Origin of the sequence: Bacillus sp. TH25 (assembly GCF_016650935.1) — a bacterium.
Lineage (GTDB): Bacteria > Bacillota > Bacilli > Bacillales > Bacillaceae_G > Bacillus_A > Bacillus_A mycoides.
Genome location: NZ_JAEKEU010000037.1, coordinates 1 through 57671 on the forward strand (window position 1 = coordinate 1; position 57671 = coordinate 57671).

Here is a 57671-nt window from a genome sequence, read left to right on the forward strand (position 1 = left end):
CCTAAGTCGTTTCGACTTAGGTTTTTTTGTGTTTATTTTTATTTACCGAAGGTTAAAATTCATAAATTTAATAACGCTAAAGAAGAAAAAAGAATGAAATAGAGGCTGTTTAAAATAATGGCAATGATTTTTTGTACTCCTGATTTTCCGAATGCTCCTAAAATAATCCCTAAGATAGGAAAGATTATTTCTATCATAAGTGTATATTTTAAATAATGAGAGTAGAAAAAATGGGATGATATAAATAAGTATTCAATAATTACAGCAATTACTGCGCTGGAGAAAAATAAATAGGGTAATAACACAGTTATTTTTTTCACGGTTATTCCTCCTTAGAAATTAAATCGTTATAATATAAGTTCTATTGATGTATAGAATACAAGAGTGTATATATTTTAATTAAAATATACGGAAGTCCCATATAAACAGTTATACGTAAAATAGATCTCTAGAAATATATATTCTAATTTCCCTTCCTTCTTGTATATAGTTGCAATTCTTCTTTTGAATATAACTAAAACACGAACGTTAACGATAACTAATAAAAAAACATTCGATTATTTATTGACATTGTTTATGAAATATTGTTAATATAGCCATAGAAACAATAATATATAAGACCTCATATAATCGCGGGGATATGGCCTGCAAGTCTCTACCTAACGACCGTTATTCGTTAGACTATGAGGGAAAGTCACTCGGTATTTTTCTATTCACAAGGGATACGTATGCCTGAGTAGAGCGCTTTCTCTCATAGTAAAAGAGAAACTGTTCTATTTCAGGCTTTTTTTATTTGAATCGGGGGGATTCTAATATGAAATCACTAGTTGGAGTCATAATGGGAAGCACGTCAGACTGGGAAACAATGAAATATGCTTGTGACATTTTAGATGAATTAAATATACCGTATGAGAAAAAAGTTGTATCCGCTCATCGGACTCCAGATTATATGTTTGAATATGCAGAAACAGCCCGTGAACGTGGATTAAAAGTTATTATTGCTGGAGCCGGTGGAGCAGCGCATTTACCAGGAATGGTTGCAGCGAAGACAAATCTTCCTGTAATTGGTGTTCCAGTTCAATCAAAGGCGTTAAATGGCCTAGATTCGTTATTATCCATTGTCCAAATGCCAGGAGGGGTTCCAGTTGCAACTGTTGCAATTGGTAAGGCTGGTTCAACGAATGCTGGATTACTTGCTGCACAAATACTTGGATCATTTCATGATGATATACATGATGCATTAGAGTTGAGACGAGAAGCTATTGAAAAAACTGTGCGTGAAGGTAGTGAGCTAGTATGACGAGAATCATTTTACCTGGAAAAACAATCGGCATTATTGGAGGCGGCCAGCTTGGAAGAATGATGGCGTTGGCAGCTAAGGAAATGGGTTATAAAATTGCTGTTTTAGATCCTACAAAGCATTCACCATGTGCACAAGTTGCTGATGTTGAAGTCGTTGCATCATATGACGATTTAAAAGCAATTCAGCATTTAGCAGAGATAAGCGACGTTGTCACATATGAATTTGAGAATATTGATTATAGATGTTTACAATGGCTTGAAAAACATGCTTACTTACCACAAGGTAGTCAGTTGTTAAATAAAACGCAAAATCGTTTTACTGAAAAGAATGCAATTGAAAAAGCTGGGCTACCGGTAGCATCGTATAGATTGGTTCAAAATCAAGATCAACTTACAGAAGCAATTAAAGAGTTATCTTTCCCTTCTGTCTTAAAAACAACGACAGGTGGATATGATGGGAAAGGGCAAGTTGTTTTAAGAAGTGAAGCTGATGTTGAGAAGGCACGAGAGCTTGCGGATGAAGCAGAGTGCATTCTAGAAAAATGGGTGCCTTTTGAAAAAGAAGTATCAGTTATTGTAATTCGTAGTGTAAGTGGTGAAACGAAAGTATTTCCGGTAGCGGAAAATATTCATGTAAATAACATTTTGCATGAATCTATCGTTCCAGCCCGCATTACAGAAGAACTTTCTCAAAAAGCAATTGCTTACGCAAAGGTACTTGCGGATGAACTAGAACTTGTGGGAACACTAGCGGTAGAGATGTTTGCTACAGCTGACGGTGAGATTTACATTAATGAATTAGCACCAAGACCTCACAATTCAGGACACTATACACAGGATGCATGTGAAACGAGTCAATTTGGTCAACATATTCGAGCAATCTGTAATTTACCTCTTGGAGAAACAAATTTGTTAAAACCAGTTGTCATGGTTAACATTTTAGGCGAACATATAGAAGGGGTCCTAGGACAAGTGAATAGACTAACCGGGTGCTATTTACACTTGTATGGAAAAGAAGAAGCAAAAGCACAGCGAAAAATGGGGCATGTTAATATTTTAAATGATAATATTGAAGTCGCTCTAGAAAAAGCGAAGAGTTTGCATATTTGGGACCATCAAGAACAACTGTTGGAGGGAAAAAGATGATTAATCGTTATACACGCCCTGAAATGGGTGCGATTTGGACGGAAGAGAACAAATTTAAAGCGTGGTTAGAAGTTGAGATTTTAGCGTGTGAAGCATGGGCTGAGCTTGGCGATATTCCAAAAGAAGATGTGAAAAAAATTCGTGAACATGCATCATTTGATATTGATCGTATTTATGAAATTGAAAAAGAAACACGTCATGACGTAGTTGCTTTCACTCGTGCTGTATCAGAAACACCAACATTAGGCGAGGAACGTAAATGGGTTCATTACGGTTTAACATCTACAGACGTAGTAGATACAGCGTTATCTTATATCTTAAAACAAGCAAATGAAATCTTGTTAAAAGACTTAGAAAACTTTGTTAGTATTTTAGCTAATAAAGCGAAAGAGCATAAATACACGATCATGATGGGAAGAACACACGGTGTACATGCAGAGCCAACAACATTTGGTTTAAAACTTGGTCTTTGGTATGAAGAAATGAAACGTAACGTAGAGCGTTTCAAACAAGCTGCTGATACAGTTCGCGTTGGTAAATTATCTGGTGCGGTTGGTACATATGCAAATATTGATCCATTCGTAGAAAAGTATGTTTGTGAAAACTTAGGATTAGAAGCAGCACCAATTTCAACACAAACATTGCAACGTGATCGTCATGCACATTACATGTCAACACTTGCACTAATCGCAACATCTGTTGAAAAGATGGCAGTTGAGATTCGTGGTTTACAAAAGAGTGAAACACGTGAAGTTGAAGAGGCTTTCGCAAAAGGTCAAAAAGGTTCTTCTGCAATGCCGCATAAACGTAATCCAATTGGATCTGAAAATATGACTGGTTTAGCTCGTGTTATCCGCGGTTATATGATGACAGCTTACGAGAATGTTCCGTTATGGCATGAGCGTGATATTTCTCACTCTTCTGCAGAACGCGTAATTTTACCAGATGCTACAATCGCGTTAAATTACATGTTAAATCGCTTTGGTAATATCGTTAAAAACTTAACTGTATTCCCAGAGAATATGAAACGCAATATGACAAGAACATACGGCTTAATTTACTCTCAGCGCGTAATGCTTACACTAATTGACAAAGGTCTGGTACGTGAAGAAGCTTATGATATCGTACAGCCTAAAGCAATGGAAGCTTGGGAAACACAAGTACAATTTAAAGAGCTTGTAGAATCTGACGAGCGTATTACAAGTAAGTTAACGCAAGAAGAAATTAACGAATGTTTCAATTATGAACATCATATGCAACACGTTGATACAATCTTTGAACGCCTTGGATTAAACGAAGCGTAAAATTTCATATGGCACAGAATAGAGTCATTCTGTGCCATTCTTTATAAAAACATTATTCACATTTTTCAAACTACAGGGGGCTTGCGAAATGCAAAAGCTAGAATTGCTGTATGAAGGTAAGGCAAAAAGAATTTATCGTACAGAAGCAGCAGATATGGTTTGGGTAGAGTACAAAGATAGTGCGACTGCTTTCAATGGGGAGAAAAAAGCGACAATTACAGGAAAAGGTCGTTTGAACAATGAGATTACAACTTTATTGTTCAGAAAGTTACAAGAAGTTGGAATTAAAACACACTTCGTGGAGAAGTTATCTGATACAGAACAACTTGTCAAAAAGGTGAGTATTATTCCATTAGAAGTTGTCACAAGAAACGTAATTGCAGGTAGTCTTTCAAAAAGACTAGGAATGGAAGAAGGAACTGCTCTTACAACACCAATCGTAGAATTTTACTACAAAGATGATGATTTAGGAGATCCACTTGTAACGGAAGATCATATTCGTTTGTTAAATGTTGCAACACCAGAGCAAGTAAGCGTATTACGAGATGCAGCTCTACAAATCAATCAAGTGATGATTGAGCATTTCGCAAGCTGTCGTGTAAGATTAGTAGATTTTAAATTAGAGTTTGGCGTAACAGAAGAAGGGGAAATCATATTAGCAGATGAAATTTCACCAGATACTTGCCGTTTATGGGATGAAACGAGCAACGAAAAATTTGATAAAGATGTATTCCGTCGTGATCTTGGGAATTTAACAGAAGCATATGAAGAAATTTTAAAACGTTTAGGGGGAGCTTCACATGTATAAAGTTAAGGTATATGTAACGTTAAGAGAAAGTGTATTAGATCCACAAGGAACTGCGGTAAAGGGAGCACTTCATAGTCTTTCATTTACAGAAGTACAAGACGTTCGAATCGGAAAATATATGGAATTAACAATTGATAAATCAGTATCTGATCTGGATAGCAAGGTAAAAGAAATGTGTGAAAAATTATTAGCAAACGTTGTAATGGAAGACTACCGTTATGAAGTTGAGGAGGTTGTCGCACTGTGAAATTTGCCGTAATAGTATTTCCAGGTTCGAACTGTGATGTTGATATGTTTCATGCAATTAAAGATGAGCTTGGCGAAGAGGTAGATTACGTTTGGCATGATCGAGAAAATTTAGATGAGTACGATGCGATTCTACTACCAGGTGGATTTTCTTACGGTGACTACTTACGATGTGGGGCTATTTCTCGCTTTGCTAATGCAATGAAAGCAGTGCAAAAAGCTGCTGAGCAAGGAAAGCCGATTTTAGGTGTATGTAATGGATTCCAGATTCTTGTTGAATCAGGATTACTACCAGGAGCATTAATGAGAAACGAAAACTTGAAATTTATGTGCCGTACTGTTCAGTTACGTGTTGAAAATAATGAAACGATGTTTACATCACAATATGAAAAAGATGAAGTAATTAATATTCCAATTGCACATGGCGAAGGAAATTACTATTGTGATGAAGCGACTCTTAAACAATTAGAAGAGAATAATCAAATTGCATTCCGTTACGTAGAAAATCCGAATGGAAGCGTTTCAGATATTGCGGGTATTGTAAATGAAAAAGGAAATGTTCTTGGTATGATGCCACACCCAGAGCGTGCTGTAGATGAATTACTTGGCGGTGCTGAAGGTTTAAAAGTCTTTCAATCTATCTTAAAACAGTGGAGGGAAACATATGTCGTTAATGCTTGAGCCAAATCCAACACAAATTAAAGAAGAGCGTATATATGCGGAAATGGGGCTAACAGACGAAGAGTTTGCCATGGTTGAAAAGATTTTAGGCCGTTTGCCGAATTATACAGAAACGGGACTATTCTCTGTTATGTGGTCTGAACATTGTAGTTATAAAAATTCAAAGCCAGTTCTTCGTAAGTTTCCAACGACAGGTGAGCGTGTTTTACAAGGACCTGGAGAAGGCGCTGGAATTGTAGATATCGGTGATAATCAAGCGGTGGTATTTAAAATGGAAAGTCATAACCATCCTTCTGCAATTGAGCCATATCAAGGGGCAGCAACAGGTGTCGGTGGTATTATTCGCGATGTATTCTCTATGGGCGCACGTCCGGTAGCTCTATTAAACTCACTTCGTTTCGGTGAATTACAATCACCACGCGTGAAATATTTATTCGAAGAAGTAGTAGCAGGAATCGCAGGATACGGTAACTGCATCGGTATTCCTACTGTTGGTGGAGAAGTACAGTTTGATCCATGTTATGAAGGAAATCCACTTGTAAATGCAATGTGTGTAGGCCTAATTAATCATGATGATATAAAAAAAGGGCAAGCACATGGTGCTGGTAATACAGTAATGTACGTAGGAGCATCAACTGGTCGTGATGGTATTCACGGTGCAACATTCGCATCTGAAGAGTTATCTGAAAGCTCAGAAGCGAAGCGTCCGGCAGTTCAAGTAGGGGATCCATTTATGGAGAAACTTCTTATTGAAGCATGTTTAGAACTTATTCAGTCTGATGCCCTTGTTGGAATTCAAGATATGGGAGCTGCTGGTTTAACATCATCTTCTGCAGAAATGGCAAGTAAAGCAGGTATGGGTATTGAAATGTACTTAGATGATGTACCACAGCGTGAAACTGGAATGACTCCATATGAAATGATGTTATCTGAATCACAAGAGCGTATGTTAATCGTTGTGAAAAAAGGTAGAGAGCAAGAAATAGTAGATTTATTTGAAAAGTATGGTCTTGCAGCAGTTACGATGGGGAAAGTAACTGAAGATAAAATGCTTCGCCTATTCCATAAAGACGAAATGGTAGCTGAAGTACCGGCGGATGCTCTTGCAGAAGAAGCACCAATTTATCATAAACCGTCAAAAGAAGCAGCATACTTTGCTGAGTTCCAGCAGATGAAAATGGAAACACCAAAAGTAGAAGATTATAAAGAAACGTTATTATCTTTATTACAACAACCAACGATTGCAAGTAAAGAGTGGGTATATGATCAATATGATTATCAAGTGCGCACTAGCACAATCGTTACACCAGGTTCAGATGCAGCGGTTATACGTGTACGCGGCACAGAAAAAGGATTAGCAATGACGACAGATTGTAACTCTCGCTACATTTATTTAGATCCAGAAGTGGGCGGTAAAATTGCAGTAGCAGAGGCAGCACGTAATATCGTATGTTCTGGCGGGGAGCCACTTGCAATTACAGATTGCTTAAACTTCGGTAACCCAGAAAAACCAGAGATCTTCTGGCAAATTGAGAAATCAGTAGACGGTATGAGTGAAGCTTGCCGCAAGTTACAAACGCCAGTTATCGGCGGGAATGTATCAATGTATAACGAGCGTAGTGGTGAAGCTGTATATCCAACACCAACTGTTGGGATGGTTGGACTTGTACACGATTTAAAACACGTAACAACACAAGAATTTAAACACGCTGGCGATTTAGTTTATGTAATTGGAGAGACGAAAGCTGAGTTTGGTGGAAGTGAATTACAGAAAATGATCTATGGAAAAATTTTCGGTCAATCACCAAGCATCGATCTAGATGTAGAATTAAAACGCCAAAAGCAAGTACTAGCAGCAATTCAAGCTGGCCTTGTTCAATCTGCACATGATGTCGCTGAAGGTGGTTTAGCAGTTGCAATTTCTGAAAGTGCAATTGGTGCTAACGGTTTAGGTGCTACTGTGAAATTAGATGGGGAAGCAACGGCGGTATTATTTGCGGAATCACAGTCTCGCTTCGTTCTAACTGTAAAACGTGAAAATAAAGAAGCGTTCGAGAAAGTCGTTGAAGCAATTCAAGTTGGAGAAGTAACAAATACAAATGAAGTAACAATTCATAATGAAGAAAATGAAGTATTACTTACAGCAAATGTAGATGAAATGAGAAAGGCTTGGAAAGGGGCAATCCCATGCTTGCTGAAATAAAGGGGTTAAATGAAGAATGTGGCGTTTTCGGAATTTGGGGGCATGAAAATGCAGCACAAGTTTCGTACTACGGATTGCACAGTTTGCAGCACCGTGGGCAAGAGGGCGCAGGCATTGTTGTAAATAATGGGGAAAAAATCATTGGTCACAAGGGGTTAGGTTTAATATCAGAAGTGTTTTCAAGAGGTGAGCTAGAAGGATTAAACGGAAAATCAGCAATTGGACACGTACGATATGCAACAGCGGGTGGAAGTGAAGTTGCTAACGTTCAACCATTATTATTCCGTTTTTCTGATCATAGTATGGCGCTAGCTCATAACGGAAATTTAATTAATGCAAAGATGCTTCGTCGTGAATTAGAGGCAGAGGGAAGTATTTTTCAAACGAGTTCAGATACAGAAGTACTTTTACATCTCATTAAACGTAGTACGAAAGATTCTTTAATTGAAAGTGTAAAAGAGGCTTTAAATAAAGTAAAAGGTGCGTTCGCATATCTTTTACTAACTGGAAATGAAATGATTGTTGCGCTAGATCCGAATGGATTCCGTCCTCTTTCAATTGGAAAGATGGGGGATGCTTACGTTGTAGCATCAGAAACATGTGCTTTTGATGTAGTAGGTGCAACATACATTCGTGATGTAGAACCTGGTGAACTACTTATCATCAATGATGAAGGAATTCACGTAGATCGTTTTACAAATGAAGTAGATCATGCGATTTGCAGTATGGAATACATTTACTTTGCACGTCCAGATTCTAATATCGCTGGTATTAACGTTCATGCAGCACGTAAAAACATGGGGAAACGTTTAGCGGCGGAAGCTCCTATTGAAGCTGATGTTGTTACTGGTGTGCCAGACTCTAGTATTTCAGCAGCAATTGGTTATGCGGAGGCGACAGGCATTCCATATGAGTTAGGACTAATTAAAAATCGTTACGTTGGACGTACGTTTATTCAACCTTCTCAAGAACTGCGAGAGCAAGGGGTTAAGATGAAACTTTCAGCAGTAAGAGGTGTAGTTGAAGGAAAACGAGTTGTTATGATTGACGATTCTATCGTAAGAGGAACAACAAGTAAACGAATTGTTCGTATGCTTCGTGAGGCTGGAGCAACAGAAGTTCATGTAAGAATTGCTTCACCACCTCTTAAGTATCCATGCTTCTATGGTATTGATATTCAAACGAGAAAAGAATTAATTGCAGCAAGTAATACAGTAGAAGAAATTCGTGAAATAATCGGTGCAGATTCACTAACATTTTTAAGTGAAGATGGATTAGTAGATGCAATTGGACGCCCATATGAAGGGAAATATGGCGGTCTATGTATGGCTTACTTCAATGGAGACTATCCAACAGCTCTTTATGATTATGAGCAAGAGCTTTTAGAAAGTATGAAATAAGAAGAAAAAAGCTTCTACTTCCTTTGATGTAGAAGCTAGCTTCTTTCTTAAAACGGCCCGCCCTGGATGGGGAGAAATTAAAAGACGAGGTGTAAATAACGATGGCGAATGCATATAAGCAAGCAGGAGTAGATATTGAAGCTGGATATGAAGCGGTATCTCGCATGAAAAAACACGTACAAACAACAATGAGAAAAGAAGTACTAGGCGGTTTAGGCAGTTTTGGAGGTATGTTTGATCTATCAAAATTTGCATTAGAAGAACCTGTATTAGTATCTGGAACAGATGGCGTGGGAACGAAATTGATGCTCGCTTTTATGGCAGATAAACATGACACAATTGGTATTGATGCAGTAGCAATGTGTGTAAATGATATTGTTGTCCAAGGAGCAGAACCGCTTTTCTTCCTTGATTATATTGCTTGTGGTAAAGCTGAACCTAGTAAAATTGAAAACATCGTCAAAGGTATATCAGAGGGCTGTCGCCAAGCTGGTTGTGCATTAATTGGTGGAGAAACAGCTGAAATGCCAGGGATGTATTCTACGGAAGAATACGATTTAGCTGGTTTTACAGTTGGGATTGTTGATAAAAAGAAAATTGTAACGGGTGAAAAGATTGAAGCTGGTCACGTATTAATTGGCTTAGCATCTAGCGGTATTCATAGTAACGGTTACTCTTTAGTACGAAAAGTGTTACTAGAAGATGGAGAACTATCTTTAGATCGCATTTATGGACGCTTAGAACTACCTCTTGGTGAGGAGTTATTAAAACCAACGAAAATTTATGTCAAACCTATTTTAGAACTATTGAAAAAACATGAAGTATACGGTATGGCGCATATTACAGGTGGCGGATTCATTGAAAATATTCCACGTATGTTGCCAGAAGGAATCGGTGCGGAAATTGAACTAGGAGCTTGGGAAATTCAGCCGATCTTCAGTTTACTTCAAGAAGTTGGGAAACTAGAAGAGAAAGAAATGTTCAATATTTTTAACATGGGTATTGGTATGGTAGTAGCGGTGAAGGAAGAAGATGCAAAAGATATTGTTCGTCTTCTTGAAGAGCAAGGAGAAACAGCTCGTATTATTGGACGTACTGTACAAGGGGCTGGCGTTACCTTCAATGGGGGCACAGCACTATGAGTAGATTAGCAGTTTTTGCTTCTGGAAGCGGATCTAACTTTCAATCTCTCGTTAATGCGGTAGAAGAAAAAAGATTGGATGCAGATATTAGTTTATTAGTATGTGATAAACCAGAGGCACGCGCTATTGGACGGGCACATTATCATCATGTTCCGTGTTTCGCCTTTTCAGCGAAAGCATATGATTCAAAAGAATCATTTGAAAAAGAGATATTAAAAAAGCTAGAAGAGTATGAAATTGATTATGTTATTTTAGCTGGATATATGCGTTTAATTGGGCCAACTTTACTAGAAGCGTACGGCGGGAAGATTATTAACATTCATCCATCATTACTACCGAGTTTCCCAGGTAAAGATGCTGTTGGTCAAGCGTTAGAAGCGGGTGTGAAAGTAACTGGAGTAACGATTCATTATGTAGATGCAGGTATGGATACAGGTCCAATTATTGCGCAAGAAGCAGTAGTTGTTTCTGAAGGGGATACGAGAGAAAGCTTACAAAAGAAAATTCAACAAGTTGAACATAAATTATACGTAAATACAGTGAATCAAATTGTTCAGTCTGTGAAAAAGCCAACTGTTAACTAACATACAACCAGGGGTGAAGGATAAATGAAAAAGCGTGCATTAGTAAGTGTTTCAGATAAAACAGGAGTAGTAGAATTTGTTAAAGGTTTACTTGAACAAGGGATTGAAGTTATTTCAACAGGTGGTACGAAAAAATTATTAGAAGAAAACGGCTTACAAGTAATTGGTATTTCTGAAGTAACTGGTTTCCCGGAAATTATGGATGGCCGTGTAAAAACATTACATCCAAATATTCATGGTGGTCTATTAGCAGTTCGTGATAATGAAACGCATGTAGCGCAAATGAATGAATTAGGTATTCAACCAATTGACTTTGTTGTTGTTAACTTATACCCATTTAAAGAAACAATCGCTAAGCCTGATGTAACATTTGCTGATGCAATTGAAAATATTGATATCGGTGGCCCAACAATGATTCGCTCTGCTGCGAAAAATCATAAATTTGTATCGGTAATTGTAGATCCAGTAGATTATGATGTTGTATTAGCAGAACTGAAAGAGAACGGTGAAGTAACAGAGGGAACGAAACGTAAATTAGCAGCGAAAGTATTCCGTCATACAGCGGCATATGATGCGTTAATTTCTAACTACTTAACAGAGCAAATGGGCGAAGAAAGCCCAGAAACATTAACGGTGACATTTGAGAAAAAACAAGATTTACGCTATGGCGAAAATCCACATCAAAAAGCAACGTTCTATAAAGCACCATTCGCAGCAACTTCTTCTGTTGCATATGCAGAACAATTACATGGTAAAGAATTATCTTATAACAATATCAATGACGCAGACGCAGCGCTTAGCATCGTAAAAGAATTTACAGAACCAGCAGTAGTAGCGGTAAAACATATGAATCCATGTGGTGTTGGAGTAGGAACTGATATTCACGAAGCATATACTCGTGCTTATGAAGCGGATCCAGTATCAATCTTCGGCGGCATTATTGCAGCGAATCGTGAAATTGATAAAGCTACAGCAGAAAAGTTACACGAAATTTTCTTAGAAATTGTTATCGCACCTTCGTTCTCGCAAGAAGCTTTAGAAGTGTTGCAAAGCAAGAAGAACTTACGCTTACTAACTGTAAATATTGAAAAAGCGACAAGTGCAAGCAAAAAACTAACTTCTGTACAAGGTGGTCTTCTTGTTCAAGAGGAAGATACATTATCATTAGATGAGAACACAATTTCAATTCCAACGAAACGTGAACCATCAGAGCAAGAGTGGAAAGATTTAAAACTAGCTTGGAAAGTTGTAAAACATGTGAAATCAAATGCAATTGTTTTAGCGAATGACAACATGACAGTTGGTGTAGGCGCGGGACAGATGAACCGTGTAGGTTCTGCAAAAATTGCAATTACACAAGCTGGCGAAAAAGCACAAGGTAGCGCACTTGCATCTGATGCTTTCTTCCCAATGCCAGATACAGTAGAAGAAGCAGCAAAAGCTGGTATTACAGCAATTATCCAACCAGGTGGATCAATTCGTGATGAGGATTCTATTAAAGTGGCAGATATGTATGGGATTACGATGGTGTTCACTGGCGTACGTCATTTCAAACACTAATAGAGTAATTTTAGAAATAACAAACTAGGAGCATAGCTTCTAGTTTGTACTTATTTAATTATTGGGGGATGAAATATGAATGTTTTAGTAATCGGCCGTGGTGGACGTGAGCATGCTTTAGCTTGGAAGTTTGCACAATCTGAAAAGGTAGAAAAAATATATGTAGCGCCAGGTAATGAAGGTATGCGAGACGTTGCAACACCAGTTGATATTGATGAGAATGATTTTGATGCATTAGTCTTATTCGCAAAAGAAAACAATGTAGGCTTAACTTTCGTTGGACCAGAAATTCCACTTATGAATGGAATCGTTGATCGCTTTAAGGAAGAGGGACTTCGTGTATTTGGACCTAATAAAGCGGCTGCTGTTATTGAAGGTAGTAAAGCTTTTACAAAAGAATTGATGAAAAAGTATGATATTCCAACTGCAGCATATGAAACTTTTACAGACTATGAAGAGGCAGTAAAGTACATTCAAAAAGTTGGTGCACCGATCGTAATTAAGGCAGATGGGTTAGCTGCTGGTAAAGGTGTAACCGTAGCAATGACGCTTGAAGAGGCATTGCAAGCTGTGAAAGAAATGCTACAAGATGTGAAATTCGGCGCAGCAAGCAAGAAGGTCGTTATTGAAGAGTTTTTAGATGGACAAGAATTTTCATTAATGGCATTTGTAAATGGAACAACTGTGCATCCAATGGTAATTGCTCAAGATCATAAACGAGCTTTTGATGGCGATAAAGGTCCTAATACAGGCGGAATGGGTGCATATTCCCCAGTACCACAAATTCCGGAGTCAGCGGTTCAAGAAGCGATTCAAACAGTATTACATCCAACTGCTAAAGCGATGATCCAAGAAAATCGTTCGTTTACAGGAATTTTATATGCGGGGCTTATTTTAACGAATGATGGTCCAAAGGTAATTGAGTTCAATGCACGCTTTGGCGATCCTGAAACGGAAGTTGTATTACCACGCTTAGAAAATGATTTAGTTGATGTATGTAACGCTGTATTAGATGAAAGTGAATTAACGTTACAATGGTCAAAGGAAGCAGTTATTGGTGTCGTACTTGCTTCGAAAGGATATCCAGAAGCATATAAAAAAGGTGAAATTATTAACGGATTAGATGCACTGCAAGATGTAATAGTTTTCCATGCGGGTACAGCGATGAAACATGGTGACTTTGTAACAAACGGTGGCCGTGTATTATTTGTTGCTTGTAAGGCGAATAGTTTACAAGAAGCGAAAGATAAGGTCTATAAAGAAATCGGTAAAATTGAGAGTGATGGTTTATTTTACCGAAGTGATATAGGATATCGTGCAATTGGGCATGAGATGACGAAAAGCTAATATATAAAAATCCCGCTGATTTCTCAGCGGGATTTTTATGCATCTTTATTTTTTTTTAATTTCCCTTTTTGCTTTGCCATTTCTCGAAGTAAATACTCGATGTGTGCATTGACGCTACGAAACTCATCATTCGCCCATTTTTCGATGACTGCGTGTAATTCAGGATCAATACGTAATGGAAAGCTTTTCTTTTTGGCCATAATCACTTACAACCTTTAGTATAGGCTTCCTGTATTAATAACTGGTTGCGCACCTTTATCTGAAACGATGGCAACTAATAAATTGTTCACCATATTTGCTTTACGCTCGTCATCGAGTTCCAGTACGCCTTCTTCATCTAACATATGGATTGAATCTTTCGCCATCTTCACAGCACCTTCAACAATCTCTTTTCTAGCAGCTAATACTGCTTTTGCTTGTTGACGTTGGAGCATTGCATGGGCAATTTCTGTTGCGTAAGCTAAATGCGTTAAACGAGTTTCTAATACTTCTACGCCAGCGATTTCAAGGCGTGCTTCTAACTCACGCTTTAATTCTTCAGAGATTTCTTCAGTATTTCCTCGTAACGTGATACAAGTTTCATCTTGGAAATTATCATAAGGATATTTTGTAGCAACGTGGCGGATTGCTGTTTCGCTTTGAATTTCTACGAATCGATCGTAATGCTCAACACCAAACATTGCTTTTGCGGAATCAACAACTTTATATACGATAACGGCTGCAATTTCAATTGGATTGCCCTCAACATCGTTTACTTTTAATTTCTTACTGTTAAAGTTTTCAACACGTAAAGATACAGTTTGACGAAACGCGAATGGAATTGTTAAAAATAAACCATTTTGACGAATTGTTCCTAAATAACTACCGAAGAACGTAATAACTTTCGCTTGATTCGGTTGAACGATACCGATACCTGTAGCTAAAACAGATGCTAATATGAGAGCTAAAATAGCTATTACAAACATTTCTTGTACAAGGCAAAATACACCGATAGCGGCTAAAACTAAAATTCCAATAACGCCGAGAAATCCATTAACATAAAATACTTGTTTTTCTTTCATATGATCGCCTCCTTGATATAAAAATGATATCACTTTTATATCATTACATGCAAGAGGGTTACACCTAATTTTCTGAATTTTATTGTTTGATATCTTTTATGTACGTTTTAAGGTTGAAAAACAAGAATGTACGTTCTGTTTCGTGGTAAAATAAAGAAGACTTAGCTGCCCACTGCAGCAGCTAAGTCCCTTTGAGAGCATCTTGCATCGTGACAAATGATTCAAAGCGGTTTTGCCAGGATTAATTCTTCAATCGCTGACTCAATCTCTTTGTCAGAAGTGTCATAACTTCCATCTGACTTTGACTTTGGCTTGTCATGACTGGAAGCTGAATTAACTTCTTCTTTATTATGTCCTTTTTCAGTGAAATTCATGCTAGGCATTTTAAATGCGCTCATATTCATATATTTTCCAAACTTACAGGCTTCAACAATAGGGCAGAAACGAACGATTCCCTCCGCAATTTTCATGGCACCAATCCATAGCAAAACTTTAGACCAAGTGCACCAAGGTTTACGTACGAGTTTAGCTGTACTACAACCGAAGAGGATGAGTCCGAGTGTAATTCGAATTAGAGCACTAATTGTGCCGATGTTTTGCTTCATTAGAAAAACACTCCTTTTTAATTAACTTCGAAATAGAAAATACTATTTCATTTGTTAGTATTCCGTATAAGTTTTTTGATATGTAATCCAACATTTGACGTTGAAAAAGATGTTGGATTGGGCGTGTGTGTAGGTAGCTTTTTTTGTTATAATGAAAGAATGCGTAAAAGGAAGTTCAAAAAGTCCGGTAAAGATAGCTGTCGCATTTCATCGTTGCATACGCCAGTCCGGTACTCATGTAGAGAAAACTACATTCCGTTCCTCCTGGCGAATGCGCCTCGACCTGCTCGGCTCTCTATACCCTCCTTTTTGAACAAATATAGTAAGGAAGTTCAAAAAGTCTGGTAAAGATATAGCAAGGAATGTAAAAAATCTTGATAAAAATTAACTGTTATTTTGAACAGAAATTATATAACTAGAGAAAAGAAAGGGTGTTTTCATGTACGATATTTCCAAATGGAAACATGTATTTAAGCTTGATCCAAATAAGGAGTTAAGTGACGAACATTTAGAAATGATTTGTGAGTCTGGAACGGATGCTGTTATTGTAGGCGGAAGTGATGGTATAACAATTGATAATGTATTACACATGCTAGTTAGCATTCGCAGATATGCAGTTCCTTGTGTGTTAGAGGTTTCTGATGTGGAGGCAATTACACCAGGATTTGATTTTTATTACATCCCAAGCGTTTTAAATAGCCGAAAAGTAGAGTGGGTAACAGGTGTTCATCATGAGGCATTGAAAGAATTTGGGGATATTATGGACTGGGACGAAATTTTCATGGAAGGGTATTGTGTTTTAAACCCTGAAGCGAAAGTAGCCCAGCTTACAGATGCAAAATGTGATTTAACAGAAGATGATGTTATTGCATATGCACGTTTAGCAGACAAGCTATTACATTTACCGATATTCTATTTAGAATATAGCGGGACGTATGGAGATATTGAGCTTGTTAAAAATGTAAAAGCAGAATTGAAACAAGCTAAGCTATATTATGGCGGTGGTATTTCTAATGCAGAACAAGCGAAAGAAATGGCGCAGTATGCTGATACAGTAGTTGTTGGAAATGTTATTTATGATGATATAAAATCGGCATTAAAAACAGTTAAAGCAGTAAAAGGAGAGTAGGTGCAGGCACATATGAGTACGACAGATAAGTTATTAAATGGTTTAAATCCGCAGCAACAAAAAGCAGTACAAACAACAAATGGAGCACTTCTATTAATGGCAGGCGCAGGTAGTGGGAAAACACGTGTGTTAACACACCGTATTGCGTATTTACTTGGTGAAAAAGGTGTGGCGCCATGGAATGTACTAGCAATTACCTTTACAAATAAAGCTGCTCGTGAAATGCGTGAGCGTATTGATAAACTTGTTGGACCAGAAGCAGAAGATATTTGGATTTCTACGTTCCACTCTATGTGCGTACGTATTTTACGACGTGATATTGACCGCATTGGTATTAATCGTAACTTTACGATTTTAGATTCAGGTGATCAGTTAACTGTAGTAAAGAAAATTATGAAGGAGCGCAATATTGACCCGAAGAAGTTTGAACCACGCTCTATTTTAGCGGGTATTAGTAATGCGAAAAATGAACTGTTATCTGCAGATAAATATGCAAAAAAAATTACAACCGCTGATCCATATGAAAAATTAACGAGCGATGTATATACAGAATATCAAAAACGCCTTCTAAAAAATAATTCATTAGACTTTGATGATTTAATTATGACGACGATTCAGCTATTTGAACGTGTTCCAGAAGTGCTAGAGTTTTATCAGCGTAAGTTCCAATATATTCACGTTGATGAGTATCAAGATACGAACAAAGCCCAGTACCTTCTTGTTAAACATTTGGCATCACGTTTTAAAAACCTTTGTGTTGTTGGTGATTCGGATCAGTCTATTTACCGCTGGCGCGGGGCTGACATTTCTAACATTTTGTCATTCGAAAAAGACTATGAGAATGCACAAGTTATTCTGTTAGAACAAAACTATCGTTCATCACAAAATATTTTAAATGCAGCTAATGCTGTAATTGAAAAAAATTCAAACCGTAAACCGAAGAAATTATGGACAGACAATCAAATTGGAAGCAAAATCTCGTATTATCGTGCTGCAACCGAAAAGGACGAAGCGTATTTTGTTGCGAAAAAAATTCGTGACGATATTCAAATGGGGAACCGAAAATATACTGATTTTGCAGTGTTATATCGTACAAATGCCCAGTCTCGTATGATTGAGGAGATTTTCCTAAAATCTAATATCCCTTACAAAATTGTCGGCGGTACTAAGTTCTATGATCGTAAAGAGATTAAAGACATTTTGGCGTACTTACGTTTAATTGGGAATCCAGATGATGAGATTAGTTTTGGACGTATTATAAACATGCCAAAGCGCGGGATTGGTGCGACTTCTATCGATAAAATTATTAATTATGGTGTGCAAAACGGAATCTCATTAACTGCTGTATTTGATGAGATTGAGCATGTTGGTGTAAGTGCAAAAATAACAAAAGCAGTAAAAGAATTCGCAAGTTTATTACACAACTGGGTAAATATGCAAGAGTATTTATCTGTTACAGAATTAGTAGAAGAAGTTATTGAGAAGACAGGCTATCGCGATATGTTGAAAAATGAGCGTTCTTTAGAAGCAGAAGGTCGTTTAGAAAACTTAGACGAGTTTTTATCTGTTACACAAACATTTGAATCCCAAAGCGAAGATAAGAGCCTTGTTGCATTCTTAACAGACTTAGCTCTTGTTGCGGATATTGATCGTGTAGATGAAGATCCAACTGCTGGTGAAGAAGTTATTTTAATGACGATGCACTCAGCAAAAGGATTAGAGTTCCCAGTTGTCTTTATTGTTGGCTTAGAGGAAGGGATATTCCCGCATACTCGTTCTCTTATGGAAGAGGATGAAATGCAAGAAGAGCGTCGTCTTGCCTATGTAGGTATTACTCGTGCAGAAGAAGAGCTATACTTATCCAATGCTCAAATGCGTACTTTATTTGGTAGAACAAGTATGAATGCAGCATCTCGATTTATTACAGAAATTCCGGCAGAATTAGTAGAACCATTAAACGAAACAGCACCGAAGCGTGAAACTTCATTTGGTGCAAAAGGAAGAACGACAAGCGCAACTACAACACGTTCTCGTTCAGCTTTCGCGCGTCCGGCTGTTAAGACGACAGGTGGCGAGCAAATTGGCTGGGGAATAGGCGATAAAGCTGCTCACCAGAAGTGGGGAGTCGGTACAGTTGTAAGTGTAAAGGGTGAAGGAGATTCAAAAGAATTAGATATTGCGTTCCCAAGCCCAATTGGTATTAAACGTTTATTAGCAAAATTTGCACCTGTGACGAAACAATAGGAAAGGACTGAGGATATGTCAAAAGAGATAACAAAAAAACGTATAGAAGAACTGCGTGATTTGTTAAATACATTTAACTATCAATATCACGTATTAGACAATCCTTCTGTTTCTGATGCGGAATATGACCGTGATATGCAGGAGCTTATAAAATTAGAAGCAGAGAACCCAGAGTTTATGAGTGAAGACTCTCCCTCCATTCGCGTTGGGGGGACTGTTCTTGATATATTTGAAAAGGTAACGCATAAATCACCAATGTTAAGTTTAGGAAACGCGTTTAATGAAGGAGATTTGCGTGATTTTGATCGAAGAGTACATCAGGGAATTGATGATGCGAATGTAAGATATATATGCGAATTAAAAATTGACGGACTTGCTGTTTCACTTCATTATGAAAAAGGACGCTTCATTCAAGGAGCAACACGTGGTGATGGTATAACGGGTGAAGATATTACCCAAAACTTAAAAACGATTAAAGCTATCCCGCTGCGTTTAAATGAAGAAGTAACGTTAGAAGCACGAGGCGAGGCTTATATGCCGAAGCGTTCATTCGTTAAATTAAATGAGGAAAAAGAGCAAAATGGTGAAGATGTATTCGCGAATCCACGTAATGCCGCAGCAGGATCGATACGCCAACTTGATCCGAAAATTGCAGCGAAGCGTAACTTATCTATGTTTGTGTATGGTCTTGCTAATGTAGAAGAAAAAACAATTCCATCCCACAGTGAATCACTGGATTTCTTAGGTGAGCTTGGATTTAAGACGAATCCATATCGTCGTACATGTGAAACAATTGAAGACGTAATAGCCTATGTAGAAGAGTGGCAAGAAAAACGCCCGCATCTTGATTATGAGATTGACGGAATCGTTATAAAAGTAGACGATGTTGCTATTCAAGAAAGCTTAGGAACTACAGCAAAGAGTCCAAGATGGGCAATAGCTTATAAATTCCCAGCTGAAGAAGTTGTGACGAGATTAACAGGGATTGAATTAAGTGTCGGCCGCACAGGAGTTGTAACACCAACTGCGGAGCTCGAGCCAGTTAGAGTGGCTGGTACTATCGTTCGTCGTGCTTCTTTACATAACGAAGATTTAATTCGTGAAAAGGATATTCGAATTGGTGACTACGTTGTTGTGAAAAAGGCTGGAGATATCATTCCTGAAGTTGTGAACGTTATTTTTGATAAGCGTACTGGTGAGGAAGAAGAATATCATATGCCAACGCATTGTCCAGCATGTGAGAGTGAACTTGTTCGTTTAGAAGAAGAAGTAGCACTTCGATGTATAAATCCGACTTGTCCAGCTCAAATTCGCGAGGGATTAATTCATTTCGTTTCAAGAAATGCAATGAATATTGACGGACTTGGAGAACGTGTAATTACACAACTCTTTGATGCGGATTATATTCGTACGTTTGCTGATTTATATTCATTGACGAAAGAGCAATTATTAGAACTAGAACGTTTCGGTGAAAAATCAGCAACAAATTTAGTCCAAGCAATTGAGAATTCTAAGGAAAACTCATTAGAGCGATTATTATTCGGTCTTGGTATTCGCCACGTCGGTGCGAAAGCCGCACGTACATTTGCTGAGCATTTCGAAACGATGGATGAGCTTGTGAAAGCAACGGAAGAAGAACTAAAAACAATTAACGAGATTGGTGAAAAAATGGCTCAATCCGTTGTAACGTATTTCGATAATGAAGACGTATTAGAGCTATTACAACAATTTAAAGAGTATGGCGTGAACATGGCATACAAAGGTATAAAAATTGCTGATTTACAAAATGTTGAATCGTACTTCGCAGGAAAAACTGTCGTCTTAACAGGGAAATTAGAAGTTATGGGCCGCAGTGAGGCGAAGAAGAAGATTGAGGCATTAGGTGGAAAAGTAACAGGAAGTGTTAGTAAAAGTACGGATTTAGTTGTTGCTGGTGAAGCTGCTGGTTCGAAATTAGCGCAAGCAGAGAAGCACAATGTTGAAGTTTGGAATGAAGAGAGGTTCTTACAAGAGCTGAATAAGTAAGAGGTGCAAACTTACGATGAAAAAAATAGCGTTAGCGGTATTAAGTCTTAGCCTACTTGTAAGTGGGTGTAGTATGGGTTCCAATAAAGATGAAAAAGCAGTTGAGAAATCGGGGAAAGCGAAAGAACAAGCAGTTATCCCGAAATACTCCATTTCGGATAAATATTATAAGACAACGGTTCAATTTGATCCAGGTAAGGCACGTGGTTTAGTTGTACAAGGTTTAAATAGTCGTCTAGATATAGATGAATTTGAAACAGGACTAATGCGCATTGCCAAAGAATCATTTAGTACGAAAGATTATTTCTTTAAAGGCGGAAAGTTTCTAGAGGCTCAAGATATACAAATGCTTGTAAAAAGAAAGCGTACAGATGCTGAACAAAAAGAGCTAGAGGATAAGTTGAAAAAAGATGCAGTTAAATTTCCGAATATCGGACTGAATCCAGCCTTAAGTGAAGGTTCGGAGTCACTAGAAGTGAAAAATAAAAAACATCCAATGTATATCTCAAATATTTTAGAGCATGATTACCACGTGCAAAAAGGTGAGAACGATGATGAACCTGATGGCATTGTAATTGGATTAGCGATGAATTCTGTTCAATATTATGAGGAAGAGCATGGGTATCCACGTGAGGCTGCAATCCCAGATGAAAAAATGTTAGCTGAAGGGAAAAGAATGGCCCAAGAAATCTTGAAATTCATGCATCAAAAAGACGCTGCGACAAAAAATGTTCCGATAACATTTGCAATTTATCGTCAAAGTCCAAAGTCTTCACTTGTGCCAGGGAATTTTGTTTCTTATGCTAAGGTAGAAAAAGGTAGTGAAACGGTTGAGGATTGGAAACCAATCAATGAGAAATATTATTTGTTCCCGTCTGAACAAGCAAAAGCGGATAATAAACGTGAAGACCTTGCAAGGGTGTCAAACTTTAAAGCGAAGTTAAGTGAGTATTTCCAAGGCGATTATACAGCTGTTATCGGTACTGGAATGTATAGAGATGATGAATTAAAAGAAATGAAGCTCGATATTCCTGTCCAATTCAATGGGAAAGCTGAAGTAATTGGTTTTACACAATATGTAGCTGGACTTGTTATGGAATACTTCCCGAATTATATGAAAGTACAAGTAACAATTAAATCTGTAGAACGTCCAGAAGCTATTATTATACGTGAAGCGAAGCAAGATGAGCCGTTTGTGAAAATTTTAGATTAAATATGAGAGCTGTTCCTTTATGGAACAGCTTTTTTTCTTGAGGAATTTTGTTATAATTTAAAATGTTATAAATAAAGGGGTAAGGGGAAAAGTTATGGATGAACTAAGCTTTCAAGTCATTATTTTATTAATTGCATTTGGATTTTTAGCGGCTTTCATTGATTCAGTTGTTGGAGGTGGAGGGTTAATTTCGCTTCCTGCACTTATGTTTGTTGGTTTATCGCCAGCTTCGGCAATCGCAACGAATAAATTAGCTGCAACAATGGGGACGTTTACGAGTGCAATTTATTTTATTCGATCAGGAAAGGTTGATTTTCGGATTGTAGGAAAGTTAATCCCGTTAACTATTATTGGAGCGGTCGCAGGTGCTTTAGTAGTAAAGTTTATTCCGCCTGATATTTTGCGGCCACTAGTGCTCGTAATGTTGGTTTTTATTGCCATTTATATTATTGCGAAAAAAGATTGGGGAAGTGCATCTACCTATAAACAGATGACAAAAGGAAAAACATTAATGTTTTTCTTTGTTATTTTAATGATAGGATTTTATGATGGTTTTTTTGGACCAGGGACAGGATCCTTTTTAATTTTTGCATTTTTATTAATTGGTTTGGATTTTATTCAAGCGGCAGCATCTGGAAAACTTTTGAACTTCGTTAGTAATATCGTATCTTTAATTACTTTTTTATTTTTAGATGTGATTCATTTTGAATACGGTATAATTATGGGATTATCAATGATTTTAGGTGCTTATTTTGGATCGAAGTTTGCGGTTCAAAAAGGTGTTGGATATGTAAGGACTTTATTTTTATTAGTTACTATTTTATTAATCGGGAAAAATGTTTTGGAATATACTCATATTTTGTAGATTCATACGTATGTATGAATCTCTTTTTTATTATATTTTAAAAATTTATTAATTTTTAAAATATAAGTCTAGGAATATTTGAATAAATCTAAATTATCGTGTAGAATAATGTTGTAAAATGTAAACGTTTTTCTAAGGGGAGGCTAAAAAGATGGTAGTAGCATACAAACATGAGCCATTTACAGATTTTTCAGTAGAGGCTAACAAATTAGCGTTTGAAGAGGGTTTAAAGAAAGTAGAATCTTATCTTGGACAAGACTATCCATTAATTATCGGGGGAGAAAAAATCACTACAGAAGACAAGATTGTTTCTGTAAACCCTGCAAATAAAGAGGAACTTGTTGGTCGCGTTTCAAAAGCAAGCCGTGAATTAGCTGAAAAAGCAATGCAAGTAGCGGATGAAACATTCCAAACTTGGAGAAAGTCAAAACCAGAAATGCGTGCAGACATTTTATTCCGTGCTGCAGCAATCGTTCGTCGTAGAAAACATGAGTTCTCTGCTATTCTTGTAAAAGAAGCAGGTAAACCATGGAATGAGGCAGATGCTGATACAGCAGAAGCAATCGACTTTATGGAATATTATGCTCGTCAAATGTTAAAATTAAAAGACGGTATGCCAGTAGAAAGCCGTCCAATTGAATATAATCGTTTCTCTTACATTCCATTAGGAGTAGGTGTTATCATTTCTCCTTGGAACTTCCCATTCGCAATTATGGCAGGTATGACAACAGCTGCTTTAGTTTCTGGTAACACAGTATTACTAAAACCAGCTAGTACAACTCCTGTAGTAGCAGCGAAATTTATGGAAGTATTAGAAGAAGCTGGTTTACCAGCTGGCGTAGTAAACTTCGTTCCAGGTAATGGCTCTGAAGTTGGTGACTACTTAGTAGATCACCCTCGTACACGTTTCGTTAGCTTTACTGGATCTCGCGATGTAGGTATTCGTATTTACGAACGTGCAGCAAAAGTAAACCCGGGACAAATTTGGTTAAAACGTGTTATCGCTGAAATGGGCGGTAAAGATACAATCGTTGTTGATAAAGAGGCAGATCTTGAATTAGCAGCTAAATCTATCGTTGCATCAGCATTCGGATTCTCAGGACAAAAATGTTCTGCATGTTCTCGTGCAGTAATCCATGAAGATGTATACGATCATGTATTAAATCGTGCTGTTGAATTAACAAAAGAATTAACAGTAGGTAACCCAGATGCAAAAGATATTAACATGGGACCTGTTAATGACCAAGCTGCATTCGATAAAGTAATGAGCTATGTTGCAATTGGTAAAGAAGAAGGTAAAATCGTATCAGGTGGCGAAGGAGACGATTCTAAAGGCTGGTTCATCCAACCAACAATCGTTGCTGACGTTGCAGAAGATGCTCGCTTAATGAAAGAAGAAATCTTCGGACCAGTAGTAGCATTTTGTAAAGCAAAAGACTTTGATCATGCACTTGCAATTGCAAACAATACAGAATACGGTTTAACAGGAGCAGTTGTTACTAACAACCGTGACCATATTGAAAAAGCACGTGAAGACTTCCACGTTGGTAACTTATACTTCAACCGTGGATGTACTGGTGCAATCGTAGGTTACCAACCATTCGGTGGCTTTAACATGTCTGGTACAGACTCTAAAGCTGGTGGCCCTGATTACTTAGCGCTTCACATGCAAGCAAAAACTACTTCTGAAACTTTATAAGAAATAGTAGAAAAGATCTTCACAGACTGTGAAGATCTTTTCTTTTTGAGAAACTCTCTATAATAGAAGCTAGTTAATTTCAATCAAGAAAATGTTGCCAAATATTACTATTTGTTCTTTTGAATTAGTTAAACCCTATTAATATCGGGATAAACATGAAAATAGAAACAAAACAGCGAGAAAAATTGACTTATTAGTCATATTTTTTAGTATTCATTTTGAGGATTTCCTGTATAATACAATTTGAAAGAAAATCTATGGTTAGACAAGAGAACACTCCTTTCGGCTTTGCTAACTGAAAGGAGTGTTTTTTTTAGGTCGCTAAAAACTCTTCTGTACTCATTATATTTGCGTATACTCCATTTAAACTCGCCAAAATTGTATTATGAATATAAACAGCTGGTATAGTAGCATTCTTAAATGAAAGATCTTTTGTAGCACAAGCATCGTGTATTACGGTACAGTGAAGGCCAAAATCAAAAGCAGCTCTTACTGTAGCATCAATACACATATGGGTCATCATCCCGCATATTACGACGTGCTCAATTCCTGAACGTTGTAATTGTTCTAGAAGATCAGTTTCTCGGAAGCTATTTGGATAATGTTTAAGGATAACGGTTTCCTCTCTAAGTGGACGGACATTTTCGTGAATATGGACACCTTCTGTATTGGGTAGGAAAAAAGTAGCGCTATCTTTTATAGCTACATGTTGGATATGAAAAATAGGTTCGTTTCTTATTCTAAAATGTTGTAGTAGCTGACTAGCATATTCACTTGCTTCTACTGGATTACGTAATTCCATCATTCCGCTTGGAAAATAATCATTTTGAATGTCGACGAGCAAAAGAGCTGTTTTCATATATCTATCTTCCTCCGATTTCATATTCAAATAATGTTATTCAATGAGTAGAGAAGATTCTCCTTTTTAAAAGTATGAGTGAGAAGGATTTTACATAACTTTAAAAATCACTATTGTATTGTTACTTCTTATTTAAAAATTTAAATAGAGAAATAATTAATGTTTTTTCTAAAAATTGTATTGACTCTCATTATTCTGAGTTCTATAATAAGACTTAATTAAACGACAATTAAATCAATACACTCTTATCCAGAGAGGTGGAGGGACTGGCCCTACGATACCTCAGCAACGGGTTTTTTAATACCGTGCTAACTCCAGCAAGCCTATAAAGGCTTGGAAGATGAGAAGATGTGAATGAGTACATATAAAAGTGCTCTCCTTCTTATCTTTTATTACTGATAAGAAGGAGAGCACTTTTTATTTTACCTCGAAAGCTCTACTTCAAGTTTTTACAGCATATAGGAGGGAAGAAAATGATTTCTTTTAACAATGTAAGTAAAGTATATGAATCAGGTGGGCAATCTGTTCATGCGGTTGAGGATGTAACGCTGTCAGTTGAAAAGGGCGAAATTTTTGGCATTATCGGATTTAGTGGTGCTGGGAAGAGTACGTTATTACGTTTAGTAAATATGTTAGAAAGACCAACTGCAGGAACAATTTCAATAGATGATAAAGATATTACATCATTATCGGCGAAAGAATTACGGAAACTAAGACAAAGAATTGGGATGATTTTCCAAAGTTTTAATCTATTTAATTCAAGAACGGTGTTTGGGAACATTGCTTATCCATTAAGGTTAGCGAAATTGCCGAAGAATGAGATAAAAGAAAGAGTGAATGAACTACTAAAATTTGTTGGTTTAGAAGATAAAGCGAACTATTATCCAGAACAGTTATCAGGTGGACAAAAGCAGCGTGTTGGGATTGCAAGAGCACTTGCGACATCACCGGATATTCTCATATGTGATGAGGCAACATCAGCTTTAGATCCGGAAACAACAACAGAAATCTTAAATTTATTAAAGAAAGTAAATAGAGAGTACAATTTAACGATCCTACTTATTACACATGAAATGCACGTTGTGAAAGAAATTTGTCACCGTGTAGCCGTTATGGAAAAAGGAAAAGTAATTGAAGAAGGAAAACTGTTTGACGTTTTCACACAACCAAAAACAAAGACCACTCAAAATTTTGTACGCTCTGTTATTAATGATCACTTACCAGAAAGTGTTCTAGCGAAAATTCAAAACGGAGGTCAGATTTATCGCCTGACTTTTACTGGGGAAGAGACAGGACAGCCTGTACTATCATATATTGCGAAAAACTATAACGTCGATGTAAATGTTCTGTATGGAAATATTATTGAACTCCAAAATGTGCTATTTGGAAATCTTCTTGTAGAACTACAAGGTGAACAGAAAGAAATTCAAAAAGCATTACAACATCTAAGACTGCAAGTGCAGCTGAAGGAGGTAGAAGCTCATGCGAGTTGATTGGAGTATATTTTGGCCTCGCATATTAGATGCGACGGGGGATACCCTCTTAATGGTAATTGTAACCCTTATATTCGCTACAATTCTTGGTATACCTCTAGGTTTACTGTTGTATGTAACGAGAAAAGGAAATTTTTTAGAAAATAAATGGGTCTTTTCTATTCTTAATATCATAATTAATACAATTCGTCCGGTTCCATTCATTATCTTTTTAGTAGCTTTAAGCCCACTAACAAGAAGTGTTATTGGAACGACGATTGGAACGGCTGCAGCAATCTTCCCAATGACGTTAGTGGCATCAATTGGTATTGCTAGAATGGTTGAAACAAATCTTGTTTCTGTTCCGAAAGGAGTAATTGAAGCAGCACAAGCAATGGGCGCTTCACCACTTAGAATTGTTTTTGAAATCCTCGTACCAGAAGCTTTAGCACCATTGATCCTAGGTGTCACGTTTATGACGGTCGGTTTAATTGAATTTTCTGCAGTCGCAGGACTTGTCGGTGGTGGCGGTCTTGGTGACTTAGCAATGACATATGGTTATCAACGCTTTGATACGTCAGTTATGTTTGTAACGGTCGTTTTACTTATTATTCTTGTACAGGTAGCTCAAAATTTAGGGAACTACTTTGCGAAAGTCTTTTTACGCAGATCATAAAAAGGAAGAGGGGAAAAGAAAATGAAGAAAATTTTAGCATTTGCATTATCAGCGATCGTAGGAATTACAGCGTTAAGCGGCTGCTCAGGTGGAGACACAGGTGCAGGAGCGAAAGAGAAAGTAGTTCGCGTCGGTGTAACTGGAACAGATGGAGACGTTTGGGAAATTTTAAAGAAAAAAGCTGAAAAAGAAGGGATTAAAATTAAACTGGTTGAGTTCTCTGATTACACAACACCCAACAAAGCGTTAGCTGATGGAGATATTGAACTAAACTCATTCCAGCACATTGCTTTCTTAGAGCAATTTAAAAAGGAGCATAAGTTAGATATTACAGCTGTTGGTACAACGCAAATTGCACCGATGGGCTTATACTCTGAAAAATATAAGAAAGCAAATGAAATCCCAGATGGTTCGGAAATTGCTATTCCGAATGATCCAACGAACCAAGCACGTGCATTAAAACTTCTTGATGCAGCTGGATTATTAAAGCTTAAGAAAGATTTTGGTCTATTTGGGGATCCAAGCGGTATCGCTGAAAATCCGAAGAAGCTAAAAGTTACACCAGTTATCGCACAGCAAACACCTCGTGTGTTAAAAGATGTAGCGGCTTCAGTTATTAATAACGGTGTTGCTGGTCAAGCTGGATTAGATCCAGCGAAGGATCCTATTTTCTTAGAAGATCCAAAGAATGAAAATGCAAAGGCCTATATTAATATTTTCGCAGCTCGTACGAAAGACAAAGATGATCCAACGCTGAAAAAAGTAATTGAATTGTATCATTCAAAAGAAGTAACAGATGCAATTAAGAAAGAAACGAATGATGGTTCAATTTCAGTAGATCTTTCACTTGATGAGCTTGCAAAAATCGCAAAATAATATTGAGTTTAACGGACTAGCAGTAGGAACCCCTCCGCTGTTAGCTCGTTCAACATATAATCTACTTAACAAACAAAACCCTAATTCTGTACCTTCCAATTTTGTATAACATAGAATCCAATGTTTGTTAAGTAGAGTGATGGACCAGGAGTTTTCCTGGTCTTTTTTTAATTAAAGCAGCTGGCTAATAATAAGGAAATCCAAATTATGATTGGGTAAGAGATTAAACTAAAAATGAGTGTACTTGCTAATTTCTTTTTAGGGATTAATAGTTTCTTTGATGAAAATAAGAAAAGAGAAAATAGGATAATGATAGATGCTGAGATTACTCCTGGATTATAAGAACGATAAATGAAATACAAGATAATATGTTGAACGGCGTTAAAGAAGATACAGCCCTGTATAAAAATGATCAAGTAAATAGAAGATATGATGCTTAATTGATATAGAATGACTATGAGTAAGACGAAGGTTGTTAATATGGAAATTGCAATGAAAAATTGTTTGTTAGTTATAAAATGGATCGAAAATCGATTAGCGATATATTGTGGCATTTGGAAAGCTTCTTCAAGGTTATGAAAAAAGAATAGAAGGGGGATTAGCCAGATTATATTAGTGGTGAAATGTCTTGTTGAAGATGTGTTTATCAACTTATATCAGCTCCAATAAAGGGATAGAAAGCCTATAAGAAAAGGCTTTCTACAAGGGTATAGTTATTCAATTATGATGCTTTTTAAATTACTCTCAGGTTGCGGTTGTTCTTCAGCATAAGAGGAGAGCTCCTCTTGCAAAATATTTAGTGCGTGCTTAGCTGATTGCTGAATCGGATTCGGTAGCTCTTCTAATATACGCATACCGATTTTTATTTTTGTACGAATTACCTTTCTTAGTAATTCATCATGCATGTACTACACCTCCAAACCGAATGTTTAGTACATCATCTTCAAACTTAGCTCCTTGAATAGAAAGGTGTGTTAATGTTTTTGGTAAGGTGATATTTCGCTTCATAGAGCCGGCTCGAATAATAAGTTCATCACCTTTTTGATTTAATGAAAGTTCACTTTTGTTTGAGAAGGGAATAGACAGAACGAAAATATACTCATCGCCATCTTTTTTTACATATTGTGTGCGGCCATTAAATTTCACTTCAGTAGGAGAAGGGTCTGATTTGAATAAAGCATTTCCTACACGCTCTAACATAGGTAAACCAACAACTTCTTGTTCAAACATGGGAGCTTCGTAAATAGGAAGTGGCTGAAAACTATCTTTAATTAACGCCTTATATTTCTTTTGTGTATCTTTCCATGCCTGAAAGTAAGGGTCGGTAACAGTGTTAGGGATGACGCGGTTAATCATAATGGCATCTACGTTATAATCGTATAAGTTTAAATAAGTAAAACTACGCTGAGCTTCTTTAATGACCATTTTTTCAGGATTTACAACAACGCGAATACTCGTTACTTCTCGGTTTGATAAAATATCTCTCATTTCTCCAAGTTGTTCAAGCGTATTCGTTAATTCGTCCATAATATCATCAGTTGGAAGGGGGACACCAAGAAGTGGTTGAGCTACAGGACGAACAACTTTTAAAATCTTCCTTTTAATAGGAAAGAGTTTTTCCATCCACCAGCCGAGCATGTCTGGAAAGCTAAGCATTGCTAAAGTTTCTCCAGTCGGTGCGCAATTAATAATGATGACGTCGTAAGTGTTGTGTTTATAGTAATCGAGTACTCGAAGTAAGCTAATTAAATCTTCCATACCAGGGAACATCGTTAATTCTTCTGTTGTAATATCATCGGCTGCTTTGGAAGTGAAGAGTAGTGTAATATATTTCTGCAATTTCCCCCAGCCTTTTTCCATTTCATAAATAGTGTTAATTTCTTGTGCCCACAAGTTTTCGCGAATTTCTAGTGGCTCAGAAGATAGTTTTATGCCAAATGAATCCCCTAAACTATGAGCAGGATCTGTGCTCATTACTAAGGTTTTTAATCCTTGTTTTGCACTTTGGATTGCTGTTGCTGCTGAAATGCTAGTTTTTCCAACGCCGCCTTTACCTGTATACAAAATAATTCTCATTATTCTATCCCCTTTGTTTCGAGTATCGAATATTACGAGTGTCGAAATATTTAATTGAATAAAAACCCAACTAGGGTCTTATTCAATCGGAATGTTTTTCATTTTAGGTGTAGAAACCTTTTCTTCTATTTTTTGCTGTGACGTAGCAATGTGATTCATGATCTTTTGGAATATTTGTAGTAAGAATGCTTTTTCTTCTTCTGACAATGCATCTGTCACTAGGCTAAAGTAATGGGCCGCATTTTGTTTTACTTCTTGAACGAGCATTACGCCGTTTTCTGTTAAACGAATTAATACAATGCGTCGATCGCTTTCATTCCGGTAGCGTTCAATATATCCCTTTTTTACAAGGCGATTTACAACGCCCGTTGTTGTACTCATCGGTATATCAAGAAGATCAGCGATTTTTGTCATTGTAATATCCGTATTTCGCTCCATCCAAAGTAAACAAAATACTTCTGTCTTGGAAAGTGTTAAATCAAGGCTTACCCATTCTTCAGGATAGAAAAGTTTCTTGGCGTTATCTAGCAGTAAGTCTAAAAAATGTTCATATTGCAACAATTATTTCCACTCCCGTATATTTCGAGGTTCGTAATATTTGTTTTTATTTTATGTGGAATTGAAATAAATGTCAATATTTTTAACTGTTTTTTCAGATTAGAAAGAAAATTATCTTCAAAATAGAAATTTTTTGTGATAGATTAATAAATAGAAAAATGATTTTACATAAAAACCCATTGTGATAAATATATTTATCTATAATAGGTGTACAGCTAACGAGGGGGAGAACGATGAGAAGACGAAATACGCAAGCGTTCACGTTTTTAGCATGGACTTCATTTGTTTGTGCGCTTTCAGGAATGCTAATTGGGATTTACACGTTAGATGAAACGCTTAGTGTAAAAGGGTACTATTTAATCGGAACATTATTTTTAACGATGTCTTGTTTTGTATTACAAAAAACAATTCGTGATAATGAGGAAGATAATGAAAGATTTCCGAAAAATAAATCGTTAGATAAAGAGTAAATTGTAAAGAAAGGCACTTGCCTTTCTTTTTTTATGTAAAAATACCGTAAGTGCCGTGTGTTGACTTGCTTGAAGTACTGAAAATTTGGTATCATCAATAGTATTGTAGATTGAACGATATATTATGGAGGTGGCCTAGCCGTGTCAAGAATTTCCGTTGAGAATGTAAAGCACGTAGCACATTTAGCACGTCTTGCAATTACTGATCAAGAAGCAGAAAAATTTCAAAAACAACTAGATGCAATTGTTACATTTGCAGAACAGTTAAATGAATTAGATACAACTGATGTAAAACCAACAACTCATGTATTAACTATGAAAAATGTTATGCGTGAAGATGTGCCAGAAAAAGGTTTACCAGTAGAAGAAGTATTAAAAAATGCACCGGATCACAAAGATAATCAAATCCGTGTTCCAGCAGTATTAGAATAGAGGAGGGAATTTCGATGTCATTATTTGATCATTCTGTATCAGAGTTACATAAGAAGTTAAACAACAAAGAAATTTCCGTTACGGATTTAGTAGAAGAATCTTACAAACGTATTTCGGATGTTGAAGATAACGTAAAAGCTTTTCTTACATTAGATGAAGAAAATGCACGCGCGAAAGCGAAAGAATTAGATGCAAAGATTGGTGCTGAGGATAATGGTTTATTATTCGGTATGCCAATTGGTGTAAAAGATAACATTGTAACTAACGGTCTTCGTACAACTTGTGCGAGCAAAATATTAGCAAACTTCGATCCAATTTACGATGCGACAGTTGTACAAAAGCTAAAAGCTGCTGACACAGTTACAATCGGTAAATTAAATATGGACGAGTTCGCAATGGGTTCTTCAAATGAAAACTCAGGCTTCTACGCTACAAAAAATCCATGGAACTTAGATTACGTTCCAGGCGGATCTAGTGGTGGTTCTGCAGCAGCAGTAGCAGCAGGAGAAGTATTATTCTCTCTAGGTTCTGATACGGGTGGTTCTATCCGTCAGCCAGCTGCATATTGCGGCGTTGTAGGTTTAAAACCAACTTACGGACGCGTATCTCGTTACGGATTAGTAGCATTCGCATCTTCACTTGACCAAATCGGACCGATTACACGTACAGTAGAAGACAATGCATACTTATTACAAGCTATTTCAGGTATTGACCGTATGGATGCAACTTCTGCAAACGTTGAAGTAGGAAACTACTTAGCTGGTTTAACAGGCGATGTTAAAGGTTTACGTATTGCTGTACCGAAAGAATACTTAGGCGAAGGTGTTGGCGAAGAAGCTCGTGAGTCAGTGCTAGCTGCTTTAAAAGTGTTAGAAGGTATGGGCGCAACTTGGGAGGAAGTATCTCTTCCACACTCTAAATACGCTCTAGCAACGTATTACTTATTATCTTCTTCTGAAGCATCTGCGAACCTTTCACGCTTTGATGGCGTACGTTACGGTGTTCGTTCTGATAATGTAAATAACTTATTAGATCTTTACAAAAACACACGTAGCGAAGGTTTCGGTGATGAAGTAAAACGTCGTATTATGCTTGGTACATTTGCTCTTAGCTCTGGTTACTATGATGCATATTACAAAAAAGCACAACAAGTACGTACATTAATTAAAAATGACTTTGAAAATGTATTTGCTAACTACGATGTTATTATTGGACCAACAACGCCAACTCCAGCATTTAAAGTAGGCGAAAAAGTGGACGATCCAATGACAATGTATGCAAATGACATTTTAACAATTCCAGTAAACTTAGCGGGTGTTCCAGCGATTTCTGTTCCATGTGGATTCGGTGCTAACAACATGCCACTTGGTCTACAAATCATTGGTAAACACTTCGATGAAACGACGATTTACCGCGTTGCACATGCGTTTGAGCAAGCAACAGACTATCATACAAAAAAAGCAAGTCTGTAAGGAGGCGAGCATAGATGAATTTAGAAACAATTATTGGGTTAGAGGTTCACGTTGAGTTAAAAACAAATTCGAAAATTTTCTCTGCGAGTCCAACAGAATTCGGAGCGGAGCCAAATACACAAACAAGTGTAATTGACTTAGGATACCCAGGGGTACTTCCTACTTTAAATAAGGAAGCAGTTAACTTTGCAATGAAAGCCGCAATGGCATTAAACTGTGAAATCGCAACGGAAACGAAGTTCGACCGTAAAAACTATTTCTACCCAGATAATCCGAAAGCTTACCAAATCTCTCAATTTGATAAGCCAATTGGTGAAAATGGTTGGATTGAAATCGAAGTAGACGGTAAAAAGAAACGTATCGGTATTACACGTCTTCATTTAGAAGAAGATGCTGGTAAATCAACGCATGCAGCTGACGGTTCATTAGTAGACTACAACCGTCAAGGTATGCCTTTAATCGAGATCGTATCTGAGCCAGATATGCGTACTCCAGAAGAAGCATATGCGTACTTAGAGAAGTTAAAATCAATCATTCAATATACAGGTGTATCTGATTGTAAGATGGAAGAAGGTTCTCTTCGTTGTGATGCGAATATTTCACTTCGTCCAGTTGGACAAGAGAAGTTCGGTACAAAAGCAGAACTGAAAAACTTAAACTCTTTCACTTACGTGCAAAAAGGTCTTGAGCATGAGCAAGTGCGCCAAGAAAAAGAATTATTATCTGGTGGTATCATCCAACAAGAAACACGTCGTTATGATGAAGCAACGAAGAAAACAATCTTAATGCGTATAAAAGAAGGATCTGACGATTACCGTTACTTCCCAGAGCCAGACTTAGTTGAACTTTACATCGACGATGAGTGGAAAGAAGAAATTCGTGCTTCTATTCCAGAACTTCCAGATGCACGTAAAGCTCGCTATGTTGAAGAAGTTGGCTTACCAGCTTATGATGCGCATGTATTGACATTAACGAAAGAGATGTCTGATTTCTTTGAAGCAACAGTTGCAGACGGTGCTGATGCGAAATTAACATCAAACTGGTTAATGGGTGAAGTACTTGCATACTTAAACAAACAACAAAAAGAATTAAAAGACGTTGCATTAACGCCAGCTGGCTTAGCTAAAATGGTTCAATTAATTGAAAAAGGTACAATTTCTTCTAAAATCGCGAAGAAAGTATTTAATGAATTAATTGAAAAAGGTGGAGACCCAGACGAAATCGTTAAAGCGAAAGGTCTGGTTCAAATTTCTGACGAAGGAACACTTCGTAAGGTTGTAACAGAAATTCTTGATAATAATGAGCAATCTATTGAAGACTTTAAAAATGGTAAAGACCGTGCAATTGGCTTCTTAGTTGGTCAAATTATGAAAGCTACAAAAGGACAAGCAAATCCACCGCTTGTTAATAAAATCTTACTTGAAGAGATTAATAAGCGCTAAAAAAAGAGAAGAATTCTTATTTTTGAACGCTAAAATAGTATAGATTCTTAAAGATTAAACAGAAAAAACACCCGTATTTGGGTGTTTTTTCTGAGTTAATCAAACGTTTGTTTAAATGGTGAAAAATAATTTAAACAAACGTTTGATTAACTGTCAAAAGTGAAAAAATGTTTGTATAGCAACTATGGTATGATAGTTGCAAAAAGGTGGGAATAATGATAAATCTAGACATAGAGGTTTTTTCATCTCATGAAATAATAGATAATTATTATTCGTTATATGTAAATTGTTGTGAGGAAATAGATGGACATAAATTTTTTTGTCAAATAAAACAAAACCATTGAAAATGAATAGTTACTTTTGATGGGCTACACGAATCGGGTTCTTACTGCCTGTTTGAGCGGAATTAAAGAAGGATAGGAAGATGAGAGGAGGTAAGCATAGGGATACTGAATAAGGGTTCGGTGTATTCGTTTTTCAATGAATAAGGAATTTCCTGTGCTAATAAATGATGAAGCGAGCAAGAATTATTTATAATCCTACTTCTGGGCGCGAGCTATTTAAGAAGAGCTTACCAGAAGTATTACAAAAATTAGAACAAGCTGGATATGAAGCGTCTTGTCATGCGACAACTGGTCCTGGAGATGCGACTGTGGCAGCGAGGCAAGCTGCGGATCGTAAGTTTGATGTTGTTATCGCAGCTGGTGGTGATGGTACATTAAATGAAGTAGTGAACGGTTTAGTAGGACATGAGCATCGTCCAAAGTTTGGAATTATTCCAGTTGGAACGACAAATGATTTTGCGCGTGCGATCGGTGTACCTCGTGTTATTGAAGAGGCTGCGGATATTATTTGTGAAGGAACAACGGTACCGTTAGATCTTGGTAGAGCGAATGATACATATTTCATTAATATCGCTGGTGGCGGCCGTATTACAGAATTAACATATGAAGTACCAAGCAAGCTAAAAACGGTATTAGGCCAACTTGCTTACTATTTAAAAGGAATCGAAATGTTACCATCATTACATCCAACATATGTTGAAATTGAGTATGATGGGAAGTTGCTACAAGAAGAAATTACGATGTTTTTAATTACGAATACTCGTTCAGTTGGTGGATTCGAAAAAGTAGCACCATATGCATCTATTAACGATGGATTATTTGATTTATTAGTACTGAAAAAAGGTTCTATCGCTGATTTAATTAAAGCAGCAACACAAGCGCAGCGTGGGGAACATATTAACAATCCGAAAGTACTATATACACAAGCGAATCGTATTAAAGTGCATTCACCTGATAAATTAATGATCAACTTAGATGGTGAATATGGCGGAGATGCACCGATGGAATTCGAAAATATATATCATTGTCTGGAACTATTTGTTCCTGAACACCAAGAGGATGCCCTGTAAAGGCATCCTTTTTATTATATAGAGGAATTGTAAATTGGAAGTTAGTTTGATTTTTATGGTATTTTTACAATTCGTTTATGTTATATCCATACTTTATTGATACACTGGAGGAGATAAGAAACGAGAGGTAGGGTAACTAACTGTTACGATTTATTTAACCATTTATAACTAAAGTTAATTAAATATATCAGTAAGCCCTGCTAGTCAAGTGATTGGCTAGTAGTGAGGGTTAACTGCGGGCAATCCCTAAAGCTGATTGAACTACAACGTGGCTAGAAATAGCGAGCGTGAATGTCGCGAAAGCAGAAAAAATCAATCAGATCGTGCAAGGTTAAATCCTAAACACTAGAATAATGGGTCTTCCGCATCGAATCGTCTAAGTCAAAATTGATAAGATGAACGTTCAACGACTATCTCGTATAACTGACGAGAGTACATCACAAGCCTATGGTGATGGAAAAATCCTCTATCTCTAAGTAGATAAACATATAGTCTGCGCTCATGTGAAAACATGAGAAGTTCATAAGAGAACTGGCTAAGGAATTGCGCCCTTAGTTGAACGAGATAAATTTAATTAAATCTATCAAGTCTCATTGAATCTACCGAATCTATGCATTATGGTAAATGCAATGAGGTGAAAATAATAATGAAATTTTTACGAGTTAGTCAAGTATCGGAATTAACAGGTTTGTATCCTAGTAGTCTTAGGAGAATGCTGATGGAACACGCTACTATTCAGAAGAACAAATCTTTCATTATCTGAAAGGTGAGTGCCGAATAATCGCACAGTAAAGGAGTTAAATTCTGATGATATTGGCGAAGAAAGTCAGACTGATTCCAACGCCTGAACAAGAAAAAGTGCTTCGAAATCATGCTGGAGCTTCAAGGTTTGCTTATAACTATTGTAAAAGAATGAGTGATAGATACTATAAGCTATTCGGAAAATCTGTTTCACAGTTAGATTTACAGAAACGATTTACAAAGATCAAGAAGCGAAAGCGATATGAGTGGTTAAATGACATCAACGCACAAGTTCCAAAACAGGCTTCAAAAGATTTTGACAAGGCGCGAAAAAATTCGTTCAAAAAGTACAAAAGTGTCTATCACACTTCTTATAAAACCAAAAAAGATTTAATCCAAGGATTTTATGCCAATTATGAAAGACTGATTATAGGAAAGAAAGTGGTTCATATTCAGTCTATTGGAGAAGTGAAAACAAGCCAACAACTACCAAGAAACAAAAAACCATCAAATCCAAGAGTTACATTTGATGGTCGTCACTGGTGGATTAGTGTAGGGTTCAAAGAAGAATTCGAACCACAAGAACTAACCAATGAGTCGATTAGTGTGGACGTTGGTTTAAAAGAGTTGTTTGTAGCTTCTAATGGTACGAAAGAACGAAATATAAACAAAGATGCTAAGGTTAAAAAACTTTTGAAAAGGAAAAAGTCAGCGCAAAGAGATATGTCTAGGAGATTTAAAAAAGGTGTAAAAATTCAATCTGCCGGATATGAAAAAGCTAAAACTGAGCACCTTCGGTTATCTAGGGAAATTACGAATATCCGAAATAACCATATCCATCAAGCAACAGCTAAATTGGTGAAAACCAAACCAAAGAGGATTGTTGTGGAAGACTTACTTATCTCAAACCTGTTAAAAAACAAAAAACTATCGAAAGCATTTTCATTTCAAAAATTAAACTTCTTCTTTCAATGTTTATCATACAAGTGCGAGAAGTATGGCATTGAGTATGTAAAAGCTGATAAATGGTTCGCCTCAAGCAAGATTTTCTCAAGTTGTGGAGTTAAATACGACCATTCAGTTCAACCAGAAGGACAGTGGAGTTTAAAAATACGTGAGTGGCGTTGTGTTGGGTGCAATAGCCATCACGATAGAGATTTGAATGCTTCAATAAATTTATCAAGATGGGTAAAATAAATGCTTGATAATATGAGGTAACGATACTGCCTCGTGTGGAGTGTTATACCCCTCGTCCCTTCGGGGTTGCGAGAACACGATGAAGCACTAACTTGTGTAAATTTCATTGAATTGTATAGATTTAGTTAAGTTTATCGTATCGGTGCTATGGAGAAGGTAAAAGCAATACTATTTGATAAAGATGGGACATTAATGGATTTTCATTCAATTTGGATAAAAGTAGCTGAAGAGCTTGTTGCAGAATGTATAAATTTATATCAACTACCAGAATCAATGCAGCAGGCTTTATTAAAAGAGATTGGCGTAGATGGAGCATTTGTTCATCCGCGTAGTGCGCTCGCTGCTGGAACAAGTCTTGATGTGGCCAAGGGGCTTTGTAAGTATATTGCATCATCTAGAGAAGAAGAGATGCATCAATGGGTGAGTGAAAAGTTGTTTGCTCTTATGTACGAGCATCGTTCACATATGAGAATGACGGCAGATTTACCGAAAGTTTTACAAGCATTAAAGGATAGAGGGTTTATTCTAGGTGTCGTTACAGCTGATGATTTCGCGCCGACAGAATTATTTTTAAAGCAATATCAATTGGAAGCCTTTTTTGATTGTGTTATAGCTTCAGATACATTTCCAGCACAGAAGCCAGATAAAAAAATTGTAGAATCGTTTTGTGAGAGATTTAATTTAGAGACATGTGAAGTAGCAGTCATCGGGGATACACCGACGGATTTACATTTAGCGAAAAATGGTGGCGACTGTTATGCGATTGGCGTACTATCTGGTACGGGTGATCGTCAAACGTTAGAACCACTTGCAGATTTAGTATTACAATCTGTTGAAGATTTAATTTCTCATTCAGGTGAGTTTATTTGGGAACAAGGAAAGTCTAATGTATAAATGAATAAGTCTATAAAGACTCTATACGAGTCTTTATAGACTTATTTTTTATGCCGAGATAGTAAGAGAATGGGATGAATACTAGAAAGAGGAAGTTGGCATACATCTTGCAATATAAAGAGAAAACATTGTATAGAAAAGGATGGGGTACACAATGAACACAAAAAAATTTGCTAAAGTAAATGAACAAATTCCAGGACCGAAAGCAGCGTCTTTATTAGAACGCCGCCAAAATATAGTACCAAAAGGAGTAAGTAATGGTATTCCAACATTTGTACAGTCTGCAAATGGTGCACTCGTAACAGATGTGGATGGAAATCAGTACATTGATTTCGCAGGAGCAATTGGGACAATTAATGTAGGACATTGTCATCCAGCTGTTAAAGAAGCGCTTCATAAACAAGTAGATCAATATATTCATACTGGATTTAATGTGATGATGTATGAGCCGTATATTGAATTAGCGGAAAAGCTTGCCGCATTAGCACCAGGTAATTTCGATAAACAAGTGCTGTTTTTAAATAGTGGGGCAGAAGCGGTTGAAAATGCAGTGAAGATTGCTCGTAAATATACGAAGAGACCTGGAATTATCGCATTTTCTAAAGGATTTCATGGGCGTACATTAATGACAATGACGATGACAAGTAAAGTAAAACCATATAAATTTGGATTTGGCCCATTTGCTCCAGAAGTATATAAAGCGCCATTCCCATATGAATACCGTCGCCCAGAAGGGTTAACAGAAGAGCAGTATGACGACTTTATCATTGAGGAGTTTAAGAACTTCTTCATATCAGAAGTAGCACCAGAAACAATTGCAGCTGTTGTAATGGAACCTGTTCAAGGGGAAGGCGGATTTATCGTTCCAAGTAAGAAATTCGTTCAAGAAGTACGCAGCATTTGTTCAGAGCACGGTATTTTATTTGTAGCTGATGAAATTCAAACAGGCTTTAGTCGTACTGGAAAATACTTTGCAATTGATCATTATGATGTCGTTCCAGATTTAATTACGGTATCTAAATCATTAGGTGCTGGTGTACCGATAAGCGGCGTGATTGGGCGTAAAGAAATTATGAATGAGTCTGCACCGGGAGAACTGGGCGGAACGTATGCAGGAAGCCCACTAGGATGTGTGGCTGCATTAGCTGTGCTTGATGTAATAGAGAAAGAGAAATTAAATGATAGAGCGATAGAAGTAGGGAAAGTCGTAATGAACCGATTCCAAGAGATGAAAAACAAATATAATTGCATCGGTGATGTGCGCGGCTTAGGGGCAATGTGTGCATTCGAGCTCGTTCAAGATCGCAAGACGAAAGCGCCTGATAAAACATTAGCGTCTAATTTATGTGCAGAAGCAAATAAGCATGGATTACTTCTACTATCAGCAGGAACATATGGAAATGTTATTCGTGTTTTAATGCCATTAGTTATTACAGATGAGCAACTTGAGGAAGGTTTAACAATAATTGAAGAATCATTGCAAGCTTGTTATGAGCAAGCAAATATCGCTCGTGTTTAAAGAATTGGGATAACTTAAAAAGGGCATAAAGCTTTTCTTTTTAGGCGGAAGAGAGCATCTGGTCATATATAGAATCGATCAGCCCCTTTTCCTGCTCCATGCCAAGCTAAAACAAAGTGAGGGTGTGGTTGCGATGGCATTCTGTATTTTTCAAGGCAGCGAATTATGTGTTGAAAAATATAAATAGATTTGTATAAATAACAAATTGAAAACATTCTAGCTTACTCTATATAAAATGCAGAAAATTCACTTTATAATAAAGGTAGTGAAGTGAATCGATGGATTTAAAGTAAGGGGTGGCTAGGATGGTTGCAGAAAAGGAACGAATGTTGATGGATTTACAAGATGTATTCGAATATGCATTTGACGAAATTTTTGTTACGGATGATAAAGGAATTGTTGTACGTGTAAATAGCATGTGTGAAAGACATTACCAGCTCTCTGCTAAGGAATTAGTAGGAAAGCATGTAAAAGAACTACAAAAAGAAGGGATTTTTTATCCGTCTGCAACGTTAGAAGTAATTGAAAAGAAAAAGCCAGTTGAACTTGTTCAAACAACGAAATCAGGAGAGTATTTGCATGTTCGTACAAGGCCTGTTTTTGATGATGAGGGAAATTTAAGAAGAGTGATTAGTTATTCTCGTGATCTTACAGAACTCTATCAATTACGTCAAAAGGTAGAGGAAATGGATAATCAGTTAAAAACATATAAAAAAGAATTAAGAGAAACATATGAACACGAAGGACTTATTTTTAAAAGTATCGCTATGCAAAAAATAATCGAAACAATAAAAAAAGTATCAGTAGTAGATAGTACTGTTCTCGTATTAGGTGAGACTGGAGTGGGGAAAAGCCGATTAGTGCGCCATTTGCATGAAGTGAGTCACCGGAAGAATGAAAGTTTCTATGAAATTAATTGTGCGGCATTGCCGACGAATTTAATCGAATCTGAGCTTTTTGGATATTCAGGTGGGTCTTTTACAGGTGCAAATCGTGAAGGGAAAAAGGGGCTATTAGAATCAGCGCATAAAGGAACTCTTTTCTTAGATGAAATTGGTGAAATGCCGCTTGAAATTCAAGCGAAGCTTTTGCAAGTATTGCAAGAAAAAACGTTTCGTCCTATAGGCGGAAGAGAATTAAAAAAGGTGGACGTTAGAATTGTAGCGGCAACAAATAGAGATTTAAGTACGATGGTGAAACAAGGAACATTCCGGAAAGATTTATACTATCGTCTGAATGTCATTCCAATTTCAATTCCACCACTTCGGGAGAGAACAGAAGACATTTTGCCGCTCATCTATCATTATTTACAGCATTTTAATAAAAAGTACGGACGTGATGTAAAGTTAGCTCCTAGTACGTTACAAATGTTTGTAGGGTACCTTTGGGAAGGAAATAATAGAGAGATTGAAAATGTAATTGAACGAATTGTTATCACTGCAGATGATTTTGTAATGGTAGAAGATTTACCACTCTCTATGCAAGAGGCCACAGTTGAACAATCCGGACAAAGTCTTTATAGAATGCTGGAAGAGGTAGAAAGAAATATTATTCTTAAAGCGTATAAAACGTATGGATCAAGTTATAAAGTGGCTGAGTTTTTACAAATAAGTCAATCTGCTGCTACTAGGAAAATTAAGAAGTTTATAGAGGAGGAAGAAAACATTGGATAAAAAGGCGACGTTCGTAAACTTAGATAAAAAAGCGATGTATATAAATGGTGAGTGGATTACACTGCAAGAACAAATCGAAGTGAATAATCCAGCGACAAAGGAAGTATTTGCAACTGTACCAAAGGGCGGGATTACAGAGGCAAAGCAAGCAGTTGATGCTGCACATGAGGCTTTTAAATTATGGTCAAAATTAACGGCAGCGGATCGCGCAGTAAAGTTAAAAAAATGGTTCACGCTCATTGATGAAAATAAAGAAGAAATTGCAGCAATCATGACGAGAGAGCAAGGGAAGCCGTTTGCAGAAGCACTTGGTGAAGTGAATTATGCAAATAGTTTTGTTGAATGGTACGCAGAAGAAGGAAAGCGAATATACGGTGAAATGATTCCTGCTTCTCATCCGAATAAGCGTATTTTAGTTATGAAGCAACCAGTTGGGGTTATGGCAGCTATTACACCGTGGAATTTCCCGGCTGCTATGATTACAAGAAAGGTAGCTCCAGCACTTGCAGCAGGCTGTACGGCAGTTGTGAAACCAGCGAGTCAAACGCCATTAACTGCATTGAAGTTAGTTGAATTAGCACATGAAGCAGACATTCCAAAAGGTGTAATAAATATTGTAACAGGTAGTGCAAAAGCAATTGCTGATACGTGGATGGAAGATGAGCGCGTTCGAAAAGTTTCTTTTACAGGATCAACTGAAATTGGGAAAGAATTAATGGCTAGCGCTGCGCAAACGATGAAAAAGGTTTCGCTTGAATTAGGTGGTCACGCTCCATTTATTGTTATGAATGATGCTGATTTAGATAAGGCGGTAGAAGCGGTAATTGGTTCGAAATTCCGTAATGCAGGACAAACGTGTATATGTACAAACCGCGTCTTTGTTCAAGAAGAAGTGTACGAAGAATTTGCAGGGAAGTTCACAACAGCTGTAGAGCAGCTTAAAGTCGGAGATGGATTCGGCGAAGGAACAACTGTAGGTCCACTTATTGATGCGAATGCAGTTTCGAAAGTACAAGAACATATTGAAGATGCAATTCAAAAGGGCGGAGAAGTTTTATACGGTGGCCATAAATTTGCAGAGTTAGATGGTTATTTCATTCAGCCAACAGTAATTGGATTGGCAAATGACACGATGCTTTGTATGAATGAAGAAACATTTGGACCGGTTGCACCAGTTGCGAAATTTAAAACAGTTGAAGAAGTAATCGAACGAGCAAATAATACACCATATGGCTTGGCTGCTTATATTTTCACAAAAGATATTAGCCAAGCATTCCAAATTAGTGAAGCGTTAGAGTACGGAATTATCGGCTTAAACGATGGCCTTCCATCAGTTGCACAAGCACCATTTGGAGGCTTTAAAGAAAGTGGTATCGGCCGTGAAGGAGGCCATTTCGGTATCGAGGAATATTTAGAAATTAAATATATTTCGTTAGGACTATAAGTAGTATACTAGAATCTCTATAAGGTAACAGAGAAGGAGATTCTAGTATGGTATATTGGCTATTATTACTCGTAACAATTATTTTTGAAGTAGCTGGAACGATTGCGATGAAGTTATCGAACGGTTTAACAAAGCTTGTTCCAAGTGTACTTATTTTCGTATTCTATGGAATTTGTTTCAGCGTGTTTGCTATCGTTGTTAAAAAGATTCATTTAAGCATTGCTTATGCAATTTGGTCTGGTGTGGGAACGCTACTTATTACAATCATTAGTGTGTACTTTTTTAAAGAGCATATTAATTTATTCCAAGCATTTTGTATTCTCTTTATTGTTTTAGGAGTAATTGGACTGAAAGTGTCGTCGGCATCATAAAAGGCTATCTTCCGGCGTGGAAGATAGCCTTTTATTTTTATTAAAACGCCCAGTTACCTTTACGGAAGATTGGCTCATGTCTTCCATCAGCTGTAATGCCGTCGATATCAAGTTCAGCTGATCCAATCATGAAGTCTTCGTGTGTAATACTAGCGTTTGCACCATTTTCAGCAAGTTCTTCTTTAGACATTGTTTTTCCGCCAACTAAGTTAAATGCATAAGCATTTCCGATTGCAAGGTGGCAAGATGCATTTTCATCAAATAGCGTATTGTAGAATAAAATATTTGTGTTTGAAATTGGTGAATCGTGAGGTACTAAAGCTACTTCGCCTAAGAAGTGAGAACCTTCATCTGTTTCTACTAAATGTTTTAAAGCTTCTTCACCAGATTCAGCTTTATAGTCTACGATACGTCCGTTTTCAAATGTTAACGTAAAGTTGTCGATAATGTTACCTGCAAATGCTAACGGTTTTGTGCTAGACACTTGGCCGTTCACACCTGTTTTAAGTGGCATTGTAAATACCTCTTCAGTTGGAATGTTAGCCATAAATGCTACGTTCTTTTCATTTAAGCTACCAGCACCAGCCCATACATGCTTCTCTGGAAGTTCGATTGTTAAGTCTGTTCCAGGGCCTGTATAGTGAAGAGCTTTATAATGTTTTTCGTTTAAGTAATCTACTTTTGTATGTAGTGTTTCATCATGTTCTTTCCATGCTTCCACAGGATTTTCTAAATCAGCACGAGTAGCTTTGAAGATAGCATCCCATAGTTTTGTTTCTTGTTCTTCTGGCGCTACGTCAGGGAATACTTTTGCAGCCCATTCTTTCGTAGGAACAGAAATTACGCACCAGCTTACTTTATCTGCTTGTACATAATCACGGTATACTTTCATCGCTTCTCCAGCTACTTTATGAGCTGTTGCAATTTTCTTTGGTTCTACACCTTTTAATAGATCAGGATTCTCTGCATAGATGGACATAAATGCAGCGCCTTCTTTTGCTAATTCTTCACGAGCATGTGCCTTCCAAGAAGGGAATTCAGAGAAAGCTTCTTCAGGAGCTAGATCGAACTTTAAGCGTGTTAACGTCTCATCATTCCAATCAACATATACGTGTTTTGCACCAGATTTATATGCTTTTTCTGTAACGAGGCGTACAAACTGTACAGCCTCAAGAGGTGCACTGATTGATAAAGTTTGTCCGGGTTGAATATTAACACCAACATTGACTGCAAGGGCAGCATATTTCTCTAACGTTTGTTCAAATGACATATGTATAATCTCCTTTAGTTTGAAAGATTTCTTACTATATATAATACAAGAAAATTCTAAAAATATATATAAATATAACGTAAAAAGAGAGCTCAAAATGTATTGAGCTCTAATAGTTATTTAATCGAAGAAGCAAATTGTTCTACAGTCGTTGTATGGTGTATGCGAACACGCTTCATTTTTAACAACTCATCAGGTTCACCCTTCGTAATGAATTGTCCAGGCTTCGTTGTCGTTGCAAATTGATAGTGTTTCTTTGTTTCTGCGACAACTTTATCATCTACATGACCGAATGGATAAGCAATTGCGATAACAGGCTTACCTGTTATTTTCTCGAGCTTTTCTTTTGATCCTTTTAACTCTTCATCATAGTTTGTAATTTTCGGCAAGTCTGCATGTGTTGCTGTGTGAGATTGTACAGAAAAAATACCTGAATCAACCATTTCTTTTATTTCAGATGTAGAAAGGGCGCCTTCTACATCAACGTTAGCAACAATCATATATTCTGTTGCTGCTGGTTTAAAAGTATCATCTTTTAGCTTTTGTAAAATGCGAAATGCATTCATATTATTTTTCATACCGTCATCAAATGTAACGAAAATCGGCTTGTTTACTTTATTTATATCGCTCCAGCGTTCAAATGTTAATAATGTATAACCATTGTCTTTTAAATACTTCATTTGTGCTTCAAAGTTAGCAGGCGATACGAATAAATCTTTAATACCTTGTCCATGATAATCATCAATTGCGTGGTACATAAGAACAGGAACTTTTTGCTCGAAAGTAATAGTAGATTTCGTAAGTGGAATAGCTTTTCCGCCCTCTGTTGTTCCTGTTGCTTCAATTTGGTATTCACCGCGTTTTCCTTCAAATTCTTTTATATCAAAGGGAAGTGTAAATTGTTGATCTTTCTCTTTAGAAGAAAAAGATTTAGCACTTTCCTTTCCATCAGCAGTACGCCAAATTTTATATTGTACTTCGGTTAAAGAATCCTTTATGTCTGTAATATGGATACTTGCGTTTGTAGATTCGTGCGTAATTGGATTATAAGAGATTTTACCTTGTTCTTGCACAGACTCTTCTTGTTTCTTAACCTCTTGAACCTTTTTTTCTTTTTTAGGCTCTACATTGCTAGTATTACATCCTGCTAGAATGGCAGACGTACATAAAGCAATCGCTGCGTATTTTCTCATAAAATCACCTTCTATTGTGTATTATGTTGCATACTTACATTAAAATCCCCACCGCTATAAGAGAGGTGGGGATATACCCTTGTTCATCATATCACTTTTAGGTGAAGGGTAGGTTAATGACTTTGAATAGAGGTATTCTTGCGTTTCTTATTTGATTTGATAATGATATAGCCTACTACAAAAATAAGAGGGATAATGAATACATAGATTGGCATTCCCCATACATAATAGCTTTTCATGCTTAAAACTAGTAAGTGTAAGAAATCGAAAAGGGCGTGGGCTTTCATAATATCCTCCAATGTATTTTTTACAAATTATAACATTGTCCATTTGCAACTTGTATATTTTGGTAAATGGTTTAAGTTAATTTTAAAGTAAGAGAAAGATTTATTAATATGCAATTTTGCATATGTAGAGTAGTTTCTATTAAAATATCAGGATTTTGGACTATAATAAGAACCGCTATAAATGTAAGCAAGAATGATGTACGGAGTGGAGAACAGAAATGAAATATAAAAAACTAGTATATATCCTTTTCATATCGCTATTCATAGTCGGTTGTCAAAGTGAAGTGAGTAAAGCGAATAGTGTGGAGGAGTATATTCCATCACGCCTAATGAATGCGGAAGTTACGGCGGATATTATGACGATTGAGATGGATCGTGATACCCGTAAAAAAGTAGAGGTTATTACTAAAAAAATGAGTGATCATGTAAAAAATGATAAAGAGTGGTATGTAAACTACATATCGGGGCATATAGATAAGCAGGTGAAGCCTTATCACCCGAATTTTGGTATTACAGAAGAAGAATATAATTTTTTTAGAAATGCCGTTGAGAATAGTAGTTTATCTAATACAAGTGATGGAAAACTTAAATTTAAGCAAAAAAGTAACCATGAGATAGAAATTGTTTCAAGTAAAAATCTGGAGCTATTTCAGCAGCTAGTAATTGATACAGAGAAGAATATAATAAAAACTTCTTTTGGAGAATGTCAGTATGTTGGAGAAACAAAACCATCTTCAGAAAAAAGAATATTAGGTCCAGTGAATGGCAAGCAATGGATGTTACAAAAAAAAGATTTAATCTATTTATTTTCCTTAGGCAAGCTTGAAGGAGAGAATAAATCTGTTATTGATATTTCAGTAAAAGGTATACACGAAGGAAAGCTTATTAGTAAAGAGGAAGTAGTTGAATTCCGTTCGGTTTCATAAAGAATCAAAAAATCACCTTACTTTAACGAGTAAGGTGATTTTTTATTAAATAAACAATCCAGCGATTGTTGCAGATAAAATAGAAGCAAGTGTTGATGCAAATAGCATTTTCCAACCAAATTTTGATACGACGCTTCCTTGTTTTTCAGAAAGGGCACGGATTGTACCAACAATCGCACCAATTTGGCTAATACTTGCGAAGCTAATTAAGAATACAGTAACGATTCCAACTGTACGTGGATCTAATGTTGCAGCAGCGCCCTTTAAATCAAGGATTGCTACGAATTCATTTAAGACAATCTTCGTACCCATAATACCACCAGCTGGGATAATATCATGAGTTGGGATACCCATTAAGAATGCGAATGGAGCAAGTATATAACCGAAGATTTGTTGTAAAGTAACAGCATATCCCATTGCACCTGAAGCTGCGCTAATTACGTAGTTTACAACTTCCATAACACCGATAAAGGCGATCATTAATGCGGCAACGATACCAGCTACTTTTAAACCGTCGAGCGCACCGTTAATCATTGCGCCGATAAAGCTGTCTCCGAATAGAGTTCTATCAAATTTTTGAATCACTTCATCTTCCTTTTTCGTATCAACTGGTGTTAATAACGAACAAACGATTAAGCTTGAGAATAAGTTTAGTGGAAGAGCTGCTAGTACATATTTCGCATCTAACATCATTACGTATGATGCTGTAACAGAAGCAGAAACAGAGCTCATCGCAGAACAACAAATGATAAACATACGGTTTTTATTAAAATGCTGTAAATCGTTTTTAATAACGATTAACGCTTCACTTGAACCGAAGAATACAGAATTTACTGCGTGGAATGATTCAACGCGTGGTAAACCAGTAATTTTTGAAATTGCACCGCCGACAATGCGAACGATGAATGGTAAAACACCTAGGTAACTAAAGATAGAAAGTAGTGCTGAGAAAAATACGATAATTAGTAATACGTTTAAGAAAAAGACAAAATCTCTTTGAATTCCATTAAAGAGAAAATCGACACCTGTCGTACCAAGTTTAATTAGTTTGTTGAAAACTTTACCAATGAAAACAATGATTTGTTGACCAATCTTTGTGCCAAACATAAACCAACCGATTAAAATTTGAAAACCAATCATAATAGCAATTGCACGGAAGTTGATTTTACTTTTGTTGTTTGACAAAGCAAAACATAAACCTAAAACGACAAGAATGCCGATAATGCTCATTACATATTGCATGTAGTTGCCCCTTTCAGAAGTTCGTATAAAGTTTTTACATAAAACGCTCGTTATATTACTAAAAATAAAGTAATGGAAGTTTCATGTCATACGTAAGATGTCTGACCTTTTTGAAAAATAAAAAAAAGACTCCTATGGATTCACTTTCATCTATGAGAGAAAGCTAATCAATAGGAGTCTTTTTTATACATAGGCTAATATTCATTAGTTTTCCCCATAGTCCAGCAATTTAAGGTTGCCGGGTAGAAACTCTCGATCCATATTATCGACTATATATGAGGTAACATCGTCCGTATTAAATTAGTAGTAGCGTAACATTACTAGAGAACTATCGTCAATAGCTTTTTTTCTTCCAATAGAAATAGACCATATAAGTATGATAAAATGTAACGCAGTGTTATGAAAAAGAGAGGTCGGAAAATGAGTATAAAAATGACGCCACCAGTTGAAAAAAACGAGTTTATAGATGTAGTGTTTGAAGATTTAACACATGATGGTGCCGGTGTTGCGAAAGTGAAGGGATATCCTATTTTCGTAAAAAACGGATTACCAGGTGAGGAAGCGCAAATTAAAATTATTAAAGTGAAGAAAAACTTCGCGTTTGGTCGTTTAATGAAGCTTCATCAAGAAAGTCCATATCGTAAAGATGCAGAATGCCCCGTGTACAACGAGTGCGGAGGTTGTCAACTTCAACACTTAACATATGAAGGACAATTAAAAGCGAAAGAAAAACAAGTACGTGACGTTATGCAGCGCATCGGTGGATTAAGTGATGTTCCTGTTCATCCTGTACTTGGCATGAAAAACCCGTGGGTATACCGCAATAAAGCACAAGTGCCAATTGGAGAACGTGAAGGTGGACTTGTAGCTGGTTTCTATCGTCAAGGAACGCATGACATCATTAATATGGAATCATGCTTAATTCAGGCGGAAGAAAACGATACATTAATTCAAGAAGTAAAACGTATTTGTGAAAAGCACGGTATTTCGGCTTACAATGAAGAGCGTAACAAAGGAACACTTCGCCACGTAATGGCTCGCTACGGACAAGTAACAGGGGAAATTATGCTTGTCTTTATTACACGTACAGCTGAACTGCCAAATAAAGAAGCAATCATTGAAGAAATCGCAGCGAAATTCCCAGAAGTAAAATCAATCGTTCAAAACGTAAACACGAAACGTACAAACGTTATTTTTGGAGACAAAACGACAGTACTGTACGGATCAGAATATATTTATGACTTTATCGGTGACATTAAATTTGCGATTTCAGCACGTTCATTCTATCAAGTAAACCCAGAACAAACGAAAGTGCTATACGATAAAACGTTAGAATACGCAAAGTTAAATGGTAACGAAACAGTAATCGATGCATATTGCGGAATCGGATCAATCTCCTTATTCCTAGCGCAAAAAGCTAAAAAAGTATACGGTGTTGAAATTGTTCCAGAAGCAATCGAGGACGCAAACCGAAACGCAGCACTAAACAACATGACAAATGCTGAATTTGGCGTAGGAGAAGCAGAAGTCGTTATTCCTAAATGGTACAAAGAAGGCGTAATCGCCGACACAATGGTCGTAGACCCACCGCGTAAAGGCTGTGACGAAGCATTACTAAACACAATCATCGACATGAAGCCAAAGCGCGTCGTATACGTATCATGTAACCCAGCAACATTAGCACGCGACTTAAAAGTACTAGAAGAAGGCGGATATAAAACACAGGAAGTACAGCCTGTTGATATGTTCCCGCATACGACTCATGTAGAGTGTGTGGCTTGGCTTAAGTTGGTATAATAAAAAAGCAGTTGATATAGAAAAATCTATACCATCTGCTTTTTGGTTTATAAAAATACCATTCAGCAACGATTTTAGTTAAAATGAATATTGCTGATTTTCACAAAATATAAATGTCCAAATGTACTTTTGCTATTTGGCTTTATATTTTTAAATTGAGAGTTTGAAATTGTATTCATATTGAGAGGATTTGAATTTGAAATGATAGATAATTTTTGGGATAATTTACCACGACCGTTTTTTGTACTTGCACCAATGGAAGATGTGACAGACGTTGTTTTTCGTCACGTAGTAAGTGAAGCTGGTTGCCCAGATGTATTTTTCACAGAGTTTACAAACTCGGATAGCTATTGTCATCCAGAAGGTATGAAAAGCGTGCGTGGCCGTTTAATTTTTACAGAAGATGAACAGCCAATGGTGGCACATATTTGGGGAGATAATCCCGAATACTTCCGCCAAATGAGTATTGGCATGGCAGAGCTAGGATTTAAAGGCATCGATATTAATATGGGCTGCCCTGTACCGAATGTAGCATCAAGAGGAAAAGGTAGTGGCCTTATTCTACGTCCAGACGTTGCAGCAGAACTAATTCAAGCAGCAAAAGCAGGCGGACTACCTGTCAGCGTAAAAACACGACTTGGCTTTAAAGAGTTAAGCGAGTGGGAAGATTGGTTAACGCACATTTTCAAACAAGAGATTGCGAACCTTTCTATTCACTTACGTACAAGAGAAGAAATGAGCCAAGTAGATGCGCACTGGGAACTAATTCCGGAAATTAAAAAATTACGTGACCGTATCGCACCAAATACGCTAATAACAATCAATGGAGACATTCCTGATCGTCAAACTGGAATGGAACTTGCTGAAAAATACGGTATTGATGGCGTTATGATTGGACGAGGTATCTTTAAAAATCCATTTGCTTTTGAAAAAGAGCCAAGAGAACATAGCAGTAAAGAACACCTTGATCTTCTAAGACTACAGCTTGATCTTCAAGATCAATATGCAGAAGTACTACCACGCTCAATCACAGGGCTTCATCGCTTCTTCAAAATTTATGTAAAAGGCTTCCCTGGAGCTGCTGAACTAAGAAATCAATTGATGAACACGAAATCAACTGATGAAGTGCGTGCGTTGCTTGATAAGTTTGAGGCGAGTGTTGATAAGGATGGAGATAGTGAAACAGTGTAACTTTTGAAAGTTAGAGGGGATAGGGTGTAGCGATTTTATGAGTGTTTGTTTCATTTTAATTAAGGTGAACCGTATCATAAGTAAGTGAGGTATTCTATGTAAAACAAGGGTAAGAAAAGAATACAGGAGAAAATTGAAAATGGCAGGTTGGTCTTGATTTTCACTGATATTATCATGTTTATTTTATTATGCCTATAACTTGGAGGCTATGTGAATGTTAAGTGATCAGACGAGATATTCTAGGCTCGCGAATATAACAAAAATAATAAATACAAAATTAGAACTACGTGAAGTATTGCAGCGTGTAACAATGGCGATATCAGAGGAGATTGTTAGGTGCAACGCTGTTGGAATTTATTTACCTCAGGAAGATGGAACATTTAGAGGTTTTGCAGGAAAACCAGAGACCATAAATGGCGTAACGCTCGATACTCAGGTAATTGATCCTGAAATAGACTTACTGGCAAAAGAAGTTATTGAAACCAAAAAAACCATTTATATTCCTGATACATCAAAGGATCATCGGCCGGATCCGAGACCAGTTGCTGCGTTCAAAATTAAGTCCTTATTAGCCCTGCCTATCTCATTTGGACAAGAGTTATTTGGTCTGGTTTTTTTATTTGATTATGGAGTTCCAATGAACTTAACAGATTCAGAGATTCAAAGTGTTGAAGCTTATGTAAATATGGCTGCGGTCGCAATTCAAAATGCAAATAATTTAACACAAAAGGAAAACCTTATTGCCGAGAAGCAGCTATTACTAGATGTTACCCGTGATTTATCAATGTGTTCCTCGATACAGGAGAGTTTTGATAAATGTTTTTTTTACTTAGGACAGATTTTAGAGAGTAAAAACATGGCTGCCCACCTTTTAGATCCGCTAGACAAAACAACGATTAAAACAACAAAGTTAAGCAAGGACTGTGATTGGACAGAAGCGGATTGGATGGAGAAAAGCTATGAAGCCAAGATCCAAGAGGTTATTCAAACAAAAAATATAGATAGTAAGGGTCTACTGATGATTCCATTGGTTTCAATGGGAGAAATATTAGGGGTAATCGTCGTTGGCAAAGAGGGAAAAGCTCACAATTACGATAATTCCCAAATTCAACTGGCAAAATCTATCGTTGATGCCACAGCTCCTACGTTTTCAAACTTGTTATATATGGATCAACTTGAAAGTATGGTGGAAGAGCGAACGAGAGAACTAGCTGCTGCTAATGAAAAAGTTACAAGTGTGATTGAAAGTATTACGGATGGATTCTTTACTTTGAATAATAAATGGGAATTTACGTACGTAAATAAGCATCAATATTTTCCACAAAGAAAAACAGCAAAAGATGTATTAGGCAAGAATATATGGGATGTTTTCCTGAGTAGCGTCGACGCAGTTATGTATAAGGAATTTCATCGTGCAATGTCAGAGCGAACTACAGTTCATTTCGAATCTTTTTCTATCTCTGATGAATATTGGCACGAAGTTATTGCATACCCGTATGATGATGGTATTTGTTGTGTTTTTAAAAACATAACGGAAAAAAAGCAATATGAGCAGGAATTGAAAAGGTTATCCAACATAGATTTAATAGGGCAAATGGCAGCAGGTATCAGCCATGAGATTAGAAATCCAATGACAACAGTACGAGGGTTTTTGCAGTTATTAAAAGAAGAGAGCATCTATGAGAAACATAATAAGTACTTTAATTTAATGATTGAAGAACTTGACCGTTCCAATTCTATTATTACGGAATTTCTCTCAATGGGTAATACAAAGAAATCGGATTTACAGATGTTAGATTTAAATTCAATTATCCACGATAGTATTCCTTTAATAAAAATTGATACGTATAATCAAAATAAATATATTCAAGTCGATACAAATGACATTCCGGAATTACTTTTAAATCGTAATGAGATACGGCAATTATTAATAAACCTATACCGTAATGGCTTAGAAGCGATGAGCACAGGGAAAGTTCTAACCATTAGCACCTACAAGGAAGGTCGAAATTGTGTGGTGCTTGCAGTGCGGGATCAAGGAAAAGGTATCAGGCCTGAAGTATTAGAGAAACTGGGTACTCCATTTTACACGACCAAAGATAATGGAACTGGATTGGGATTAGGCGTATGTTATGCTATTGCTGCCCGGCATAATGCGAAAATAGAAATTCAAACAGGCTCGGAAGGCACTACCTTTTTTGTTAAATTTAATTATGAAAATAATGAACAATAACCTCATTTAGATTAGTTACGGTGAACCGTACCACAAATAAAAAGGAAAACCTAAGTAAACACAATCAATATATTTCACCTGAATTTTGCGTAACATTCATGTTTGAGTTGCCCACTAAAATAAAAAGAAATGGACTAACCTATATCAGGTTAGTCCATTTTCAAGTGTGTTAATTAATAGTAAATCTCCCTTTTGTACTTTTAGGAGCTTTTCGGTATTAGATCCTGGCTCTCCATATGTATATTCTGTTAGCATTGGGTCCTCATGTCCGAAGTTTCGTTCAGCATCTTTATAACCAATTAGATAATTCAATATTGATTCCCTCTCATATTAACTCTAGTATCATTATAATTTAATTGGGTTAAAATGGATAATTAAAAGTACCTAAACAACATATGTTGCTGTTTTAAAATCATCCCCAAAACCATTAATCCACCTAAGACTACAAAACCAACCTCTAAAATGTTAAAGTAGTAACTTAACGATATTAATTTACACATGCTAAAAGCATTACTATAATCAACATTTCAGGAGGACAAACAATGGCTATAAGTAATAATGATATATTAATTCGAGTAAGATATGCTCTGGATATAAAAGATACAGATATGGTGGAGATATTTAAACTTGGTGGCGTTGAAGTAACAAAAGAAGAAGTGCGAAAGATGCTGACAAAATTAAAAAACAGTTACTATGATGAAGTTGATGATATTGATGTAGTTGAATATGATTACGAAATAAAATGCAATAATGTTATGTTAGAGTCATTTTTGAATGGTTTTATTACTTTTAAAAGAGGAAAACAAGATCCAAAACCAGGGCAATCGGATAGACAAGCGATGTCTTTAAAGAGTAATGGAAGTGTTAATAATCTCGTTCTAAAAAAATTGAAGATAGCACTATCATTAACAAGTGAAGATATGCTTGATATATTAGAAGACGTAGGAGTCATTGTAACAAAAGGAGAATTAAGCGCTCTATTAAGAAAAGAAGGCCATAAGAATTACAAAGAGTGCGGTGATAGATACGCAAGGAATTTCTTAAAGGGATTAGCTGTAAGCTATAGAGGATAAGAAATAAGCATTGTAACATTTATGATAAAGCAGTAAATGATATAATAGGTAGAGTAGGACGTTTGTATCCTGCTCTTTTTTATTTGTAAAAATAATTATGAACGAATACGTTAGGTGATGAAATGGTACATACATATTTAGGTGAGACAATTAATTTTCATATAACTTATAAGAAGAAAAAGTCGGTGCGTCTTTATGTAGATTCTTACGGAAATGTTGAGGTGCAAGCCCCGAAAGGTACACCTGTTGAATACTTAGTCCAATTGTTAGAGGAGAAATGGGATTGGATTCAGGCAACACGTAAGGAAATGCAGGAGCGAGCGCTTGGACCACAGGAAAAAGGTTATGATCAAGGAGAGGGTTTTCTGTATTTAGGAAACACATATCCGATACAGGTTTCTCAAGATGTAAGTATTACGCAAGACAATGCAGTGTTTGAAGGGGATAAGCTACATATTTATGTGAAAGAGCTTAAGGATGAGAAAATCCAGCAAGCTTTGAAGCGATTTTATTATAAGCAGTGTAAGGCGGTAGTGGAAAAGAGTATTAAAGCGCATCAAAACAACTTTAAAACAAAACCGCGTTCTATTCGTATTACAGATAGTAGTCGTACGTGGGGAACTTGTGATTCAAATCTACAACTAACATTCAATTGGAAACTAGCAATGGCACCTCAGAGGGTAATTGATTATGTAGTTGTTCATGAAATGTGTCATATGGTTCATTTAAATCATGATCGCTCTTTTTGGCGTCTTGTCGGGAAGATAATGCCTGATTATAAGGAAATGGAAAACTGGTTAGCGTTATCTAGTTGGAAGATGACGGTTTAGTAGGAGTTCCCGACCCGAGGTATTGTGTAAATGCATATTATTATTTGAATCATATAGAGTTATTAATTTTCAGTGCATTGTGATATTATCAAGAATATAAATGGATTAAAATGGAATATTATTGTGGTGGGAGTGAGATAATGCAAACAAATAATGTGAAATCAGTCCTTCAAGCGTGGCATTTGATAGAGTCATTAAATCCAAGTGAAGTTCCTGGTAAGGAAGAAAGAATAAAAAAGGGTTATTTTAAAGATAATCAAGATAGAAATAGAACAAAGTTAATACAACTTGAGGAATATCCTTGGGAAGAAAATCAATTGAAAGATGAAGAGAAATATAAAGTGCAATATCAGTACTATATGTCTTGTTTTGAGCATTATAAACTAGTTGATTTTATAAGGGGAATTTTAAAAAATAGTGACGAGGTTATTAATAAAGATTATAAAACATTATTTGGCTTTTCTTTTTCTGTAGATGATGAAGGGAACTATATTACAGGTTCAGTATTTGTTCCTTTGCTTATGTATGTAATAAAAAGGATGATACAGAATACGGAAAATTATTATAGTAATCTTCTTGTTCAATTTGAAGGTCAATTAAAGTTGTTTGAGGAAGAGATAAAAAATACTTTTATTAATGGAGTAACAAGCGAGGCCTTAATCAAAGTTCAGCAAATTTACCAACGTTATTTTTATCAAGTAGAAGATAATGATATACATTATTTGGAACTTAAAGTAGTTAAAGCGGATAAGAAAGTTCCTATTCAAAATTTTAATAGTTTTTATTTAAGAGATTTGGTTAATATACTGGAAAAAGGGGAAAATGAAGCACTTCGTCAGTTTATTCAGGGAGTGAATACTGAAAAACGTATAGATATAAATGAGAATCGGGAATATATTGAAATGATTTTACAACCTAGCTATATACCCGATGGACGTTGGCCATCACCTGTAGAACATAGATTATCATTGATGCAGCAAGTAGCTGTTAACCAGATTTTAAATAGTAATCAACAAATTAGTTCTGTTAATGGGCCACCGGGAACAGGTAAAACTACATTGTTAAAAGATGTTTTTGCAAATATTGTAGTTGAAAGGGCAAAGGAAATAATAAAGTTTAAAGATCCTACCCAAGCATTTCAAAAAGAGAAAACAATTAAGGTAGACGACTATCATTATCCAATATACATATTGTCTCCTAATTTAAGGGAATATTCAATGGTAGTTGCATCAAGTAATAACGGGGCTGTTGAAAATATTTCAAAGGATTTGCCAAAAGAAAAGGAAGTAATACGTACGTCTAATGAAAAGGAACCGAATTATTATGATGCTTTGTATGCTGAAGAGGCAAGCGAACTAGAAATGTATTCATCAGTAGCGCAAGATCTTTTAGGAGATGAGATAAAAACATGGGGCCTATTTTCGGGGGTTCTTGGGAAGTCAGAAAATATTTATAACTTTGGTCAAACTTTGTATAAAT

At 36.6% G+C, this 57671-nt stretch carries 52 protein-coding genes and 3 riboswitches (1 of these 55 running past the window's edge); of the genes, 39 read left to right on the forward strand and 13 right to left on the reverse strand.

The genetic code is table 11. The features are described from left to right. Nucleotides 1-59: 59 nt before the first annotated feature. Entirely contained in the window at nucleotides 60-320 is a 261-nt protein-coding gene (locus JFT89_RS19095; RefSeq protein ID WP_201040457.1) for a hypothetical protein, read from the reverse strand. Between the two features lie 282 nt (nucleotides 321-602). Beyond that, nucleotides 603-704, forward strand: a riboswitch (purine riboswitch). Nucleotides 705-814: 110 nt separating this feature from the next. Here JFT89_RS19095 and purE point away from each other — a divergent pair. The 12 genes from purE to purD all read left to right on the forward strand — a co-directional run bounded on the left by purE (nucleotide 815) and on the right by purD (nucleotide 13723). Continuing rightward, nucleotides 815-1300, forward strand: coding sequence for a 5-(carboxyamino)imidazole ribonucleotide mutase (gene purE, locus JFT89_RS19100; RefSeq protein ID WP_002010008.1), 486 nt, complete (start codon nucleotides 815-817; stop codon nucleotides 1298-1300). Continuing rightward, entirely contained in the window at nucleotides 1297-2448 is a 1152-nt protein-coding gene (gene purK, locus JFT89_RS19105; RefSeq protein ID WP_016096969.1) for a 5-(carboxyamino)imidazole ribonucleotide synthase, read from the forward strand. The genes purE and purK overlap by 4 nt, the downstream gene beginning before the upstream one ends. After that, nucleotides 2445-3752, forward strand: coding sequence for an adenylosuccinate lyase (purB, locus tag JFT89_RS19110; RefSeq protein ID WP_002139387.1), 1308 nt, complete (start codon nucleotides 2445-2447; stop codon nucleotides 3750-3752). The genes purK and purB overlap by 4 nt, the downstream gene beginning before the upstream one ends. Before the next feature lie 88 nt (nucleotides 3753-3840). After that, nucleotides 3841-4560: a phosphoribosylaminoimidazolesuccinocarboxamide synthase gene (gene purC, locus JFT89_RS19115; protein WP_002029482.1), complete on the forward strand. Its 720-nt coding sequence runs from the start codon at nucleotides 3841-3843 to the stop codon at nucleotides 4558-4560. Further along, entirely contained in the window at nucleotides 4553-4807 is a 255-nt protein-coding gene (gene purS / locus JFT89_RS19120; RefSeq protein WP_016096970.1) for a phosphoribosylformylglycinamidine synthase subunit PurS, read from the forward strand. The genes purC and purS overlap by 8 nt, the downstream gene beginning before the upstream one ends. Then, nucleotides 4804-5487, forward strand: a complete 684-nt coding sequence (gene purQ, locus JFT89_RS19125) for a phosphoribosylformylglycinamidine synthase subunit PurQ (protein WP_000666771.1) — start codon at nucleotides 4804-4806, stop codon at nucleotides 5485-5487. The genes purS and purQ overlap by 4 nt, the downstream gene beginning before the upstream one ends. Beyond that, nucleotides 5471-7690, forward strand: a complete 2220-nt coding sequence (gene purL / locus JFT89_RS19130) for a phosphoribosylformylglycinamidine synthase II (RefSeq protein WP_201040458.1) — start codon at nucleotides 5471-5473, stop codon at nucleotides 7688-7690. Before purQ ends, purL begins: the two co-directional genes overlap by 17 nt. After that, nucleotides 7675-9090 carry an amidophosphoribosyltransferase gene (purF, locus tag JFT89_RS19135; RefSeq protein ID WP_016096972.1) on the forward strand — a complete coding sequence of 472 codons (1416 nt, stop codon included), beginning with the start codon at nucleotides 7675-7677 and terminating at the stop codon, nucleotides 9088-9090. Before purL ends, purF begins: the two co-directional genes overlap by 16 nt. Nucleotides 9091-9191: 101 nt before the next feature. After that, on the forward strand, nucleotides 9192-10232 hold the full coding sequence (gene purM / locus JFT89_RS19140; RefSeq protein WP_201040459.1) for a phosphoribosylformylglycinamidine cyclo-ligase: 1041 nt from the start codon (nucleotides 9192-9194) through the stop codon (nucleotides 10230-10232). Next, on the forward strand, nucleotides 10229-10816 hold the full coding sequence (gene purN, locus JFT89_RS19145) for a phosphoribosylglycinamide formyltransferase (RefSeq protein WP_016096973.1): 588 nt from the start codon (nucleotides 10229-10231) through the stop codon (nucleotides 10814-10816). Before purM ends, purN begins: the two co-directional genes overlap by 4 nt. 24 nt (nucleotides 10817-10840) lie before the next feature. After that, nucleotides 10841-12376, forward strand: coding sequence for a bifunctional phosphoribosylaminoimidazolecarboxamide formyltransferase/IMP cyclohydrolase (purH, locus tag JFT89_RS19150; protein ID WP_002063554.1), 1536 nt, complete (start codon nucleotides 10841-10843; stop codon nucleotides 12374-12376). A gap of 75 nt (nucleotides 12377-12451) precedes the next feature. Then, on the forward strand, nucleotides 12452-13723 hold the full coding sequence (purD, locus tag JFT89_RS19155; protein WP_002063555.1) for a phosphoribosylamine--glycine ligase: 1272 nt from the start codon (nucleotides 12452-12454) through the stop codon (nucleotides 13721-13723). A 35-nt stretch (nucleotides 13724-13758) separates the two neighbouring features. On the opposite strand, the gene JFT89_RS19160 is transcribed toward purD, so the two are convergent. The 3 genes from JFT89_RS19160 to JFT89_RS19170 form a co-directional block, all read right to left on the reverse strand. Next, complete coding sequence (locus JFT89_RS19160) at nucleotides 13759-13923, reverse strand: type II toxin-antitoxin system antitoxin (RefSeq protein ID WP_002063556.1); 165 nt, start codon at nucleotides 13921-13923, stop codon at nucleotides 13759-13761. Nucleotides 13924-13938: 15 nt separating this feature from the next. Then, the gene (locus JFT89_RS19165) at nucleotides 13939-14784 is read right to left on the reverse strand and encodes an SPFH domain-containing protein (protein WP_002063557.1); all 846 of its coding nucleotides are present in this window, start codon (nucleotides 14782-14784) and stop codon (nucleotides 13939-13941) included. A gap of 221 nt (nucleotides 14785-15005) precedes the next feature. After that, nucleotides 15006-15389 (reverse strand): YgaP family membrane protein, encoded by a 384-nt coding sequence (locus tag JFT89_RS19170; protein WP_002124877.1) that lies wholly within the window; start codon nucleotides 15387-15389, stop codon nucleotides 15006-15008. 439 nt (nucleotides 15390-15828) lie between these two features. On the opposite strand from JFT89_RS19170, the gene pcrB reads away from it, so the two are divergent. From pcrB to pruA, 6 genes are all read left to right on the forward strand, one after another. Then, complete coding sequence (pcrB, locus tag JFT89_RS19175; protein WP_002063559.1) at nucleotides 15829-16518, forward strand: heptaprenylglyceryl phosphate synthase; 690 nt, start codon at nucleotides 15829-15831, stop codon at nucleotides 16516-16518. 12 nt (nucleotides 16519-16530) lie between these two features. Further along, on the forward strand, nucleotides 16531-18762 hold the full coding sequence (gene pcrA, locus JFT89_RS19180; protein ID WP_002063560.1) for a DNA helicase PcrA: 2232 nt from the start codon (nucleotides 16531-16533) through the stop codon (nucleotides 18760-18762). A 15-nt stretch (nucleotides 18763-18777) separates the two neighbouring features. Beyond that, nucleotides 18778-20787, forward strand: coding sequence for an NAD-dependent DNA ligase LigA (ligA, locus tag JFT89_RS19185; protein WP_002063561.1), 2010 nt, complete (start codon nucleotides 18778-18780; stop codon nucleotides 20785-20787). Nucleotides 20788-20803: 16 nt separating this feature from the next. Beyond that, nucleotides 20804-22000, forward strand: a complete 1197-nt coding sequence (locus tag JFT89_RS19190) for a CamS family sex pheromone protein (RefSeq protein WP_201040460.1) — start codon at nucleotides 20804-20806, stop codon at nucleotides 21998-22000. 94 nt (nucleotides 22001-22094) lie between these two features. Continuing rightward, nucleotides 22095-22865 (forward strand): TSUP family transporter, encoded by a 771-nt coding sequence (locus JFT89_RS19195; RefSeq protein ID WP_002063563.1) that lies wholly within the window; start codon nucleotides 22095-22097, stop codon nucleotides 22863-22865. A gap of 151 nt (nucleotides 22866-23016) precedes the next feature. Next, nucleotides 23017-24564: an L-glutamate gamma-semialdehyde dehydrogenase gene (pruA, locus tag JFT89_RS19200; RefSeq protein WP_002063565.1), complete on the forward strand. Its 1548-nt coding sequence runs from the start codon at nucleotides 23017-23019 to the stop codon at nucleotides 24562-24564. Between the two features lie 313 nt (nucleotides 24565-24877). On the opposite strand, the gene JFT89_RS19205 is transcribed toward pruA, so the two are convergent. Continuing rightward, nucleotides 24878-25423: a cysteine hydrolase family protein gene (locus JFT89_RS19205; protein WP_002091344.1), complete on the reverse strand. Its 546-nt coding sequence runs from the start codon at nucleotides 25421-25423 to the stop codon at nucleotides 24878-24880. Between the two features lie 242 nt (nucleotides 25424-25665). After that, a riboswitch (SAM riboswitch) is annotated at nucleotides 25666-25770 on the forward strand. Nucleotides 25771-25896: 126 nt separating this feature from the next. Between JFT89_RS19205 and JFT89_RS19210 the strand changes: the two genes are divergently transcribed. The 3 genes from JFT89_RS19210 to JFT89_RS19220 are packed head-to-tail and all read left to right on the forward strand — an operon-like array spanning nucleotide 25897 to nucleotide 28447. Continuing rightward, on the forward strand, nucleotides 25897-26916 hold the full coding sequence (locus tag JFT89_RS19210; RefSeq protein WP_002029486.1) for a methionine ABC transporter ATP-binding protein: 1020 nt from the start codon (nucleotides 25897-25899) through the stop codon (nucleotides 26914-26916). Further along, nucleotides 26906-27571 carry a methionine ABC transporter permease gene (locus JFT89_RS19215; RefSeq protein ID WP_002091343.1) on the forward strand — a complete coding sequence of 222 codons (666 nt, stop codon included), beginning with the start codon at nucleotides 26906-26908 and terminating at the stop codon, nucleotides 27569-27571. The genes JFT89_RS19210 and JFT89_RS19215 overlap by 11 nt, the downstream gene beginning before the upstream one ends. Before the next feature lie 21 nt (nucleotides 27572-27592). Further along, complete coding sequence (locus tag JFT89_RS19220; RefSeq protein ID WP_201040461.1) at nucleotides 27593-28447, forward strand: MetQ/NlpA family ABC transporter substrate-binding protein; 855 nt, start codon at nucleotides 27593-27595, stop codon at nucleotides 28445-28447. 167 nt (nucleotides 28448-28614) lie between these two features. Here JFT89_RS19220 and JFT89_RS19225 read toward each other — a convergent pair whose 3' ends face one another. From JFT89_RS19225 to JFT89_RS19240, 4 genes are all read right to left on the reverse strand, one after another. Continuing rightward, nucleotides 28615-29097, reverse strand: a complete 483-nt coding sequence (locus JFT89_RS19225) for an HXXEE domain-containing protein (protein ID WP_080001730.1) — start codon at nucleotides 29095-29097, stop codon at nucleotides 28615-28617. Nucleotides 29098-29160: 63 nt separating this feature from the next. Continuing rightward, a complete protein-coding gene (locus tag JFT89_RS19230) occupies nucleotides 29161-29352 on the reverse strand; it encodes a DUF3926 domain-containing protein (protein ID WP_002091335.1) in 192 nt (63 codons plus the stop codon). Further along, nucleotides 29345-30526 (reverse strand): ArsA family ATPase, encoded by a 1182-nt coding sequence (locus tag JFT89_RS19235; protein ID WP_201040637.1) that lies wholly within the window; start codon nucleotides 30524-30526, stop codon nucleotides 29345-29347. Before JFT89_RS19235 ends, JFT89_RS19230 begins: the two co-directional genes overlap by 8 nt. Nucleotides 30527-30601: 75 nt before the next feature. Continuing rightward, nucleotides 30602-31084 (reverse strand): MarR family winged helix-turn-helix transcriptional regulator, encoded by a 483-nt coding sequence (locus JFT89_RS19240; protein WP_033706340.1) that lies wholly within the window; start codon nucleotides 31082-31084, stop codon nucleotides 30602-30604. A 230-nt stretch (nucleotides 31085-31314) separates the two neighbouring features. Between JFT89_RS19240 and JFT89_RS19245 the strand changes: the two genes are divergently transcribed. From JFT89_RS19245 to JFT89_RS19295, 11 genes are all read left to right on the forward strand, one after another. After that, nucleotides 31315-31551, forward strand: coding sequence for a YiaA/YiaB family inner membrane protein (locus JFT89_RS19245; RefSeq protein ID WP_002029490.1), 237 nt, complete (start codon nucleotides 31315-31317; stop codon nucleotides 31549-31551). Between the two features lie 141 nt (nucleotides 31552-31692). Next, entirely contained in the window at nucleotides 31693-31983 is a 291-nt protein-coding gene (gene gatC, locus JFT89_RS19250; RefSeq protein WP_000086999.1) for an Asp-tRNA(Asn)/Glu-tRNA(Gln) amidotransferase subunit GatC, read from the forward strand. A 14-nt stretch (nucleotides 31984-31997) separates the two neighbouring features. Further along, the gene (gatA, locus tag JFT89_RS19255; RefSeq protein ID WP_002010048.1) at nucleotides 31998-33455 is read left to right on the forward strand and encodes an Asp-tRNA(Asn)/Glu-tRNA(Gln) amidotransferase subunit GatA; all 1458 of its coding nucleotides are present in this window, start codon (nucleotides 31998-32000) and stop codon (nucleotides 33453-33455) included. 14 nt (nucleotides 33456-33469) lie between these two features. Continuing rightward, nucleotides 33470-34897, forward strand: a complete 1428-nt coding sequence (gene gatB, locus JFT89_RS19260) for an Asp-tRNA(Asn)/Glu-tRNA(Gln) amidotransferase subunit GatB (RefSeq protein WP_002063571.1) — start codon at nucleotides 33470-33472, stop codon at nucleotides 34895-34897. 508 nt (nucleotides 34898-35405) lie between these two features. Continuing rightward, a complete protein-coding gene (locus JFT89_RS19265; protein WP_002010051.1) occupies nucleotides 35406-36311 on the forward strand; it encodes a diacylglycerol kinase in 906 nt (301 codons plus the stop codon). Nucleotides 36312-37118: 807 nt separating this feature from the next. After that, nucleotides 37119-38249, forward strand: a complete 1131-nt coding sequence (locus JFT89_RS19270; RefSeq protein ID WP_201040462.1) for an RNA-guided endonuclease InsQ/TnpB family protein — start codon at nucleotides 37119-37121, stop codon at nucleotides 38247-38249. Between the two features lie 147 nt (nucleotides 38250-38396). Beyond that, on the forward strand, nucleotides 38397-39143 hold the full coding sequence (locus JFT89_RS19275) for an HAD family hydrolase (protein WP_085308847.1): 747 nt from the start codon (nucleotides 38397-38399) through the stop codon (nucleotides 39141-39143). Nucleotides 39144-39297: 154 nt separating this feature from the next. Beyond that, nucleotides 39298-40662 (forward strand): 4-aminobutyrate--2-oxoglutarate transaminase, encoded by a 1365-nt coding sequence (gene gabT / locus JFT89_RS19280; RefSeq protein ID WP_044444279.1) that lies wholly within the window; start codon nucleotides 39298-39300, stop codon nucleotides 40660-40662. 305 nt (nucleotides 40663-40967) lie between these two features. Beyond that, nucleotides 40968-42335, forward strand: a complete 1368-nt coding sequence (locus JFT89_RS19285) for a sigma-54 interaction domain-containing protein (protein WP_016096981.1) — start codon at nucleotides 40968-40970, stop codon at nucleotides 42333-42335. After that, nucleotides 42328-43779: an NADP-dependent succinate-semialdehyde dehydrogenase gene (gabD, locus tag JFT89_RS19290; protein WP_016096982.1), complete on the forward strand. Its 1452-nt coding sequence runs from the start codon at nucleotides 42328-42330 to the stop codon at nucleotides 43777-43779. The genes JFT89_RS19285 and gabD overlap by 8 nt, the downstream gene beginning before the upstream one ends. Before the next feature lie 47 nt (nucleotides 43780-43826). Next, complete coding sequence (locus tag JFT89_RS19295) at nucleotides 43827-44150, forward strand: DMT family transporter (protein WP_000263259.1); 324 nt, start codon at nucleotides 43827-43829, stop codon at nucleotides 44148-44150. A 40-nt stretch (nucleotides 44151-44190) separates the two neighbouring features. Here the strand turns inward: JFT89_RS19295 and JFT89_RS19300 are convergent, their stop codons facing one another. Both JFT89_RS19300 and JFT89_RS19305 read right to left on the reverse strand, forming a co-directional pair. After that, the gene (locus JFT89_RS19300; RefSeq protein WP_002010058.1) at nucleotides 44191-45420 is read right to left on the reverse strand and encodes an aminopeptidase; all 1230 of its coding nucleotides are present in this window, start codon (nucleotides 45418-45420) and stop codon (nucleotides 44191-44193) included. A gap of 116 nt (nucleotides 45421-45536) precedes the next feature. Next, nucleotides 45537-46613 (reverse strand): polysaccharide deacetylase family protein, encoded by a 1077-nt coding sequence (locus JFT89_RS19305; RefSeq protein WP_002063577.1) that lies wholly within the window; start codon nucleotides 46611-46613, stop codon nucleotides 45537-45539. A 505-nt stretch (nucleotides 46614-47118) separates the two neighbouring features. Here JFT89_RS19305 and JFT89_RS19310 point away from each other — a divergent pair. After that, on the forward strand, nucleotides 47119-47826 hold the full coding sequence (locus JFT89_RS19310; RefSeq protein WP_016096984.1) for a hypothetical protein: 708 nt from the start codon (nucleotides 47119-47121) through the stop codon (nucleotides 47824-47826). A gap of 45 nt (nucleotides 47827-47871) precedes the next feature. Here the strand turns inward: JFT89_RS19310 and JFT89_RS19315 are convergent, their stop codons facing one another. Further along, on the reverse strand, nucleotides 47872-49068 hold the full coding sequence (locus JFT89_RS19315) for a NupC/NupG family nucleoside CNT transporter (RefSeq protein ID WP_002151520.1): 1197 nt from the start codon (nucleotides 49066-49068) through the stop codon (nucleotides 47872-47874). Nucleotides 49069-49265: 197 nt separating this feature from the next. Next, nucleotides 49266-49367, reverse strand: a riboswitch (purine riboswitch). 121 nt (nucleotides 49368-49488) lie between these two features. Between JFT89_RS19315 and rlmD the strand changes: the two genes are divergently transcribed. From rlmD to JFT89_RS19330, 3 genes are all read left to right on the forward strand, one after another. Beyond that, the gene (rlmD, locus tag JFT89_RS19320; protein ID WP_002140209.1) at nucleotides 49489-50865 is read left to right on the forward strand and encodes a 23S rRNA (uracil(1939)-C(5))-methyltransferase RlmD; all 1377 of its coding nucleotides are present in this window, start codon (nucleotides 49489-49491) and stop codon (nucleotides 50863-50865) included. Nucleotides 50866-51066: 201 nt separating this feature from the next. Then, nucleotides 51067-52056, forward strand: a complete 990-nt coding sequence (locus tag JFT89_RS19325; protein ID WP_201040463.1) for a tRNA dihydrouridine synthase — start codon at nucleotides 51067-51069, stop codon at nucleotides 52054-52056. 214 nt (nucleotides 52057-52270) lie between these two features. Beyond that, nucleotides 52271-54289, forward strand: a complete 2019-nt coding sequence (locus JFT89_RS19330; RefSeq protein WP_002010154.1) for a GAF domain-containing sensor histidine kinase — start codon at nucleotides 52271-52273, stop codon at nucleotides 54287-54289. A gap of 144 nt (nucleotides 54290-54433) precedes the next feature. On the opposite strand, the gene JFT89_RS19335 is transcribed toward JFT89_RS19330, so the two are convergent. Beyond that, on the reverse strand, nucleotides 54434-54601 hold the full coding sequence (locus JFT89_RS19335) for a hypothetical protein (protein ID WP_002010155.1): 168 nt from the start codon (nucleotides 54599-54601) through the stop codon (nucleotides 54434-54436). 230 nt (nucleotides 54602-54831) lie between these two features. On the opposite strand from JFT89_RS19335, the gene JFT89_RS19340 reads away from it, so the two are divergent. The 3 genes from JFT89_RS19340 to JFT89_RS30340 form a co-directional block, all read left to right on the forward strand. Next, nucleotides 54832-55362: a YehS family protein gene (locus JFT89_RS19340; RefSeq protein WP_002010158.1), complete on the forward strand. Its 531-nt coding sequence runs from the start codon at nucleotides 54832-54834 to the stop codon at nucleotides 55360-55362. 122 nt (nucleotides 55363-55484) lie between these two features. Then, nucleotides 55485-56192, forward strand: a complete 708-nt coding sequence (locus JFT89_RS19345) for a M48 family metallopeptidase (RefSeq protein WP_002063587.1) — start codon at nucleotides 55485-55487, stop codon at nucleotides 56190-56192. A 140-nt stretch (nucleotides 56193-56332) separates the two neighbouring features. Continuing rightward, a protein-coding gene (locus JFT89_RS30340) for an AAA family ATPase (protein ID WP_242488415.1) crosses the window boundary here: on the forward strand, nucleotides 56333-57671 show its 5' portion. 230 nt of this gene lie beyond the right edge of the window; the window shows 1339 of its 1569 coding nt (coding positions 1-1339); its start codon is at nucleotides 56333-56335; the stop codon falls past the right edge of the window.

Coding starts and splice junctions, on each gene's coding strand:
- pcrA (WP_002063560.1), top strand. CDS start 16,531: ATGAGTACGACAGATAAGTTATTAAATGGTTTAAATCCGCAGCAACAA.
- purE (WP_002010008.1), top strand. CDS start 815: ATGAAATCACTAGTTGGAGTCATAATGGGAAGCACGTCAGACTGGGAA.
- purB (WP_002139387.1), top strand. CDS start 2,445: ATGATTAATCGTTATACACGCCCTGAAATGGGTGCGATTTGGACGGAA.
- rlmD (WP_002140209.1), top strand. CDS start 49,489: ATGAGTATAAAAATGACGCCACCAGTTGAAAAAAACGAGTTTATAGAT.
- JFT89_RS19245 (WP_002029490.1), top strand. CDS start 31,315: ATGAGAAGACGAAATACGCAAGCGTTCACGTTTTTAGCATGGACTTCA.
- JFT89_RS19330 (WP_002010154.1), top strand. CDS start 52,271: ATGTTAAGTGATCAGACGAGATATTCTAGGCTCGCGAATATAACAAAA.
- purK (WP_016096969.1), top strand. CDS start 1,297: ATGACGAGAATCATTTTACCTGGAAAAACAATCGGCATTATTGGAGGC.
- JFT89_RS19265 (WP_002010051.1), top strand. CDS start 35,406: ATGATGAAGCGAGCAAGAATTATTTATAATCCTACTTCTGGGCGCGAG.
- JFT89_RS19315 (WP_002151520.1), bottom strand. CDS start 49,068: ATGCAATATGTAATGAGCATTATCGGCATTCTTGTCGTTTTAGGTTTA.
- JFT89_RS19345 (WP_002063587.1), top strand. CDS start 55,485: ATGGTACATACATATTTAGGTGAGACAATTAATTTTCATATAACTTAT.
- gabT (WP_044444279.1), top strand. CDS start 39,298: ATGAACACAAAAAAATTTGCTAAAGTAAATGAACAAATTCCAGGACCG.
- pruA (WP_002063565.1), top strand. CDS start 23,017: ATGGTAGTAGCATACAAACATGAGCCATTTACAGATTTTTCAGTAGAG.
- JFT89_RS19340 (WP_002010158.1), top strand. CDS start 54,832: ATGGCTATAAGTAATAATGATATATTAATTCGAGTAAGATATGCTCTG.
- JFT89_RS19220 (WP_201040461.1), top strand. CDS start 27,593: ATGAAGAAAATTTTAGCATTTGCATTATCAGCGATCGTAGGAATTACA.
- JFT89_RS19160 (WP_002063556.1), bottom strand. CDS start 13,923: ATGGCCAAAAAGAAAAGCTTTCCATTACGTATTGATCCTGAATTACAC.
- JFT89_RS19165 (WP_002063557.1), bottom strand. CDS start 14,784: ATGAAAGAAAAACAAGTATTTTATGTTAATGGATTTCTCGGCGTTATT.
- purL (WP_201040458.1), top strand. CDS start 5,471: ATGTCGTTAATGCTTGAGCCAAATCCAACACAAATTAAAGAAGAGCGT.
- JFT89_RS19190 (WP_201040460.1), top strand. CDS start 20,804: ATGAAAAAAATAGCGTTAGCGGTATTAAGTCTTAGCCTACTTGTAAGT.
- purD (WP_002063555.1), top strand. CDS start 12,452: ATGAATGTTTTAGTAATCGGCCGTGGTGGACGTGAGCATGCTTTAGCT.
- purC (WP_002029482.1), top strand. CDS start 3,841: ATGCAAAAGCTAGAATTGCTGTATGAAGGTAAGGCAAAAAGAATTTAT.
- JFT89_RS19300 (WP_002010058.1), bottom strand. CDS start 45,420: ATGTCATTTGAACAAACGTTAGAGAAATATGCTGCCCTTGCAGTCAAT.
- purM (WP_201040459.1), top strand. CDS start 9,192: ATGGCGAATGCATATAAGCAAGCAGGAGTAGATATTGAAGCTGGATAT.
- gatA (WP_002010048.1), top strand. CDS start 31,998: ATGTCATTATTTGATCATTCTGTATCAGAGTTACATAAGAAGTTAAAC.
- JFT89_RS19325 (WP_201040463.1), top strand. CDS start 51,067: ATGATAGATAATTTTTGGGATAATTTACCACGACCGTTTTTTGTACTT.
- JFT89_RS19285 (WP_016096981.1), top strand. CDS start 40,968: ATGGTTGCAGAAAAGGAACGAATGTTGATGGATTTACAAGATGTATTC.
- JFT89_RS19210 (WP_002029486.1), top strand. CDS start 25,897: ATGATTTCTTTTAACAATGTAAGTAAAGTATATGAATCAGGTGGGCAA.
- JFT89_RS19205 (WP_002091344.1), bottom strand. CDS start 25,423: ATGAAAACAGCTCTTTTGCTCGTCGACATTCAAAATGATTATTTTCCA.
- pcrB (WP_002063559.1), top strand. CDS start 15,829: ATGTACGATATTTCCAAATGGAAACATGTATTTAAGCTTGATCCAAAT.
- purH (WP_002063554.1), top strand. CDS start 10,841: ATGAAAAAGCGTGCATTAGTAAGTGTTTCAGATAAAACAGGAGTAGTA.
- JFT89_RS19295 (WP_000263259.1), top strand. CDS start 43,827: ATGGTATATTGGCTATTATTACTCGTAACAATTATTTTTGAAGTAGCT.
- JFT89_RS19270 (WP_201040462.1), top strand. CDS start 37,119: ATGATATTGGCGAAGAAAGTCAGACTGATTCCAACGCCTGAACAAGAA.
- purS (WP_016096970.1), top strand. CDS start 4,553: ATGTATAAAGTTAAGGTATATGTAACGTTAAGAGAAAGTGTATTAGAT.
- JFT89_RS19230 (WP_002091335.1), bottom strand. CDS start 29,352: ATGCATGATGAATTACTAAGAAAGGTAATTCGTACAAAAATAAAAATC.
- JFT89_RS19195 (WP_002063563.1), top strand. CDS start 22,095: ATGGATGAACTAAGCTTTCAAGTCATTATTTTATTAATTGCATTTGGA.
- purN (WP_016096973.1), top strand. CDS start 10,229: ATGAGTAGATTAGCAGTTTTTGCTTCTGGAAGCGGATCTAACTTTCAA.
- ligA (WP_002063561.1), top strand. CDS start 18,778: ATGTCAAAAGAGATAACAAAAAAACGTATAGAAGAACTGCGTGATTTG.
- gatB (WP_002063571.1), top strand. CDS start 33,470: ATGAATTTAGAAACAATTATTGGGTTAGAGGTTCACGTTGAGTTAAAA.
- JFT89_RS19215 (WP_002091343.1), top strand. CDS start 26,906: ATGCGAGTTGATTGGAGTATATTTTGGCCTCGCATATTAGATGCGACG.
- JFT89_RS19305 (WP_002063577.1), bottom strand. CDS start 46,613: ATGAGAAAATACGCAGCGATTGCTTTATGTACGTCTGCCATTCTAGCA.
- purF (WP_016096972.1), top strand. CDS start 7,675: ATGCTTGCTGAAATAAAGGGGTTAAATGAAGAATGTGGCGTTTTCGGA.
- JFT89_RS19170 (WP_002124877.1), bottom strand. CDS start 15,389: ATGAAGCAAAACATCGGCACAATTAGTGCTCTAATTCGAATTACACTC.
- JFT89_RS19275 (WP_085308847.1), top strand. CDS start 38,397: ATGGAGAAGGTAAAAGCAATACTATTTGATAAAGATGGGACATTAATG.
- JFT89_RS19310 (WP_016096984.1), top strand. CDS start 47,119: ATGAAATATAAAAAACTAGTATATATCCTTTTCATATCGCTATTCATA.